Here is a 55,305-nt window from a genome sequence, read left to right as displayed (position 1 = left end):
GACGAAATACATCGCCCCCAATATTATTCCATAATAAATTATAACGTTTTCTCTGCGGTTTGTCCATCTTTTTCCAAAAAGAGAGAACCGGCCCCATCCCAAGGACAGAGCCGGTTCTTTCAAGAAGGAATCGAGAATGAGAGAAGGATCACCAGCCGAAGCTTCCAAAGGGCCACTGGTAGTAATAGCCGCCATTCGGGTTCTGCTGCTGGCCCTGCTGTGTGTTCTGCTGGTTCTGGTTAGCAGCCTCGGTCTCGGCATTTTTCTCGTCGAAGGTGACGGTCAGCTTAACCTCCTGCTGCTGGCGCACCACGGTGAGGGTGGCGGTGTCCCCGGCCTTGTAGTCGGAGGACAGGGCCGCTGTCAGAGCGGAGGGGGAGTCCACTGCGGTGTCGTCGATGGCGGTAATGATGTCATTGACCTGCAGGCCGGCCTTCTGGGCGCAGGAGCCCTCGGCCACATACTCCACTACCGCGCCGGCGGGGATGCCATAACGCTGAACGCTCTCGTCCACCACGTTGACCTGGACGCCCAGATAGGGCTTGCCGGTAACATAGCCGTGCTCGATGAGGTCAGAGATAATTTCCTTCACGTCGTTGATAGGGAGCGCGAAGCCCAGCCCCTCGGCGGACACACCGGAGGTGGACTCTGTATACTTGGCAGACACGATACCTACCACGTTGCCATAGCTGTCGAACAGAGGGCCGCCAGAGTTGCCGGGGTTGATGGCGCAGTTGGTCTGAAGTACATTGAGGGTAGTGGTTTCGGTCTGACCGTTGGCATTTTTGCTGGAGGTGGTGATCAGCCGGTCTAGGGCGGATACGATGCCGTCAGTGAGGGTATAGGTCAGCTCACCCAGGGGGTTACCTATGGCGTACACGCTTTCGCCTACCACCAACTGGTCGCTGTCGCCCAAAGTCACAGGCTGTAAGCCGGCAGCTTCAATCTTCAGTACGGCCACGTCGTTGTCCTTCTCACCGCCCACCAGTTTGGCGGTATATTTGTCTCCGTTGGAGAAGGAGACCTCAATGGTGACAGAGGAATCGTTGACCGCCTCCTCAATGACGTGGTAGTTGGTGACAATATAGCCGTCCTGGGTCAGTACAAAGCCGGAACCGCTGGCGGCGGAGGTGGTGGTCTGACCAAAGATGTTCACCGTGGTGTTTACCGTGATGCCGACGCAGGATGGCAGGTTGGCGGCATATAGCTGTTCAGGCGTCATGGGCTGGCCGCTGTTGGTGTTGACCATCGTATCCACCTGGGGGCGTTCCCCCTCATAGATTACGGTGTCGGGGGCGGTCAGATTTTGGTACACGGCCGCACCGCCAACGCCCGCTCCGCCGCCCACAACAGCGCAGGCCAGCAAAAGAGCGGCAATGCGCTTGCCGCGCCCCTTTTTCTTCGGGGGCTCGCTGGGATGAGCAGGACCACCAGAGGTGGGAATGGGGTCGGTATAGTCGCCGAAGCCACCCCGGTAGCCGTCGTTTTCACTGTTATAAAAGCTGAAGTCGGGATACTCCATGTAAATGCACTCCTTTCAAGAAGGGCCTTGGGGCCGCCCCTCTTTGAACTGTGGATATCATACCGCCGAAATATGAAAAAAGCATGAAGAAAAAGGATAAATTTTTTGAACTTTCCCAAAACAAAGTTTGAAACCAGGTCACATCTGCTCTGGCCGCTGGGAGAGAAGGGCGGCGATGTCCCGCACAGCGGCGGCGATGTCCAGCCGGAGCCCGCGGAACATCCCCATTCCGGCCAGATTCAGCAGAACCAGCAGCAGGATAGGCCCTAGAATCATACCCAGAACTCCGGCTACCTGCATCCCTACATAGATACTGACCAGAGAGGCGATAGGGGATAGACCAGTCTGGTCCCCTACGAATTTGGGCTCCATTACCCGGCGGAACATAGCAATAATGCCCCAGATGACCATGATCTCGATGGCGTCGAGGTAGTTGTGGGTAAACAGCGCGATGACGGCCCAGGGGACCATGACCGTGCCGGCGCCGATGATGGGGATAAAGTCCATAATGGCCAGTCCCAGAGCCAGCAGAAGGCCGTAGGGCTGACGGATGACAAAGAAGCCGATGAGCAGGATGAAGAATACCCCGATGGAGAGCAGCAGCTCCGCCTTCAAATAGCCTCCGAAGGCCCCCAGGGCGGTGGCCCGGACCTGCCCCAGAAAGTGGAGCGTCCCCTCGTCCAGATGTTGAGCGGCACGTGAGCGGAGATAGGGGTAGTCCGCCGTCAGCATAAAGGTTGCCATGACAAAAAAGACCAGAGCCAACAGAAAGGAGGAGAAGGAGACTGCCTTCTCTCCAGCATAGGTGGCCAGGTTCCCCAGGTCAGGGGCCGCCGAGGATAAGGTGTCCACCAGCCAGTCGAGAAAGCCCTGATCCGGGCCGGCGATCTGGATCGGGAACTGGGCCACCACCTGTTGAAACATCTGGTCCAGCTGGTCCAGTACACTGATGCCGGCAGCCACTACCCCGTCCCAGTTCTCCGCCAGACTGATGACCTGACGGACAACCGCGTAGCCCAGCCATCCCAAGGCGCTCCCTACCAGACCGAAGAGGAGGAGCAGAAGGAGCAAGGTCAGCACGCTTCGGGACCATCCCAGCTTGCGCTGGAACCACTTGACCAGGGGGTTGAGCAGGGCGGCAGCGATGAGGGCGCAGACAAAGGGGGCAAAAAGTGTCAGTAGGGGCCGTCCAAAAAAGGACACCAGAAGGACGGCGGCCAGAGACAGCACCAGCCGGATGGCCAGCCGCAGCCACAGGGCGCCCCGCTGGGGCCAGGTCAGTTGCCCAGGCTTCATTGGTATCATATCCCTCCCTGTTTTTCAGTATCCTACTCTACCTTACCAGAAAAAGCATGAATAAAATGTAAATTTCGGGATGCCTGCCTGTCCCAGAGAAAGAAAAAGGTCCGACTGCTCGCCACAGCCGGACCCAAAAAGAGTTTTATGTGCGATATACCAGACCAATTACATTGGGGCCGGCGTTGATGGACACCACACCACCGATGAGATACTCCAGGGCAGGCTCACAGCCTAGCTCCTGGCGGCAGGCTTCTAGCAGTTTGCCAGCCTGCTCCAGGTTATTGCCATGGACGACCAGATAGGGGCTGTTAGCGCTCCGCTCCTGTTTGCACAGCTCCACAACAGCGGAAATCGCGTTTTTCTCCCCCCGCGCCTTGGACAGTATCTTGGACTCGCCGTTGGCGAAGGTCATAATGGGCTTTAACCCCAGGGCTTCGCCCATGAAGGCTGCCGCGGCGGAGATCCGGCCGGATTTTTTGGCAAACCGCAGGTCAAGAGGGGCGAAGATCACCCGGACATGATCCACCCAATCCTGGATAAAATCCACGATCTCTCCCGCCTGGGCACCGGCAGCAGCCATCTTGGCCCCCTGCACCACCGCCCAGCCGTAGCCCATGGTGTAGTTTTTGGAGTCGATGATATGGATATGGAAGGTGTCCTGGGCATCGGGGTGGTCCTCATAGAACTCGTCCCGGGCCTGTATGGCGTTGCCATAGGTGGCTGAACCCTTGGAGTTGATAGAGGTGTGGATCAGATCGGTATAGCCCTCTTTCCACGCCTTCTCAAAGCATTCAGTGAAAAGATAGGGGTTCAACTGGGCGTGGGTCGGGATCTGAGGGCTGTCCAGTAGCATCTGAAAGAACTCGTCGGGAGTGAAGTCAAAGCCGTCCATATACTCCCTGTCGCCCATCGCGATGGGAAAAGGGAGGACCTGGATGTTCCACTCCTCCCGCAGAGCGGCGGGAATATCGGAAGCAGAGTCGGTAGAAAATTTAATATGAGCCATGGGGGGCCTCCTTAAAAAGATAGGATAAGCGCCTGGCGGGACATAAAAGGATCGAGAGTATTATCCCAGATGCCGGGGAGATTGTCAATGAACCCCTGCTCCGGCTAGAGCGGATCACTTCTTCCGCAGCCGGGTCCGGGTGCCGTCAGGATGTTGAATGAGGGTATTGTCCAGATGGGCCATCAGATTGGACTTACAGGCGGCGATATACTCCTGTCGCAGCAGGGCCCGTTCAGCCTCCTCCTCTGGGGTGAGGCCGGCGGGAGACTTGGTCTTCCGGGCCAGCTCATTGATGCGGTCGATCTTCTTCTGCTCCATGCCTTTCCCTCCCTTATTCCTGTTCTATCTCGCGTTCAAATACCAGCTCGATGGTCTCAATATGTCCAGAGGCCCGCTGAACGCTGGGCAGATAGCCCACATAACGCCAGCCGGCGGCGGCCCGGCTTCGAATGACTTCCTGGTGGCCCTCAGTCCGGATGCCGACGCCGCCGAACAGGCTGTACCCCCCGGCGGAGAGGGCCAGAACCTCAAATTCATATTCATAGTGTGCCATAGCTGTACCCTCCTATCCGGCGGCTTAAATATATCTCTCCAATACCAGCATGGTCCGTCCCTTTTTGGACTGGCCGGGGATCTCCCGGACCACGCACTTGCCCAGTCCGCGGCAGGTGAGAATGTCTCCCACATCCACCAGCTTGTCCCCTTTGAGACACTCCCGGTGGTTGACGGCCGCCTTGCCGGCGGAGATATAGGCCATGGCTTTGGAGCGGGACAGGGAAAAACCGGCGGCAAGCACCGCGTCCAGGCGAGGGGTGGCGACTGTGTCCCGGATGAGCCTTACCTTCGCCTCTCCAGGGGAAAGGGAAGCCAGAGGAATTTCCCGGAGCTTTAACCGCCAACGCCCGGCGGACTCCCACTGGGAGAGGAGAATGGGCAGTACCTCCCGGAGCAGGATCACCTGACAGGTCCTGTCGCCAGGGAGCAAGATGTCCCCCAGCTTTTCCCTCGTCAACCCCAGGCCCATAAGGGAGCCCAGAATATCCCGGTGTCTTAACTCGGAACCGGGAGGGAAGGCGGCCTCCAATGCGGCCAGCGGTCCCTCTGGGTCCAACAGGAGGTCGTTCTCATCCTGCCAGTCGGGGAGGAAGGCGCACAGGGCCCGCTCTGCGCCGGGAAAGCCACCCCAAAAGATATGGCGGGGCTGCCCCCAGGCGTTGAGTAAATCGGTGACAGAGGCCTGTTCACCCGGCGAGAGAAAGGGGGTATGGGCTGGGATGCCCCGGTCCTGAGCCAGTTCCAGCTTGTCCAGCACACGGGCCAGCAGCACCCGCTCCGCCCCGTCACGGGCGCAGCGGTCCAGAAGCTCCTTCTTGGTCACGACCCTTCTCGCCTCCCTCTGTTTGCCTGTTCAGTATACTGGACAGGACCTGGGATTGTCAACGAAAAAAGCCGGCCATGGGGAGCATGACCGGCCGCAGAGGGACAAAATTAGTACCGTCGGACTACCGCCACCACCTTGCCAACTATCTCGGCTTTGGTGCCGTCGATAGGCGGGTAATCAGGGTTTTGGGGAAGAAGCCAGGTGCGGCCGTCTTTTCTATGAAGGGTTTTGACGGTGGCCTCATCCTCAAAAAGGGCCACTACGATCTCACCATTCCGGGCCTCCTGCTGGCGGTGGACCACCACCAGGTCACCGGGCAGAATCCCGGCGTTCAGCATGGACTCGCCCCGGACCGTGAGGGCGAAGTGCTCCCCGGACAGACCGGCAGTGTCGAAGGTGAGGTAGTCCTCAATACACTCTTGGGCCAGGATAGGGGAGCCGGCGGCTACATTGCCAAGGATGGGTATTTGGTTGGCGTGGGGGTCCTCCTCCTCTGCCACCGGGCCCATGGATGCCCCCGGCAGGGAGATGGCGCGGGTCTTGCCCTCTGCCTTGACGATGACACCGGCCTCCTCCAGCCCCTTCATGTGGAAGTGGACGGTGGAGGGGGATTTCAGTCCCACCGCCGCGCCAATCTCCCGGACCGAAGGGGGATAGCCGTGCTGATTGGTAAAGGAGAGGATATAGTCATAGATCTGCTGCTGCTTGGCGGTCAGTTTGGCCATGGCAAGGGCTCCTTTCGGCAGACGGACAGAAAATTACACACTAAAATTTAGATGTATTTTATCATACATTTGTACGAATGTCAAACGAATGTTCCAAAAATAAGGAAGCCTCTAAAAAAACGCCAGGACCTAGAGGTCCTGGCGGGTAGCTTTGGATGTTCAGAGAGGGGGCATCTCCACAGAACCCTCCCGCTGGAGGCGCAGCCGGGCGTCGTAGAAGCCGGCCATGGTCACGGAGCGGTAGGGATAGAGCCACAGCTTTACCGGGATGGAGGCCAGCAGGAGAAGAAGGGCGGAGCGGGGATAGGAGAGGATAATCTGATAGACCATGTAGGCATCCCCGTAGTGCTCCAGGGAAAGAGACTGGAAGAAACCGCCCTGGACCAGAACCAGAAGTAGTGCCAGTGAGTAGAGAAGCAGGTCAAGCAGTTCCCAGCCGATGAAGGAAAAGGCCAGCTTGAACATCTCCCACTTCCATCCCCGCGTCAGCTCCACACTGCGGCGGACCGCGGCGAAGGCCCCATGGTCAGGGTGGTCGGCCAGCAAATAGTAGGCCAGGGCGTAGCGCAGAGAGACCCAATAAGAGAAAATCATGATGCCGGCAATTAGAACGGGGATCACAAGGAAGGAGAGGCTTGGGGAGAGAAGAACCGGAATTAGGACCAGCCAGACGACGGGGATGCACAGCAGGGACCAGGCCAGCATGTGGAGAAAGATCAGAATGGAGGTCATGATAACCAGCAGGGCCACGGAGAAGCCATCGGCTAGGGCGCCCAGTCCGGGAGACAGCTTCCGGGAGGTCCACATGGACCATAGCGTAAAGCCAAAGCCAACTACCGTGGAGTACAGGGAGAGGAGGATGGAAAGGAACAAAGCCGGCAGACTGATGTTTCCTGTGTCCGGGGCCGGAACAAGCAGGCCGGCCAGGGTGGAAACACCAGTGGTCATCAGCAGATATACCAAGGTGACCACCCAGAAGGAAGGACGGGAGACCCGAATGGCCTCCCTAGCCTGCCTTTTCAGTTCTCTGCGGTCGATCTCCATAAAAACTCTCCGTTCTTACTGTCATAGTTGGGGAAGGGCGCCGCTGCCAGCAGGAGCGAACCTTCGCTCCGGTCCATCCGCGCTGCTCGCGGCGGCTCAAACGCCTCTCTATTCCCACTTGTCCATGATTTGCCGAAGCTGATCGGCCAGCTTGGACAGATCCTTGTTGGAACGGCCCCGGCTGCGGCTGATAAGGTCGGCCAAGTCCTTGGACACATCTTGTAGCCGCAGGAAGGCGGCGGAGGGAGCGGAGGCGCCGCCTGTGGTCCGCTTGCTCTCCAGAACAACGCCCTTTGCCAGCATACGATTTCCCAGCAGATCATAGACCTCCTCATAGAGAGGCGCGTGGGCGGGGATGCCCCGCTCATTCAAATCATTTGCAAAGAGGTCTGTGATCTCACTATCCCCGTGTACCACGAACACTTGGTCCGGCTTGGGGGAGAAATGGCCGATCCAGTCCAGCAGGTGATCCCGGTCGGCGTGAGAGGACAGGCCGGGGAAATTCAGGATCCGGGCCCGGACGGCGATCTCCTCACCAAAAAGCTTTACACTTTTGGCCCCCTCCAGCAGACGGCGGCCCAGAGTGCCCTCCCCCTGATAGCCCACAAAGACCACAGCGCATTCGGGGCGCCATAGGTTGTGCTTCAGGTGGTGGCGGATGCGGCCGGCATCGCACATACCGGAGGCGGAGATGATGATTTTAGAGCTCTTGTCCATATTGAGAGCCTTGGATTCCTCGGTAGACTGGGTCAGGGTCAGGCCGGGGAAGGTGAACAGGTTGTCGCCACCCTGCAGGACGGCAATTGCCTCCTCGTCCAGGTAGCCGTGAAGATCGCCAGCGTAGATCTTGGTGGCCTCAGCGGCCAGGGGAGAGTCCACGCAGACGGTAAAGTTGGGGACCGATTTGACCATCCCCTCATTTTTGATCTCTCGAAGGAAGTAGAGCAGCTCCTGGGTACGGCCCACGGCGAAGGAGGGGATAACAATGTTGCCACCTTTGGAAAACACGTCGTCAATGAGGGCGGCCAGGGCCTCGGTATAGCTCTCTGGGGGCTGGTGGTTCCGGTCACCGTAGGTGGACTCCATGATGACATAATCCGCCTCTGTCACAAAGGAGGGGTCCCGGATGACAGGCTGGTCTACGTTGCCCAGATCGCCGGAGAAGACCAGCTTCTTGGTGACACCGTTCTCAGTGGCCCAGATCTCCACACAGGAGGAGCCCAGCAGATGGCCGGCGTCGCAGAAGCGGACCTTTACCCCCTCGCACAGCTCGAAGATTTGTCCGTACTCCTGGGTATTGAGGAGCTGGAGGGCCTCCTCCGCGTCTGTCAGGGTGTAGAGGGGCTCTACCTCCTCCCGGCCGGCCCGCTTTCCCTTCTGGTTCTGCCACTGGGCATCGCTCTCCTGAATATGAGCGGAGTCTCGGAGCATGATGGACAGCAGCTGGGCGGTGAGCCGGGTGGTATAGATGGGCCCGGAAAAGCCCTCCTTGACCAGCAGCGGAATGCGGCCGGAGTGGTCGATATGGGCGTGGGTGACCAAAACATAGTCGATGTAGCTGGGGGAAAAATCCAGGGCGTTGTCATCGTGCTCGTCCCGGCCCTGCTGGAGACCGCAGTCGATCAGGATCTTCCTGCCGTTGACTTCCAGACAGTGGCAGCTGCCGGTGACCGCGTGGGCCGCGCCAAAAAACGTAAGCTTCATGTAACAGTTCCTCCTTCGGTGCCGATTCTTGTCTTTATTGTACACGGACCAGGGAAGAAAATCCACAGGAAATTGTAAATTATGTGTAAAAGACGGGGGCTACAGCAGACCGAAATGTTCCAGAGCGGACAAAATACCGTCCTCATCCACTGTTCCGGTCACAAAGTCGGCGTGAGAGCGTACGAGAGCGTCGGCGTTGCCCATGGCTACTCCCACATGGGCGTGGCGGAGCATAGGAATGTCGTTTTCCCCATCGCCGAAGGCCATGGTGTCCTCCAGGGAGATGCCGAAGAAGTCCAAAATGGCGTCCATACCCTGGTCCTTGCCGCCGCCTGGGGAAATAATATCCACGAAATCTGGGTGCCAGCGCATGACCTCCAGTCCTGGGAAGGGGTCTCCTAAAGCCTGCTGCTCCTCCCGGGTGAGGAAGGCGGTGGCCTGAAACACCTGTCGCCCTTCCGCCCGCCGGGCGGGAGCGGAGGGGGGGAGGGGGACAGCTAGCTGCTTGGGGAACACCTGAGCCCGCGGCCCCGGGTTTACAAGGTAGCAGTCCTCCTCCTCCAAAAAGATACAGGGGATAGTGGAATGCTCCATCAGCTCCACCAGAGCTTTCACCCGCTCCGGAGCGAAGGGGACGCTTCGAAGCACCCGGTCCTGAGCAAAGCAGTATTGGCCGCTGAGGGTGATGCAGCCATCGAAGGGAAAGAGATCCCGGACCGACTGACTCATGACTTTGTGGCGGCCTGTGGACAGGAATAACCGGATTCCCTTCTCCCGCAGGCGGTGGAGGCCCTCCAAGACAGCGGGAGAAATTGTGTGGGTCTGGAAGCTAACCAGAGTGCCGTCGATATCAAAAAAAATGGCTTTTACCATGATACAATCAAACCTTTTCCAATAGGATTCGCATGAACAAAACCTATTGTACACTAAGAACGGGCAGATTTCCAGACGATCTTTTCTGGAAGGGAGAGCAGCGGCGAAAAACAGGCATAAAAGCCCCCACTTGTCCCATAGGATGGAGCAAAAGGGGGTGAAAACATGGCCTATGAAAATGAGAAGCTTCGGCCGGACACAGGCCACCATGTGATCCTAGAGGACCGGGAGCAGCTAATGATATCGGGGGTGGAGGAGGTGGAAAGCTTTGACGAGAGCGCCATCTTCCTGACAACTGCCCAGGGGGGGCTGGAGATCCAGGGGGAGGGGCTCCACATCGAAAAGCTGTCCTTGGACGGAGGAGATCTGAAGGTCGAGGGGACGGTGAACGCCCTGATCTACGAGAGCGGCGGGCGGGAGCAGGGCGGTCTGCTGGGCCGCCTATTCGGCAGATGACCATCGATACCGTTCAGCAGGGTCAGGCTCTGTGCCAGGCTCTGGCGCTGGGGGCGCTGTTTGGGCTGCTGTACGACCTGTTCCGTATTCTGAGAGTCCGGGTGAAGCTGCCCGTGGTGGGTCCCCTGCTGGATCTGGTGTTCTGGCTGGTGGCCACGGGGACTCTGTTTCTCTGGTCCCAGGGGGCCTGGGGGGGACAGATCCGTTTCTACGGCGCCTTGTTCTGCATGGCGGGGGGAGGGGTATACTTCTGGGTAATCAGCCCCTGGTTTTTGAAGCTGGGCTACTTTATGGCGGATATCGTCACCTTCCTTTTGGGAATTTTGACCTTCCCGCTGGCCCTAGGGAGGGCTGTTTTAAAAAAATTCGGAAAACTTGCGAAAAATACCTTTCTTTCCGGCGTGAAATGGTATAGAATAGGACAGAAAACCGAGGAGATGGAGCGCGCGGTCCGCCGACGAGCCGCCAGGGAGAGAGGAGAGGATGTCTATGAAGCTGAAGCGAGCTGGGTTTTTGACCAAAATCGTGGTGCTGGCCCTGCTGATCTATATGGCCACCTCTCTTCTGGACCTGAGGGGCCAGATACAGACAGCCCAAGTCCAGCGGGATACGCTGGCCCGGCAGGTCAGCGACCAGCGGCTGGAAAACCAGGAGCTGGAGGCCGCCATCGAAAACAGCGACGATCCTGAGATGCTGGAGCAGGTGGCCCGGGAAAAGGGCCATGTGAAGCAGGATGAGATCGTCTATATCGATGTGGCCAACTGAGCGATCCAGTCAAACGGGCTCTCCAGCGCCGTAATCTGTGTGTGGCGGCGCGGGGAAATTTACAAGGAGGATATTTCGGTCAGTTATGGAGTTTGGTGTTGGGTCCATCTTGGACGGTAAGGTAACGGGAATTACAAAGTTTGGGGCCTTCGTGTCCCTGCCGGAGGGAAGATCCGGCTTGGTCCATATTTCAGAGATCGCCTATTCCTATGTCAACGAGGTGTCCGACCACCTACAGGAGGGGCAGGAGGTCAAAGTGAAGGTCATCGGCATCGACCAAGCCAACCGGATCAACCTGTCCATCAAGCAGGTGGCTCCGCCCCCCCAGCGTGGCCCCCGTCCCAACGGAGGCGGCCGCCCCAGTCAGGGCGGCGGACGGCCCATGGGCTTTGCCCGGCCCGCCCCCAAGGAACCCAGCGATTTTGAGGACCGGCTCAAGCAGTTCATGCAGTCGTCAGACAGCAAGCTGTCCGAGTTGCGCTATATTGAAAAAAAGGGCGGGAACCGCCGGGGAGGCGGCCGCCGGTAAGCGGGATATGACAGGGCCGCCGCATATGCGGCGGCCCTGATTTTCACAAAAGAAAACGCCCCGTATGGGGCGTTCAGTCCCACGGGAAGAAAGATACCGTGGGGAAGCATATTGGTCGAGCCGTTTTAACTGTAACAAAATATCTCAAAAGAGTCAATGGGAGCCTTTGTCGCTTCCTGTCAGTGGAGGAAAATATGCTTATTATCAATGGGACCGTCCACACCATGGATGGCCTAACCATCCCCAACGGATATGTGGCCGTGTCTGGGGACAAGATTGCCAAGGTGGGGCCTATGGAGGAGTGCCCCGACCACTGGGAGGGAGAGACCCTGGACGCACGCCAGGGCCATATCCTGCCCGGCTTTATTGACGCCCATTGTCATCTGGGGATGTTCGGTGACGCCCTGGGCTTTGAGGCCGACGACGGGAACGAGGCTACCGACCCCTGTACCCCCCACCTCCGGGCCATAGACGCGGTCAATCCGCTGGACCGGTGTTTTGAGGAGGCCCGTCAGGCCGGTGTCACCACCGTACTCACCGGGCCGGGCTCCGCCAACCCCATCTCCGGTCAGTTCGCCGCCATTAAGACCACCGGAAAGTGGGTGGACGCCATGGTGGTCCAGGCACCGGCGGCCATGAAGCTGGCTCTGGGAGAAAATCCAAAATGCGTTTACAACGAGCGGCATGAAACCCCGGTCACCCGTATGGCTACCGCCGCCATCATCCGGGAAAACCTGGCCAAGGCCCTGGAGTATGGAGAGAAGCTGGAACGAGCCGCGGAGGACGAGGAGGAGGACAAGCCCGACTATGACGCCAAGCTGGAGGCCCTGCTGCCCGTGGTCCGAGGGGAGCTGCCCGTCCACATTCACGCCCACCGGGCGGACGACATTGCCACCGCCATCCGTATCTCCAAGGAGTTCGGACTGAAGTGCGTCATCGTCCACGGCACGGAAGCCCATCTGATCCCCGAACTGCTGGTCCAGGAGGGGGTGCCTGTCATTACCGGGCCCTGCCTGGGGGACCGGTCCAAGCCGGAGCTGGCCAATATGACCATCGAATCCCCGGCGGTCCTCGCGCTCCACGGAGTCAAGACGGCCATCTGTACCGACCACCCAGAGGTGCCGGTCCAGCACCTGGCCCTGTGTGCCGCCATGGCGGTGAAAGGTGGCATGAACCCGGAGGCCGCCCTGGCCGCCATCACCATCAACCCCGCTCAGATTGCCGGGATCGATAACCGGGTGGGCTCCCTGACGCCGGGGAAGGACGCGGATATCGTCATCACCTCCGGCCACCCCATCAATCTGTTCAGCCGGGTCCAGACGGTGCTGATCGGCGGACAGCGGATAAAGGGATAGGTCCAGGAAAATTTAGAAAAAATTAACAAAAGCCTATGGATATTTTTCGTGCTTGTGGTATAATAGATTAACGGTGGGAGGGAACTCCCTCTCCGCTGGAGAGGTGAGTCCCTCCCGTCGCTATACCTTGCCTGATAGGGCGAAAGGAGCGAAAGTTATGAAATTTGTGTTCACGGACAAAAAGGTGACCCTGCCCAACTTCATCCACAAGTACGCGGAGAAAAAGGTGGGAAAGCTGGACCGTTTTTTTAAGGAGGATGCCACCGCCTCGATCACGTTCAGTGTGGAGAAGGAGCGGCTGAACAGGGTGGAGATCACCATCCGCTCCAGCGGCACTATTTTCCGGGTATCTGAGAGTACCTCTGATATGCAGGCGTCCATCGACGCCGCGGTAACCACCCTGGAGCGTCAGATTCGGAAGAACAAGACCCGGCTGGAGAAGCGGCTGCGCCAAGGGGCCTTCGAGCGGGCGGTGGATGCGGCGGAGGTCTCCTCCTTCGCCCCAGAGGAGCCGGAGGAGGGCGAGTACCGCATCGTCCGGAGCAAGACCTTCCCTATCAAGCCTATGAGCCGGGACGAGGCTATTTTGCAGATGAATCTGCTGGGGCACAGCTTCTTCGCCTTTAAGGACGAGGAGGCCGGTGGGGCCTTCGCCGTGGTCTACCGCCGGTATGATGGGGACTATGGTATTATTGAAGACGAGCAGTAAGATAGTTGTCCGGGGAGCGGGATTCCGCTCCCCGGTTTTTTATGGCTGATTCTGTTTCCAAGAGGAGAGGCCGGTTGACGACTGGTGTCCTGGGCCGTATAATGAAAGAAAACTTTGTTTGGAGGGCGGGGCATGAGCCGTGAAAAGGTCCTATCCCTGCTGCGGGAGCGGCAGGGAGACTATTTGTCCGGGGAGGCGATGAGCCGGGAGCTGGGCATCAGCCGAGCGGGCGTATGGAAGGCCATTGAGGGCTTGCGGCAGGAGGGGTACACTATCTCCTCCGCCCCAAACCGGGGCTATCGGCTGGAGGCGGGCCCTGACCGCCTGCGGGCGGGGGAGTTGTCCGGTCCCCTGTCCGGCTCTCTGGTGGGCGGCAGCCTGCTGTGCCTGGATGTCATCGACTCCACCAACACAGAGTGCAAGCGTCAGGCTATGGCCGGCGCGGCCGAGGGACTGGTAGTGACGGCGGAGGAACAGACCGGAGGCCGGGGCCGCAGGGGCCGCTCTTTCCAGTCGCCCCGGGGGAAGGGGCTGTATCTCTCCGCCTTGCTGCGGCCCCGGCTGGAGCCCGCCCAGGTGGCTAATTTTACCGCCTGGGTGGCGGTGGCAGTGTGCGATGGCATCCAGGCTGCCTGCGGGCTCCGTCCCCAGATCAAGTGGACCAACGACATCATCCTCAACGGGAAAAAGCTGGTGGGGATCCTCACGGAGCTGGGGCTGGTTAGTGAGAGCAACGATTTGGACTATCTGGTTACCGGAATCGGGGTCAATGTGAACCAGAGCGCCGGGGACTTTGACCCGGAGATCCGGGATATGGCCACTTCTTTGGCCCTGGCTCTGGGGCGGCCGGTACGCCGGTCGGAGCTGGCGGTTCAGATTATCCGGGCCCTGGACCGAGCCTATGCCGGTTTTCCGCAAAACCAGGGCGAATATTTGGAGAAGTACAGGGCCGACTGCATCACCATTGGCAGGCAGGTCCAGGTCATCACGCCCATCTCCCGGCGAGAGGGATTCGCCGTCGCGGTGGACGACGGCTTTGACCTTCTGGTCCAGTTTCCGGACGGAACAGAGGAGGCATTTTCCTCCGGGGAGGTGTCCGTCCGGGGAATGTATGGATATGTGTGATTAAGCAATAAAGGGCGGAGGACTTTGACAGTCCCCCGCCCTTTATTTTGACGGTGTCCGCCCAATCGGAGAGTTCAATACAAAGAAAAGCGGAGTCAAGTTAAAAGTGAATCCTTATCGTTAAGAAATTGCAAAAATGAAGAAGGAGCAGCTGGATAATTCCCACAAAAATAATACTAATTATGTTATATTCCTATAATATGAAATTTATAAGGAAAAGAAAATTCATCCGCTGTCGCGTTCTGAGGGGAAAAAGCGGTCTGACTGAGTAATCATGTAGTCCACAAACAGCTGAATCAGAGCCCGACTGCCTTCCTGTTTGCGGTAAGTGAGATAGATGTTTCTGGTAGACAGCTCCGGCGGGAGGCGGTAAAAAAAGTGGTTAGAAGAGGGAGCGACCCGGTAGAGGGACGAATCCCGAATAACGGTGATGCCAGACCCCTCATTAGACAGATAGTAGGCTGTGAGCAACTGGTCCATGTAGTGGATTACTTTGGGAGTAAAACCGGCTGACTCACACAGCTTTTGCAGCAGGTCGTGGCTGTGATTGCCCGGTTTGAGAGAGATAAAAGGTTCGTCCCGAAAGGCGGCCATATCCACAGGGGGGACATGATCATCTAAATGGAGCCGCCGGCGCACCTCGTCAAAGGTGAGCCGGTAGCGCCGAAGCTTTTCGTTGCAGGGCAGCTGGGCCGGGACAGCCAGGACCATATGCTCCTGGGCCACGACTGTGCTCTCCAAAGCACAGTCGTGAATTTCATTTACATCTAAACTAAAGTCCAACTGGCCCCGGGTCAACATCTGCAGGCCCCGGTTACTGCTGGTTTCCACAGGATTGACCTGGACGGCAGGGTGCAGGGATTGGAACTGCTGGATTAGTTCAGGCAGTACATAGGTGCAGTAAAACGTGCCGCTCCCAATCGCCAGGGAGCCGTGCTCTCCCTGGCTTAAATTATCGAAATACTCTGACATCTCCTGCTCGATGGCCTGAAATCGCTTGATGCAGCTGATATAGTATTCCCCAGCCTGAGTGGGGCGGATGGGCTTCTGAGAGCGGTCAAACAGAGTGGCGTGCAGGCTGCGCTCGGTCCGAGCTACGATCGCGCTGAGAGCTGGCTGGGAAATATATAGATTCTTGGCGGCTTGGCTGAAGCTGCCGTCCAAATAGATCTGGTAGATATACTCCATGTTTTTTTCCATTGGGGTCACCTCCACACTAAATATTATAGCATATATAACTTTAAAATTATAGAGCAATAATACAAAAAATATTTGAAATAGAACGAAACTCTCATCTATTATGTGCATAGTGGAACTGCTCTTTCCGTCTCCGCCTCTGGACGGTGGTGTCAGAGAGAGCCGGACCCCAGGCCGGCAAAAGAGCGGAAAATTGAGCGGCGGCTGGTCAGGGGCGAGTACCCATCATATGAAAAAGGAGAAGAGAGAAATGCTAAAAAAAATACCCCTTTGGGTCCAGATCCTGATAGGCATTGCCATAGGCGCTATTATTGGTGTGGCAGTGCCAGATATCGTACCCTACATCAGCTTCCTCGGCGATATCTTCCTGCGTCTGCTGAAGATGCTCATAGCGCCCCTGGTTCTGCTTACCCTGATCAATGGCGTGTGTAAGATGGGCGATGTGGGAATGCTCCGCAAGGTGGGCGTCCGTATCGTGATCTATTACATGATTACCTCTACCCTGGCGTCCGCTGTGGGCGTGATTGGAGGCGTGATCACCCAGCCCGGCAAGGGAGTTACCGACCTGCTGACCTCCGAGGCTGGTGAGGCTGTTGAGTACAACTTCATCGACAACATGGTGTCGTGGATCCCGGAAAATATCTTTACTTCCCTATCCGAGGGCAATACCCTTCAGATCATCTTCTTCGCCATCTTTATGGGCTGCGTCTTACTGGTACTGGGCGACCGGGTGAAGCGCCTGGTGGATCTCGTCGACCAGGGGGCCGAGGCTATGCTGAAGATGACCGAGTATGTCATGGCCTTCTCTCCCATCGGCATCATGGCCCTGATTGCCGACATGGTCACTACGATCAGCGCCAACATGATGAAGCAGGTCATCGTTTTCATCACTACTGACTGGGTGTGCTGCCTGCTGGTCATGTTCCTGATGGAGCCCATTATCGCCGCTGTCCTGGGCCGGGTCAATCCTATGCGCCTGTTCAAGAAGATCGCTCCGGCCATCATCGTAGCCGCCTCTACCTCCTCCAGCGCCGCTACCCTGCCCGTTTCCATGAAGATTGCCGACAGCAAGCTGGGCGTACCGGAGAAGATCTACGGTTTTACCCTTCCTCTGGGCAACACCTGTAATATGAACGGAATGGCTGTGGCTGTGGGCGTCATCAGCGTCTTTGCTTCCAATCTGTACGGCTATGAGATTACCTTGGGAAGCCTGATCCAGTTTGTATTCCTGGGTCTGATTATCTCCATCGGCGCCGCCGGCGTCAAGGGGGCTGGCGTGGTCATGTCTACTGTGCTGCTCCAGACCCTGGGGATGCCCTTGACTCTGATCCCCATCCTGGCCGCCATCTGGCCTGTGATTGATCCCTTCCACACCACTGCCAACAATATTGATGACCTGGTAGGCACTGTGGTGGTGTCCAACTCCCTGGGCGAGCTGGACAAAAAGGTTTTTGACGCCGACTGAGCTCCCGTAAACAACCCAGATGAGTGAACAGGGGCTCCGGCTGTCCAGAGCCGGGGTCCTTGTTGCCTACTGACCGCCCCAATGGGCAGAAAGGAAAAGAAATAGAGCTATGGCACTGCAATTCAACAAGTATATTTTGCAGATGAAGCCCTCCGCCTCCATGGAAACCATGGCAAAGGCTAAAAAGCTGAAGGCCCAGGACCCGGAAATCATCGACCTGGCCGGCGGGGAGCCTGACTTTGACACCCCCAAGAAGATCTGTGACGAGCTGTTCCGCCAGATCAATGCGGGTTTTACCCACTATACCGTAGGTCCCGGCCTGCCGGAGCTGCGCCAGCGCATCGCTGACAAGCTGGAGCGGGAGAACGGCTGCCACTACGACCCCAGCGGCGTGGTAGTCACCCCCGGCGGAAAGTACGCCATCTATATCGCCGTCCGGGCCCTGGTAAACGCCGGGGATGAGGTGATGTACCTGACTCCGGGCTGGGTGTCCTATCCCTCCATCATCCAGGCATCCGGCGGCGTTCCGGTGGAGGTGGACCTTGCCTATGAGGATCGCTACCGCATTACCCTGGAGCTGCTGGAGGAGAAGGTGAGCGCCAAGACCCGGATGCTCATTATCAACTACCCCAACAACCCCACTGGCCGGGTGCTTACCCAGAAAGAGGCCCAGGTGCTGCGCCAATTCATGCTCAATCACCCCGACCTGGTGCTGCTCTCCGACGAGATGTACGAGCGCATCCTCTTTGACGGCCAGGAAAACGTGAGCCCCGCCTCCTTCCCCGACATTGCCGACCGTGTCATCACAGTCAACGGCTTCTCCAAGAGCGTGGCCATGACAGGCTGGCGGATCGGCTACCTGGCCGCTGACACCAAGATCGCCTCTATGGCGGCGATGCTCTTCTCCCACACCATCAGCTGCACCAGCGGGTTTATCCAGAAGGCTGCCGCCGTGGCCTTTGACTGCGGCGAGGAGATCGAGGAAATGCGCCGCCGCTATCAGCAGCGCCGCGACCTCTTCGTCAACGGGCTGAACCAGATCCCTGGCGTCCACTGTGAGATGCCAGAGGGGGCCTTCTACGCCTGGACTAATTTTGAGATCCCCGGTATGGACTCCAATCAGGTGTGCGAGTTTATTATGGAAAAGGCCAAGGTAGTAGGTGTGCCCGGCGTGTCCTATGGGGACAAGACGGGCAGCCGCATCCGCTTCTCCTTCGCGGCGGCGGACGACCAGCTGGCCCAGGCAGTGAAAAACATCGCCGCGGCGATGGCACAGATAGGAGAGAAAGTATGAGCAACATTGGCTGTAAAGTAGTGACGGATTTTGTCCGCCCTGATCCGAAGCTGGTAGAGGCCTTCCGGGGAATGCCGGTGGCCAACATTGACGACAACATGGGCCGCACTGCCGCTGTCCATCAGAGCATCCGGCCGCTGAACAAGGTTCCCCTGGTAGGGGTTGCCTTTACCATCAAGGTGCCCCAGGGGGATAACCTGATGTTCCACAAGGCCATGGATCTGGCCAAGCCGGGCGACGTCATTGTTATCGACGCTGGCGGCTTTGATGACCGGTCTATCTTTGGCGAACTGATGGCCACCTACTGCAAGGTGCGGGGGGTAGCCGGCCTGGTGGTGGATGGAGCCATCCGGGACCAGGAGGCTCTGTGTGAGATGGATATGCCCATCTACGCCAAAAGCACTACCCCCAACGGCCCCTATAAAAATGGGCCTGGTGAGATCAATGTCCCAGTGGTCATCGGCGGCCGGGTGGTCCGCCCCGGCGACATTCTAGTGGGGGACCAGGACGGCCTGATCGTCATTCCGCCTGAGCAGGCCCAGGAGGTGCTGGAAAAGACCCGCGCCACCATGGAGAAGGAGGCCAAAATCATGGAGGATATTTTGACCAAGGGCACCTACATCCGCCCATGGGTGGATGAGAAGCTGAACGAGATCGGCTGCGACATGATTTGAGCATAAGAAAGGGAGCGGGCCATGTGGACCCGCTCCCTTTTCGCAAGCGATATTGGATGAGAAAAGGCCACCCCGTTCATAGCGCGGGGCGGCCTTCTTTTTCATGCCTGCGCTTCAAAGACTTTGGCGAACTCCTGTCCGTCCATGGTCTCGTGCTCCAGCAGGTACTGGGCAATCGTGTCCAGTTCCTTCCGGCGCCGGGTGAGGATATCCTCGCACCGGGTGTAGGCCCGGTCCACAATGACTTTGACCTCCTGGTCGATCTGACCGGCCACCTCCTCCGAGTAGGTGCGGGCCTGGGCCATAGAGCGGCCGATAAAGATCTCGTCACTCTCGTTGCCATAGGCGATGGTCCCCAGCTTGTCGCTCATGCCGTACTTGGTGACCATGGCCCGGGCGGTCTGGGAGGCTTTCTGGATGTCGCTGGAGGCGCCGGTGGAGATATCTCCCAGCACCAACTGCTCGGCCACCCGGCCGCCCAGGCAGACGGCGATGCGCTCCTCCAGCTCACGGCGGGACAGATAGGCCTTGTCCTCGCTAGGCAGGGAGATGGTCATGCCGCCGGCGGGACCACGGGGGACGATGGTGATTTGATGGACTGGGTCCTGGCTGTCCAGGTCATGAATGACCACCGCGTGGCCCGCCTCGTGATAGGCGGTGAGCTTCCGGGCGTGCTCCGTGACCACCCGGCTCTTCTTTTCGGGTCCGGCGATGACCTTCAGCATGGCCTCATGGAGATCGGACATGGTGATGAACCGCTTGTCCTCCCGAGCGGCCAGCAGCGCCGCCTCGTTGAGCAGGTTTTCCAGGTCGGCGCCAGTAAAACCGGCAGTGGACCGGGCAATCTGGTTGAGAGATACGTCCTCTGCCAAGGGTTTCTTCTTGGCGTGGACCTTCAGGATCTCCTCCCTGCCCTTGATATCAGGCAGACCCACATAGATCTGCCGGTCGAACCGGCCGGGGCGGAGGAGGGCGGGGTCCAGGATATCCTGGCGGTTGGTGGCCGCCATGACGATGACCCCCTCGTTAGAGCCAAAGCCGTCCATTTCCACAAGCAGCTGGTTCAAGGTCTGCTCCCGTTCGTCGTGGCCGCCCCCCAGGCCGGCGCCGCGCTGGCGGCCCACAGCGTCAATCTCATCAATAAAGACGATGGCGGGGGCGTCTTTCTTTGCCTGATCGAACAGGTCCCGGACCCGGCTGGCGCCCACACCCACATACAGCTCTACAAAGTCGGAGCCGGAGATGGACAGGAAGTGGACTCCCGCCTCGCCGGCCACAGCTTTGGCGATCAAAGTCTTGCCGGTGCCCGGAGGGCCCACCAGCAGTACGCCCTTGGGGATGTGGGCCCCCAGAGCGGTGAATTTCTGGGGGTCACGGAGGAACTCCACAATCTCCTGGAGTTCCTCCTTCTCCTCCTCGGCCCCGGCCACGTCGTCAAAGGTGACCTTCTTCCCCTGGTCCGACAAAGTCTTGGTCCGGGCATGGCCAAAGCGGGAGGCGCCAGGTGCGCCTCCTCCGCCCCCCATGCTGGCCATCCGCTGACGGTAGAGGACAAACAGCAGAAAGCCCACAGAGAGCAGGACGATGAGGGAGGGCAGCCAGTTGTACCACCAGGAGTTGGCCAGTCCAGGGGGATAGTCATAGCTCTCCAGGATGCCGGCGGCCAGTTGGTCGTCAATGAGCTCACGCATATCCATATAGAAGTAGGTGAGGGCCTGGTCGGACATCTCATAGGTGACCGTGGTGGTCTGGTCACCCTCGCCTCGAAGCGTCAGGCGCAGGGTGTTGTCCTTCAGGGTGAAGGACTGGACCTGCTCCTGGAGGAAGTAGGACCGGATCTGACTGTAGGTAGGGGCCTCCGTCCGGTTCATCTGCTGAAGGCTGGTGACAGCGAAGACCATCAACAGGATGACCAGCAGATAGAGGGTCAGGTCGCGGGAGCTCATTCGTTTCATAATGGGATCATGTCCTTTCCGGCGGCAGAGATCCACAGGGAGGGTCCGCCAAAACACTCCCCTTGGCTGCGCGGAGGTGGGGGAACAGGGGGCTATCCACCATATACCTCCGGTTTCAGAATGCCGATATAAGGCAGATTGCGGTATTTTTCCGCATAATCCAGCCCATAGCCCACCACAAAGGCATCTGGGATGGTGAAACCGGAGTAGTGGACCTCCACAGGCTTTACCCGGCGATCCGGTTTATCCAGCAGGGTGCATAGACGAATGGAGGCGGGATGCCGGTGTTCCAATATTTTTAGCAGGTAGCTTAAGGTGTTGCCGCTGTCCAGAATATCCTCCACTACAATGATGTGGCGGCCGGAGATGTCTTCAGACAGGTCCTTGGTAATCTGCACCTGTCCGCTGGAGGAGGTACCCTTGCCGTAGGAGGAAACGGACATGAAGTCCAGGGTGCAGTCCAAATCGATGGCCCGGCATAGGTCAGCCATAAAAATAAAGGAGCCTCGGAGCACACTGATGAGCATGATCTCCTTGCCAGCGTAGTCCCGGTCGATTTCCTGGGCGATCTCGTTGACCCGAGTTTTCAGCTGCTCCTCGCTGAACAAAACTTCCTGGATATCTTTCTCTAGCATAAGGTAATTCTTCCTTTCCAGTTTATTCCTCCGGACGGCGCAGCCGGGTCAGGGAGATGTGCCATGACCTTTCACCCGGCTGGGGAAGGCAGGCGGCATCAGGACCGAGCCCGGCCACGGCGGCTACGACCCCGTTCTGGGCAAAGACCGGCACCTGGTTCCGAAGGTGCCGGGGCACCTTTTCGTCCACAAACCATTTTTTGATGGATTTGCCCGGCCGCCCCAGGAGAGTCAGCCGGTCCCCTGTCTGGCGGGGGCGGACAGTAAGGGAGGACACAGCCTCCTGGCTTAAATAGAACTCCAGGGGACCCTGGGGCTGGCCGATATACCGCTCCGCCCCACAGACCACCTGCCAGTCCCCGACCCGGATCTCGCCGGGAAGGGGCAGATGGATTGGCTCCATCGGCGGAGGGCTGCTCCGACGGGCGAGGACCAGCAATCCATACTCCCTCCGTGCGGTAAGGCCCCAGGGCAGGTCCAGCCGGGCGGAGGGGCGGGGCGAACGGCACAGGTCCAACAGGGCGTGGAGATGGACAGCCCCACAGTCCTGGTCGCCCCCGTTGAGCTGGCCCAACAGGACTCTAATAGTCCGGGCGGCCACGGGATCCGGCAGGTCTAACAGTGTCTGTACAGGGATGGACAGGCAGTCCCCACTCTGTTGGGCCTGACCGGCCTGGTCCCGGGCCAGGGAGGTGAGATAGTCCTCATCCGCCCGAAGAAGGGCGGCGTTGTCCGCCAGCCGAGCGGCAAAATTGGGGAACAGCCCCTCCAGCACAGGCATTATCTGGTGCCGGATTCGGTTGCGGCTATAACTGTCATCCTGGTTGGAGGAGTCCTCCACATGGGGCAGGCCGTAGTAGGCCAGATAGTTTTCCACCTGCCGCCGGGTGGTGGTGAGCAGGGGGCGGATCACGCCGTCCCGTGCCGGTGGGATGCCGCCCAGTCCCCGAAGCCCGGTGCCCCTGGCCAGGTGAAACAGGATGGTCTCCCCGTTGTCGTCGGCGGTGTGGGCGGTAGCGATCAGGGTGGCGCCTGCCTGTTGAGCGGCCCGGTGGAGAAAGGCGTAACGCATCTGACGGGCGGCCTCCTCCGTCCCAATTCCCATTTGTGCGGCCTGGGCAGACACGTCGCCGGAGCCGGAAAACAGGGGGACAGCGGGGAGCTGAGAGCCGTCGGGCAGGCGCTGAGGACCGCAGCAGAGGGCTACGAACTGGGCCACGAAATCGGCGTCCCGGCGGGACTCCTCCCCCCGAAGCTGGTGGTCAAAGTGGGCGGCGGACAGGGTGAAGTCCAGCTCCGCCCGAAGATGATACAGGGCGTGGAGCAGGCAGACGGAGTCGGCCCCGCCGGAGACCGCGCACAGCACATGGCTGCCGGGGGGGATCAGGCCCAGGTGGGCAATGAATTTTTCCATGGACTCCATCAAAGCTGATCCTCCTGGCGGCGGCTCAATATTCTGAGTGCTGCCACTCCATGTCGCTGAAAGTAGTGAACTGGGGCTGCCACTGGAGATAGACGGTGCCCGTCTCCCCGTGGCGGTTCTTGGCGATGATGCACTCGGCCTCATTGGGATTTTCTGAGTCCTTGTTGTAGTAGCCGTCCCGGTAGAGGAACAGTACGATGTCAGCGTCCTGCTCGATGGCGCCCGATTCCCGGAGGTCGGACAGCATGGGCCGCTTGTCGGTGCGGCCCTCGTTGGCGCGGGAGAGCTGGGACAGGCACAGGACGGGCACATTCAGCTCCTTGGCCATGATCTTTAAGGAGCGGGAGATGTCGGACACGATCTGCTGCCGGTTGTCCCCAGAGCGGCTCTTGCCTCCGGCGGACTGCATCAGTTGAAGGTAGTCGATGACCACCAGGCCCAGGTCCTCCACCCGACGGCACTTGGCATTGATATCGGCCACGGTGACAGTGGAGTCGTCGTCAATCAGAATGGTGGACCGGCTGAGGGAGTCAGCGGCGGCTGCCACGCTCTCCCAGTCCTCCTCTGTCAGCTTCCCGGTGACCAGCTTCTTGTTGTCGATAAAGCACTCGCTGGCGATGAGGCGGAGGGCCAGCTGTTCCCGGCTCATTTCAAGGGAGAAGAAGGCCACTTTTTTTCCCGATTTTTTGCCCGCGTCCAGCAGAATATTCAGGGCCATGGAGGTCTTGCCCATGCCGGGCCGGGCGGCCAACAGGATGAGGTCGGATTTGTTCAGTCCGGAGATGGCCCGGTCCAAATCCTTCAAACCGGTGGACAGGCCGGGAACGGCGCTGTCGCTGGCGGCTAACTCGCTTAACCGGTCGTAGACATCGAACAGCACGTCGGAGATGGGGGTGAGCCCACGGGAGGAGCGGCCCTGGCGGATGGCGTAGATACGTTGTTCCGCCGCCTCCAGGATATCCTGCCCGGTGTCAGTGCCCTGGTGGATCATCTCCGTCAGGTCGCCTGCGGTTTCGGCCACCCTGCGGAGCAGCGTCTTATCCTTGATGATATCGATGTACTCTTTGACATTGGCCGCCGTGGGAGTGATGTCGATGAGCTGAAGCAGATAGCTCCGGGACTGGTCGGTATAGTAGCCGTGCTGCTTCATGTTCTCCAGCACCGTCACCGGATCAATGGTGAGGGAGTAGTTGAACATGGAGTAGATGGTCTCGTAAATTTCACGGTTCTGACGGAGGTAGAAGTCGTCGGGCCGCAGCTTGTCGATGACCTCAGGCACGCACTGGGGATCAAACAGGATAGAGCCCAGCACAGCCTGCTCCGCCTCCACCGAGTGGGGCAGCTGCTTCATCAGAAGCTCGTTGTCATCCAGAGCCAAAGGACTCCACCACCTTTCATTGGGACAGTCTATGGGCGGGAGTTGGACATCCCGCCGCGTAAGAGCCAAGGCCCTTGAAAATCTCCTTTTACAGACCTCTGGCCGGCCCTTTCATCGACCGGCGCAGGAAAAATTTTAGATTGACCCTGTCCTCCGACCACTGTCGCGCTATGGCCACAGCCGCAGAGGGGAGGGGAAAAGGGGGTTACGCCTCACTGACTGCCACATTGACCGTGCCGTTGACCTCATAGCCCAGCTTGGCCCGAATCTGATAGCCGCCGCATGCCTTGATGGGCTCGTCCAGAACCAGCTTGGCCTTGGCAATGGTGATGCCATGCTGGTCTGCCAGGGCCTCGGAGACCTCCTTGGCGGTGACGGCGCCGAAGAGCCGTCCGCCCTCGCCGGCCTTGGCGGCGATTTTGACAGTCAGCCCCTCCAGCTTTTTAGCCGTGGCCTCGGCCTCCGCCTTTTCAGCGGCCTCCTGGGCCTTCCTAGCCTTCTCCTGCTGCTTCATGGTGTTCAGATTTTCGGCGGTGGCGATGACCGCCAGCTTTTTGGGGAGCAGAAAATTGCGCGCGTAGCCGTCGGACACATCCACTAGCTGGCCCTTCTTGCCTTGGCCCTTCACGTCCTGCTGAAGAATAACTTTCATACGGTTCATATCCTTTCTGTGAGTCCGCCCCGGTGGGGCGGGAGTGGTTGTTTACGAGTCCAGATACCGGTCGATGGCCTGGGCCAGCTCGGCCGCCACCTCCTCCAGGGATTTGCCGGTGACCTGGCCGCCCGCGGCGGCGGCGTTTCCGCCCCCACCCAGTTGTTCCAGAATGACCTGGACATTGGTTTCTCCCATAGAGCGGCCCGAGATGTTCACCTGCTCCCCATCCTTGGAGAGCACAAAGGAGGTGTCGATGCCGATGATATTCAGCAACTCGTCCGCCGCCTGGGCCGCCACCACCCGGTTCACAGGGGCGGAGGAGACGGCGACGGCGATATGGTCCCGATACAGCCGGGCGTTCTGGATGATGGAGTACTTGGCGATGGTTCCCGCCAGGTCGTTCTGAAAGAGCTTTTTCACCTCGGCGGTGTCGGCTCCGGAGCGGCGAAGGAAGGCCGCCGCCTCAAAGGTGCGTCCGCCAGTGCGCATGGTAAAGTTCTTGGTGTCCAGCACGATGCCCGCCAGCAGGGCCTCCGCCTCGGCCCGGAGAAGCTGGTTGGGCTCCATAATGTACTGGAGCAGCTCCGTGACAAGTTCAGAGGCGGAGGAGGCGTAAGGCTCGTGGTAGTTGAGCGCGGCCCCCTCGATATAGGTGGCGGCCCGGCGGTGGTGGTCGATGACCGCCACCCGGTTGCAGGACTGGAGCAGCTCCTCCGCCTGGACCTGCTCGGGTCGATTGGTGTCCACCACAACAGCCAGGGACCGGGTATCGGCGATGAGCAGGGCATCCTGTGGGGCTAGGAAGCAGTCCTGGTACTCCGGCAGGGTGGACAGCCGATCAATGAGCTCCTGGGCGGGGGGAGACCCCGGATCCCGGATGATATGGGCAGGGGTCCCGTTTTTCCGGCACAGGGCACACACGCCGGCGGCGGCGCCCACAGCGTCGTTATCCGGGAATTTGTGGCCCATGATGAACACCTGGGAGGAGTCGGAGATCAGAGAGGACAGGGCGTTGGCCATGACCCGACTCTTTACCTTGGTCCGCTTCTCCGTCTCCTTGGAGCGGCCACCATAGAACTCGAAGGTAAACTTGTTGCGGATGACTGCCTGGTCGCCTCCGCGGGACAGGGCCATGTCGATGGATAGATTGGCGAAGGACATGAGTTCCTTGTAGGAGTCCCCGTCCTTGCCGATACCGATGGACAGGGAGGCGTTGATACCGCTGGGATTGACCACCTGATGGACGGTGTCCAGCACATCAAATTTCCGCTCCACAAATTGGTCCAGGTACTGCTCCTCAAAGAGAAACAGGTACCGCTCCCGCTGGTAGCGGCGGAGCAGGCCTCCGGTCTGGGCCACCCATTCATCCAGCCGGTTGTCGATCTCAGCCAGGATGCTGGATCGCTCATTCTCCGTCAGGTTCTTCATCAGGTCCTCGTAATTGTCGATGAGCAGAACGGCCGCCACCGGCCGGGAGGCGTTGAATTTGTCCCGTATCAGGCAGAACTCGGTGATATCCACCCAATAGGTGGTGGCTAGAAAGCCGCCCCCCCGGCCGCCGGTGCGGACCAGGTGGCCAAAGACCCAGAAGCGCCGTCCGCCGTACTCCACTTCGGTGGGGCATTCACTCTTGCCCTCCATGAGCCACCGAGTGTCAAAGCCGGGGATTAGGGAGGCCAGCTTGGCATCAAACATATGCTCCCGCTGTCCCTGGCCGGTGAGCTGGAGAAAGCGGTCGTTGGTCCAGATAATATCGTCGCTCTCCGGCCGAAAAATAATCATGGGCAGGGGAGAGTTGACCATGGTGTCCTTGGTGGCGGTATCCACCGTACCGGTGACACTGTCCAGATATTTTCCAATCTCCCGACGCCGGCGGCGGCTGTTTTCCCGGTTATACAGGCCAAGGCCCAGGACAATGACCAGCTCTGTCACCGCCAGGGGGACGGAATAGAGGGCGGACAGCAGGGCGAAGACGATCAGACAGACGAAGTAGAGCTGCAGCCTGGGCTGAAACAGCTGGGCGATCTTACGGTTCAAAAGAGATTCCTCCTCCCAGGAAATGCCCCACCAGCGTCACGCAGAGGCGGGGCGATCAAGACGAGATCACTCCAAAACGAGGTAAACAAAGATATTTTATTATAGCAAATAAACGGCGGGAAAACAAGAGCAAAAGGGGGCTGTCCATCAGAACCGTCCGAACGATATTTTTGTTGCGCCAAAAGGAAAAGACTGTTATAATAAAAAGCACATCTATAATAAAAAGCACATCAACAAAAGCTTAGGAGGGATACACCAATGGTAGATATCAAAATTACCCGCGCCTCGGTGCTGAAGGAAAAGCCCGCTTCCTCCACCTTGGTGTTCGGCAAGAGCATGACGGACCATATGTTTATTGCGGACTATGACGAGGGCCAGGGCTGGCACGATCCCCGCATCGTTCCTTACGGCCCCCTGCAGATTGACCCCGCCGCCAAGGTCCTGCACTATGCGGAGGAGATCTTCGAGGGCCTGAAGGCTTACCGCACCGCCGACGGCACTATCCAGCTGTTCCGGCCCCTGGACAACATTGCCCGGATGAACAAGTCCGCCGAGCGTCTGTGCCTTCCTCAGATCCCTGAGGAACTGGCCCTGGCCGGCATCACGGAGCTGGTCAAACTGGAGCGGGACTGGGTCCCCCACGAAGAGGGCACCTCCCTGTATATCCGGCCCTTCATGATCGGTACGGATCCCGCCCTGGGGGTCCACAGCTCCCACCATGTCCAGTACATCGTTATCGTCTGCCCGGTGGGCGCCTACTACCCTGAGGGGCTGGCTCCTGTCAAGATCTATGTGGAGAGCGAGGACGTGCGTGCCGTCAAGGGCGGCACCGGCATGGCCAAGACCGGCGGCAACTACGCCGCGTCTCTCCGGGCCGGCGACCGGGCCGAGAAGCAGGGCTACAGCCAGGTGCTGTGGCTGGACGGCGTCCACCGCAAGTACATCGAGGAAGTGGGCGCTATGAACGTCATGTTCAAGGTGAACGGCAAGATCCTCACCCCCGACCTGAACGGCTCCGTGCTGGACGGCATCACCCGTCGCTCCTGCATCCAGCTGCTGAAGGACTGGGGCTACGAGGTGGAGGAGCGCCGCATCTCCTATGAGGAACTGTTCCAGGCCGCCGAGGATGGCACTCTGGAGGAAGCCTGGGGCACCGGCACCGCCGCCGTGGTCTCCCCTATCGGCGAGCTGGCCATGGAGGGCAAGAAGGTCACCATCAGCGGCAATCAGATCGGTGAGCTGACCCAGAAGCTGTACGACAATTTGACCGGCATCCAGTGGGGCCGCCTGGCCGATCCCCACAACTGGATCATGAAGCTGTGATTTGAGCCAAGTTAGGGGTCCGGTGAATACCGGGCCCCTTTTCAAAAGATAGGAGTGTTTCAAATGGGTAAACTGGATGGAAAGACAGCCTTAATTACCGGAGCCTCCAAAGGCATCGGAGAGGGCATCGCCCGCACCTTTGTCAAGCACGGCGCCAGAGTGGTGCTGGCCGCCCGCGGCCAGGGGGTGGAGGATATGGCCGCCCAGCTCCGCGCCGAGGGAGCCCAGGCTGTGGCCGTCCGCATGGATGTGTCCGATATGGACAGCGTCCGTGCCGGCTATGAGGCGGGGGTGAAGGAGTTTGGCCAAATCGATATTCTGGTGTCCAACGCGGGCATCTGCCGCCTGGGGGACTTTCTGACCCAGAGCGACGAGGACCGGGATGCCCACCTGGACATCAACGTGAAGGGGGCCTGGAACACCTGCAAGGCTGTGCTGCCCGGTATGGTGGAGCGCAAGTGGGGCAAAATCGTCATCATGTCCTCTGTCACCGGCGATATGGTAGCCGATCCGGGGGAGGCGGCCTACGCCATGAGCAAAGCCGCCCTGGTGGGGCTGACCAAAGCCCTGGCACGGGAGTTCGCTCCCTGTGTCAATGTCAATGCCATCTGCCCAGGCTATGTCCTGACCCCAATGGTCCGGGGGATGGCGGACCAGTCCTGCCCGGAGAACCCCCAGTCCGTCATTGATGGCATCGCCGCTTCCATTCCCCTGGGGCGGCTGGCCGATCCCAGGGAGGTGGGCGAGCTGGCCGCTTTCCTGTCCAGCGACGAGGCCAGCTACCTGACCGGCGCCCAGTTCGTCATCGACGGGGGCTCTACCCTGCCGGAAACGAGTACCATGGGCGTGTAGACAAGCGGGAACCAAAGGGCGGCCCCTCTGCCATCCGAATAGAGGGGCCGCCTTTTCGCGGAGGAAAAGATGAAACTGAAGTTTGAACCTGTGACAGAAAAAAACAGAGCGCAGGCATTGAGGCTCCATGGAGCTCCTGGACAGGAGGGGCTGGTAGAGCCGGTAGAGCAGTGTTTGGCAGAGGCAGAGCAGTGGAAGGGCTGGCGGCCTGTCCTGATTTTAGACGGAGAGCGCCCCGTAGGATTTGCGATGTATGGGAAGTTTCCGTTAGAGAGTTTTCCCTTCGGGCGGGTGTGGCTGGACCGCCTGTTGATTGCGGGGGAACACCAGGGCAGGGGATATGGAAAGGCGGCTTTGGCCGGCCTGATCCAGCGTCTCCGGGAGGAGTACCGCTGTAAAAAAATCTATTTGAGTATCGTGGAAGGAAATTGGGCCGCGGCGGAGCTGTACCAGAAGTTCGGATTTCGTTTTACAGGAAAGAGAGATCCCCACGGGGAACAGATCATGGTGTACCTCTGTCCCAGAAAATAGAAAAAGAAATGGGCCATACCATGTTGTATGGCCCATTTTCTCCCAAACAGTCAGGCACCGAGGCTGGCGATAAACTGTCGGGCCACCCGGGGGGTTCGGCCGGAGTGGCGGATTTCCCAGGCCATCGCCTGAGCGTGGAGCTGTTCCCGCTCCATCTGGACCCCCGCCTGGTCGGCCAGATGGTCCACCAGGGCCAGAAAGCCGGCCTTGTTCATCGTCAGGTAGGGGATACGCAGGCCGAAGCGCTCGGCCAGGGCGGTCTTTTCCGAAATCGTCTCAAAGGTGTCCACCTCGTCCCCAGCCCGGTCGGTAAAGGTCTGACGGACCAGGTGGCGGCGATTGGAGGTGGCGTAGATCGCCACATTGACAGGCCGCTTCTCCAGACTGCCCTCCAGGATAGTCTTCATAGAGGAGTAGGTCTTGTCATCCTGGTCAAAGGCCAGGTCGTCGATGAACAGAATGAACTTCTGCCGCCGGGAGGCCAGAGAGCGGATCAGGCTGGGAAGGCCGGTGAGGTTCTCCTTCTGAATCTCAATGAGCCGCAGGTCCTCCATGCCGGGCAGGTAGAGCATGGACTTGACGGTAGCTGACTTGCCGGTTCCTCCGTCGCCAAATAGAAGGACATTGTTGGCCTGACGGCCGGAGAGGAGCAGCCGGGTGTTCTGCTCCACCTGCTCCCGCTGAAGCTCGTAGCCCAGCAGGTCCTGGGGCTGGGGGCAGTCCGGGTCGGCCACGGGGATGAGCTGCCCATCCTCCCACAGGAAGGCACGATACCTGGCATAGAGCCCGGCGCCGTGCTCCCGATAGAACTGGGTGAGGGAGTCAAAGTCGAAGGGGGCGGTGGCGCTCCACCGGGGCAGCCCTGCTAGAGCGGGGGACCAGTCGCCGGATAGCAGCGCCTTCATGGCGCCGATATACCGGTCGCAGTCCATCTGGGCTAACAGTACCAGAGTGCCTACGTCCCGTCGGGCGGCGTTCTCCAGGGCCGGGTCGGCGCCCCCCCGTTCGGCCAGTAAAGCATAGGGGGATTCGGTGTACCGAAGCTGGTCCCAAAGCCAGTCCCCCAGACCGGTAAAGCCTTCCCGGCGCAGATAGTAAAACAGGGCGGTGTAGTCGTCCACGGCCTCCTCTCCCTGGCCGCCAGCTAGGTGGTCCAGCAGATGGACCATATGGGCCATCACCGGCAGCTCCTTCAGTTCGCGGTAAGAGGAAAGGCCCCGAAGGGCGGCCCGCAGCGCCGTCAATTCCATAGTGATCTCCCCATTCCAAGGTTTTTTCCTATTTTAATAGGGAATGGGCGGCCTTGTCAACCAGGGAAGGGTATGATAAAATAACTAGATATTTGTGAAGCGGCCCGCGCGTCTTTTACGGCCGTGGACATTGGAGGATATATGGTATCTATTGGAGGAATCAAAATAGACACCCCCCTGGCCCTGGCCCCCATGGCGGGGGTGACAGACCTGGCCTTCCGTACCATCTGCCGGGAGCAGGGGGCGGGACTGACCTGCACCGAGATGGTCAGCGCCAAGGCCCTGTGCTACCAGGACAAGAAGTCCATCCCTCTGCTCCAGCTGGGGGACGGAGAGAGCCCCGCTGCTGCCCAGATCTTCGGCAGTGACCCGGTGTGCATGGAGGAGGCGGCCGCCATTGCCCATGAGGTGTCCGGGGCCGATTTTATCGACATCAACATGGGCTGTCCTGTCCCCAAGGTGGCTAACTCCGGAGACGGCTCCGGGCTGATGCGGGACCCAGACAAGGCGGTAAAGGTGGCTGAGGCGGTCATCCGGGGAGCGGGCTGCCCTGTCACGGTCAAATTCCGCTTAGGCTGGGATAAGGGCTCCATCAACTGTGTGGAGTTCGCCAAGGCTATGGAGGCGGCCGGTGTGGCCGCCGTAGCAGTCCACGGCAGGACCAGGAATCAGATGTACGCAGGGACCGCTGACTGGGACTGGATTCGAGAGGTAAAAAAAGCGGTGGAGATTCCAGTCATCGCCAATGGCGACGTGTTTCGTCCGGAGGACGCCCCCCGTATTTTGAACTATACCGGGGCGGACATAGCCATGATCGGCCGGGGGGTGTTCGGCAACCCCTGGCTCTTTGCCCAGTGCCGGGCCGCTCTGGAGGGCCGGCCCATCCCGGAGATACCCCCCCTGGCCCAGCGGTGCGACACCGCCGTGCGCCAGTTTGAGCTATCGGCGGCCAACAAGGGGGAGAAGATCGCCTGCCTGGAGGCCAGGCGGCACTATGCCTGGTATCTAAAGGGTGTCCCCCATGCGGGTTATTACAAGGAACAGATTGTGAAGATCACCACCCTGGAGGACGTGTACCGGGTGACCAGGGGGATCAAGCGGGACCTGTGTTGAAGAGGGCAGCGGTATGGTGCTTTTGATTGCGGGCAGTACCCACACCGGCAAGACGCTGCTGGCCCAGCGGGTGCTGGAGGAACGGGGCTGGCCCTATCTGTCCCTGGACCATCTGAAAATGGGACTGATCCGGAGTGGTCTGACCTCGCTGACGCCGGACAGCCCGGACAAGGAGCTGACCGCCCTTCTCTGGCCGGTTGCACGGGAAATGATCAAGACGGCCATTGAAAACGGGCAGAATCTGGTGGTGGAGGGGTGCTACATTCCCTGCGACTTTACGAAAGATTTTGTGCCGTACTACCTAGATCAGCTCCGGGCTATCTGGCTGATTTTCAGCCGGCGGTATATCTGGGAGCGCTTCGACCAGATTCTGGCCTGTGGCGGCGCCATCGAGCGGCGGCTGGACCCGTCCCTGGACCGGGAGGCCCTGGAGCGGGAGAATGAGGAGAATCTGCGGGCCTGTCAGCAATATGGTCATCCCTATGTGCTGATAGACAGGGAGTATGAGATAGACCTGGAGAAAATACTTTGATGAAAGAACTGTGAGTTGGGAGGGAGCGGAGATGTCCGACCAGGACCTTGTGGAAAGGGCCAAAGCCGGCGACCAGACTGCTTTTGAGCGGCTGGTGGTGGACAATCAGAATAAGGTCTACTCCCTGTGCGTGCGGCTGACAGGGGACCGGGAGGAGGGAGCTGACTTGGCCCAGGAGGCATTCCTGAGGGCATGGCAGGCCCTGCCGTCCTTCCAGGGGGAGAGCAGCTTCTCCACCTGGGTCTATCGGCTGGCCACCAACGTGTGTATCGACTTCTTGCGAAGGCAGGCCCGCCGCCGGGAGGTGGCGCCGGTTCAGTCCATCGATGATGAGGAGCTTTCCTGGACAGAGCCTGCCGATTGGGAGCAGGACCCACACCGCCAGTTGGAGAGGGCGGAGCTGAACCGGGCGGTGTCCCAGGGGCTGGAGCGGTTGCCTGACCACCACCGGCAGGTGCTGGTTATGCGGGAGCTGTCCGGACTGAGCTATCAGGAGATCGGTGACGCCCTGGCCCTGGATCTGGGGACCGTAAAATCCCGCATCGCCCGGGCCCGGCTGGCCCTGCGAAAAATTTTGCTGGAAGATGGGAACTTTTCCGATTCGCCCACGTCTAAACCATCGAAAGGAACAGAAGGGAGGTGACCCGGCATGGAAAATTGCGAAACATATCTGGAGTGGATCTCCGCCCATCTGGACGGGCAGCTGTCCGACGAAGAGGAACGGGAGCTGGAGGAGCATTTGGATCAATGCCCCACTTGCCGGGCCATTGAGGAGCGGCTTGCCGCTCTGCACGACTCGTTCCAGGGCTTAGAGGATATCCCTGCCCCTGAGGGATTCACTCAGGGCGTCATGGACCGAGTTCGGGCAGAGCAGTCCAGGCCAAAGGTGGTCCCCTTATTTAAGCGGCCCCAGTTCAAGGCGCTGGCCGGACTGGCCGCCTGCGCCGCCCTGTGTATCGGCCTGTACCGCGGGGGCCTGTGGGACCGGGCCGCCGACAATCAGTTAAGCGTTGCGAGCGCCACGGATCTGTGGCAGGAGGAGCCCCAGGTGAATATCAGCCTGTTCGAAGCCGATGATCCCCAGAGCGCGGAGTCGGAGAACAGTGGGGCGGAGGGCCAAGAGAGAAGCGAACCGGGTGGACAAACGGATATTTCCCCCTATGGGGCGGAGCTGGACGAGAGCGCACAGTCCCCCGCGCCAGACAGCGGAGTGTCGCCCGACCTCCGCTCGGAATCGCGGGAACAGGAGCCATCCGATGTAGGGGCCTCCAAGGTGGACACATTGGAGAGAGGTGTTCCGGAGGAAAACGTCTCTGGGAATGGGACTCCCTCGATGCTCCAGACTGCCCCCGGCCCGATGTATGAGGTAGCGGGCCAGACGGTGGCCGCGGTGCTTACCCTGGACCGTCTGCCCGAGGGCTGGGAGGATGTTCTGGGTGAGACCCCAGAGTGGCTGACCGATGAGGCCGGCCGCCCCTGCTGTTTTATTACAGCGGCCCAGCTAGAGGGGCTGGCTGCCCTGGCCCAGCAGGAGGAGAGCGGCAGCGCGCTGGCGGGCCAAACGGATCAGGACCAGCTCTGCGCCCTGGTGCTGCTTGAAGGACAGTGACACACTTTGATTTATGACCTCCGGTTTCGACCGGAGGCCATTTTTTTGCCATTTCTGGAGAACGCGGGAGAAAATGGAGGATTTTAGACGATTTGGGCACTTTTCACGAAAAATAGTGAGACCTCCCGGCGGGCACTGGGGAAAGAGCTGCTCCCATGCCAAAAAAACAGTTGTCAGAGAGACGAATTTAATGTATAATGACTAACAGCATGTAACGCCTCACAGGGGCGGAGCAATAGTCCAACACATAAGGAGTGGAAACAAGATTATGAGCTATTCTGTACAAAACATCCGAAATGTCTGCCTGCTGGGCCACGGCGGGAGCGGAAAGACCGCTCTGGCGGAGAGCCTGCTTTATATGACTGGCGCCCTGGACCGGATGGGCAAGTCTGTGGACGGGAATACGGTCTGTGACTATGACCCGGAGGAAGTCAAGCGTCAGATCTCCATCTCTCTGGCGGTCGCTCCCCTGGAGTACAAGGGCTGTAAGATCAATGTGCTGGACGCCCCCGGTGGCTTCGACTTTGCCGGTGAGGTGATGGAAGCCCTGCGGGCCGCTGATGCCGCTATCATCGTCTGCTCCGCCAAGGACGGCATCTCCGTGGGACTGGAGAAGGCGTGGAAATACTGCGAGGAGCGGAATATGCCCCGCTTCATCTACATCTCCAAGACGGACGAGGAGAACTCCGACTACAACGCCACCTTTGAGGCCCTGCGTGAGAAGTACGGCAACAAGATTGCCCCCGTGGTGGTCCCCATTTGGAATGAGGGCAAGAAAGTCACCGGTATCATCGACGTGCTGAACAAGCGGGCCTATGAGATGCAGAACGGCAAGCGGGTGGAGATCGACATTCCTGAGGGCAAGGAGGCGGTCATCACCGAGTTTAACGATGCGCTGAAGGAGTCTGTGGCCGAGACCAGCGAGGAGTTTATGGACAAATTCTTCGGCGGAGAGGATTTCACATACGCTGAGATGATCCAGGGCCTGCGTCAAGGCGTGCGGGAGCTGTCTCTGTTCCCCGTGCTGTGCGGTTCCGCCGTCAACACTATGGGTTCTCTGATGCTGATGGACTATATTGTGGATCTGCTGCCTAACCCCATGGAAGGTAACTACCACAAGGCCACCCGTCAGGACGGCGAGACCGAGCCCTTCGTGGTGTCCCCCGGCGGCGTGCCCACCGCTTTTGTGTTTAAGACCGTGTCCGACCAGTACGGCAAGTACTCCTATATCAAGGTGTTGTCCGGCGTCATCACCTCCGATTTGACATTGGTCAACGCCCGCACTGGCGCCAGCGAGAAGCTGGGCCGCCTGTATGTTATGCGGGGCAAGAAGGCCGAGGAGGTCAAGGAGCTGGGCTGCGGCGACATCGGCGCCATCGGCAAGATGGAGAAAGTCAAGACCGGCGATACCCTGTGTGACCCCCGGAAGGTGGTAGCCCTGAAGCAGATTCCCTTCGCTGAGGCCTGTTACTCCGTGGCCATCGCCCCCAAGACCCGGGGGCAGGAGGACAAGGTGGCTCAGGGCCTGAACCGGCTGAATGAGGAAGATCCCTCCTTCTATGTGGTGAACAACGCCGAGACCCACCAGATGGTCATCTACGCCGCCGGTGACATCCAGGTAGACGTGCTGGTTTCCAAGCTGAAAAGCCGTTTCAACGTGGATGCTGAATTGAAGGCGCCCCGCGTGCCCTACCGGGAGAAAATTCGCAAGACGGTCCAGAAGCAGGGCCGGCACAAGAAGCAGACCGGCGGCTCCGGACAGTTTGGTGACGTATGGATCCGCTTTGAGCCCAACCTGGAGGAGGAAGAGATGGTCTTTGCCGAGGAGGTCTTCGGCGGCTCCGTGCCCAAAAACTTCTTCCCCGCTGTGGAGAAGGGTCTGCGTGAGGCCTGCGTCCACGGCCCCCTGGCCGGCTATCCAGTGGTCAACCTGAAGGCCGTGCTGTATGATGGAAGCTACCACCCTGTGGACTCCTCTGAAATCGCCTTCAAGACCGCTGCCCAGCTGGCCTATAAGGCGGCTATGCCTGAGGCCAACCCTGTGCTGCTGGAGCCTGTGGGTGAGCTGAAGGTCACCGTGCCTGACAGTTACATGGGCGATGTCATCGGCGATTTGAACAAGCGCCGAGGCCGTGTCATGGGCATGACCCCCACTGAGGGCGGCGAGCAGGTGATCGAGGCCGAGGTACCCATGGCTGAAATGACATCCTATGCGATTGACCTGCGGGCGATGACTCAATCCCGCGGCTCCTATGTGTTCCACTTTGTCCGCTACGAGGACTGTCCCCCTGCGGCTCAGGAGAAGGCCATCGCCGCTGCCAAGGCCATGGCTGAAGAATAAGGTGATTACAATGTCCGCCCCGAAAGGGGCGGACATTGTTTGGCTGGCAGTCAGGGTGGGCGCTTCAATGGCATAAATTCGGAGCGGAGCGAAGAATTTTCGGAAGGGGAGCTTTACCCGCATGACATGAGGATCGGAAAAGAAAGAGGACCCGCCGGCATAGCCGTGAAGGGGACTGCCCCCCGCAGCCCAGGGGAAGGCCGGCGGCGCCTGCAGGGACGAAAACCAAATAGAAACTCCCGCCCTATGACAGGGTGGGAGTTTCTATTTGGGATATCTTTTATGATATAAAATAGAAAAAGTTCAGAAGTAAAAAGACTGCCAGAGAAGGCAATCACCCCAGAGCCCGGCGGGGCTCAGGCCTCCTGATACAGCTCCAAGACCGCCCCATCCTTCCAGACAAAGGCCAGCCGGTCCCCCTTGCCATTGGCGTCCATAGGACCACAGATGACGCTGTCGGCGTCGGCGATGTACTTCTCCAGGTCGTCCACCTTATAGGCCACATGGGGGAGGTGGTGGAGCACCTCGGGGAATGGGGTGCCCTCCTCAAACTTCAGATACTCGATCTTGTAGTCGTAGTCGTCCACGTTGCTGACCCAGAACTTGGCGCCCTCGTTGTATGTCATATTGGGCTTACGGTTAGTGATGGGGATACCAATGTGCATATACTCAGCGGACATAAGAGTTCCTCCTATCCTATTTGTATTCAAAACTTAGGCGTGTTTGACGGTCTCATACACCTCGTAGGCCTGCTGGGGGGTATAGCCCTCGTGGACCACCTTGCCGATGGCCTGGGCCATGCCGGCGGGGCAGTCGGACTGGAAGATGTTGCGGCCCATGTCCACCCCGTGGGCCCCCTCCTGGATGGCCTTGTAGGCCATCTCCAGGGCCTCCAGCTCGGGCAGCTTCTTGCCGCCGGCGATGACGATGGGCACCGGGCAGGCGGCGGCCACCCGCTCGAACCCGTCGCAGTAGTAGCTCTTGACGAGGTTGGCGCCGTTCTCGGCCAGCACGCGGGTGGCCAGTTGGAAGAATTTTTCCGTACGCTCCATCTGCTTGCCTACGGCCACCACACCCAAGGTGGGTATGCCGTAGCGGGTGCCGGCGTCAGCGGTGCGGCACAGCAGCTCCAGAGAGCGGGACTCTCCGGGGGCGCCAATAAAGGTCTGCACCGCCACGCAATCTGCGTTCATGCGAATGGCGTTTTCCATATCACAGGCGAAACCGCCGCCGTTGGACATCTCGTCAAACAGGACGGTGGTGTCATAGGTCACCCGGACGCACTTGGCTACCTGGTTAGCGGGGGAGACGCAGGAGCGGATGACGCCCTTGGTGCCCATGAGCACGTTGACATGGGGGATGAGGGGCGGGATGACCAGGTCGATGCGCTCCAGTCCGGCGGTAGGGCCCATGATATAGCCGTGGTCAAAGGCCAGCATGACGGTGTTGCCCGACTTGGGGTCAAATAGGCGGGCCATGCGGTTTTTCATGCCCCAGTCGCAGTGGGAAGCGCCTTTGACAAAGAATCCCTCCTGGACCTGGGGGATGTCCAGGTGGTAGTCGTGGGCGGCCTTGTTTCCGATGTTGTCAGCCATATCTTACTCCTTGCTGTAAGCGGGGGTGTGGCAGGGAGTGTTCCACAGGCGGATGAACTCCTCGTCCCACTTGGCGATGTTCATCTGGAAGCCGCCGGCCTCCTGAACGGTGAGGATCTCGCCCACCATGCTGGCCACCACTTCCACGCCCTTGGCCTTCAGGAACTCCACGGTGTCTTTAAACAGCACCAGCATCTCCATCATGGTGGTGGCGCCACAGCCGTTGATCATAACGAAGGCCTTGTCCCCTTCCTTCAGCTCAAGCTTCTTGCACAGGGCCTCAGCCACGGTGGCAACCGTGTCCTTGGAGGACATCATGGGCACCCGGACGCCGCCGCCCTCGCCGTGCTGGCCGGCACCGATCTCCATTAGGTCGGTCTCGCCCAGGTCGCCGAAGGACATCCCGTTCTGGGGGTGAGTGGCGTCGGTGGACTTGACGGTGACAGAGGCCATGCTGTCGGCATAGCGCTGGGCGATGTCGGCCACCTCGTCCAGGCTCTTACCCTCCCGGGCCGCGGCGGCGGCGATGTGGTACAGGGCAACAGCGCCAGCCAGTCCGCGCTTGTTGTCCTCTCCGTTGGGGTCGTACTGGATCTCCTCGCCGGTGACTACCTGGCGGAAGTTCAGCCCCGCCTTCTTGGCCAGCTTGATAGCCTGCTTGCCGGCAAGCTGGTCGCCGGCGTAGTTCAGGGTGAGGAGCAGTACGCCATGGCCTTTGTCAGCCAGCTTCATGGCGTCGAACACCAGCTGGCCATTGGGAGCGGCAAAGATATCGCCCACGGCCTGGACATCCAGCATCCCCTTGCCGACAAAGCCGGCTTGGGCAGGCTCGTGGCCGGAACCGCCATAGGTGACGATGGTCACCCGGTCAGCGTCTGCCAGGTCCTTGCTGATTACCAGGTGGCCGTCTACGTCTAGAATGTCGGGGTAAGCCAGGCCCAGGCCCACCAGCTCCTCGTCAGTAATGGTTTCAGGGGCATTGATAAACTTTTTCATTTTCATATGGAATCCCTCCTGTTCAAAATTGAGGATTATTCGTTTACATCTGGGCCAGACCCTGGAAGAAATAGGCCATGGAAGCGGCCCCGGCGTCCGGGGTTCCGATGGTCTGTGTGCCGTAGCTCTTGGCCCGGCCGAATTTGGAAACAAACTGGCGGGTAGCCTCCGCACCCTGGACCGCTGCCTGGGCGGCGGCAGTGAACAGCTCGTTCTCGTCGCTGCCAGGATAGGCGGCGATGGCCTGGCTGGCGGGGATCAGAGCGTCCATCATGGTCTTATCCCCCACCTTCGCTCCGGACATGTCGTCCAGCTCGGTAAAGGCACGGGCAAAGATGGCTTTAATGCCCGCCACGTCGATCTCGTCTCCTTCGGGGGCCTCCTCCTGCATTCCGTCCAACCAGGTGTTCCACAGTGGGACGGCACTGCCGCCGTTGAGCGCCATAACAGCCGTAGCCGCGTCGTCCAGCATCGACTGGATTCCGCCTTCCGCCCCGTCTACCGCGGCGGAGATCGCTCCGGCGATCTTGGCCATAGTAAGCCCGTGGTCGGCGTCGCCGAACTTGGAGTCGATCTCGGTCAATTCAGCCTCCGCCGCCGCGACAGCGGCACAGGCGTTTTTCAGCCGATCCTGAAACTCACGTTTCGTCATCACGATGTCACCTCCTTCTGTGCGTGACCAAAAGGGTCCCGCCGTTTACATTGGATTTATTGGTTACGTCTGTGCGTAAATCCTATCGCAGAAATTAACAAAGGTCAATAATGAAACGTTTTTTCTCTATAATTTACATAGGAAATCGAAAAAAATTAGACGAAATAGACAAAAATAAAACTTCCCAGAGGAGGTTGCTCTCCTCTGGGAAGTTACATATGTTATTTATTGCTCCAGCAGGGCCTTGACCAGGCCTGTCCGGGCGACAAGATGGGTAAAAAACCCGGACTGGAGGGCACCGCGCAAGGCCCGCACACTGGTGTTGGCCGAGCACACGCCGATGAGATTGGGGCATCGCCTCAGCACGTCTATGGGGACCTGAATGGCGAAGTCCTGTTCCGACTGGATTATCTTGCCCTCCTCATTGAAATAATAGGCCAGCATCCGCCCACAGGCGCGGTGGTGCTGGAGCAGACTGCCGTACCGAACCAGGGAGGCGAAGTCAGGACTGGAGGGATAGTTTCCAATGTTGACCAGTGCGGTATCGATCTGTTCCCATTGTTGGTAGATCTGCCGATAGACCTCCGTGGAGCAGAGCAGCTGCTTTTCCTCCAGGCTGTCGGGCAGGGCCGGAAGATAGAGAAAGTGAGGGGCGGCACCCAACTGCTGGGCCATCAGCCGGACGTTTTCGTTGGACTGATAATTCCGGGCTGGGATACTGGCGTTGCCCACCAGAGGGCAGATGTCGGTGACGCCGCTGTGGGGCTGAGGATTTTCTTCCAGCCAGGTCACCAACTGTCCGATCAAGTGCCCCCAGCCCACACCCAGGCGATGGGCACCGAGCTGTCCCAGCAGTTCAACGGCCCCCTTGGAGAGGGTCTGATTGGTGGCGTCGTCGTCCTCGCCGTCCTCTACCAGGACACCGCCCCGGATGGAACTAGACAGCCGGAGCCGGTCCAGCAGACTCGCCGCCTTCGCCCCAGGCTCATGGATGGTGATCTCCACCACCCCCAGCTCCCGCGCGTCAGAGAGCATCCGGCTGATGAGAGGACGGGATACCCCCAGCTCTCGGGCGATATCGCTCTGCTTCTGATCCTCCAGATAATACCTGCGGGCTACGTAAGCCAAGCGGGCCCGTTTTTCTTGACTTATTTTCACGACTATACCTCTTTTGCCGAAAAGTGTTACATATGTTACTTATAGCACAAAAGAGGCCCGCTTGCAACGACAAAGTACAAGATGGGACAAAATGTCTGACAGGAGACTTTATTCACATCATGCCAGACCAGGCCAGAAAATGATCGGGCTCTGCCAGGATTTGCTCCAGGGACTGGAAAAAGAGATGGCAGTGATAGCCGTCCGCCGCCCCATGGTGGACCTGGAAGGTAAAGGGCAGGATGATGTTGCCCTGCCGCTCCTGAAATCTGCCCCAGACAAACATGGGGCGAAGGAAGTTTAGACTGCTTTTCATCTGAAAGGAGAGGCCGGTGTAGGAGAACCAGGGGACACAGGAGAGCAGCACAGAGTCTTCCCGGCTGGCGGTCAGCGTCCCATCCGCTTCAAAGCGGTCCAAAGCCGCTGACATGGCGCGATAAAAGGCGGAAAAGTCCCGGTCATATTCCGTGTTCAGGCTGGCCATGTTGTGGGAGCGCCGGTCCAGCACCGTATACTCCGCATGGACGAGATCATAGAATCCAGGACGGCCTTGTGGGTCGAGCCCCATACGGAACTCCTTGTGCTGGTTGACCGCGGTGACCACCGCCCAGACAAGGGAGGGATAAAATCGAAGGCCCCTGGCCTTGACATAGGAATGGAACCGGGTGATAGTCAGCTCTCGCGTCAGAGCAAAGCTGCAGTCAAGGCCGAGAAATTCCTCGAATATAGCCCGCCGGTCCCAACGCTCCAGATCGATGGGAGAAAACAAGCCCCTCACTCCTTCCCGCTGTCCCAGCGCCAGCCCGCCGGGACCTCACGTTGGTAGGCCAGGCGGGGAGAGCCGTCCTCCATCCAGACGGTGCCGCACAAGGTGAAGCCATTTTTGTCTAACACCCGCTGCATGGGGCGGTTGGCCGGGTGGGTGTCGATGCGTACGCTGCCGCCCCGCTCCAGGCACCAGAGGAGGCACCGGGAGGCTACGCCCCGGACCTCTCCCCGGCTGGCTACTCGGTGGACGGCCCAGTAGGGCCGGTCGTTGAGCCAGGCACCCTGAATGACCTGGTAATCCGGGTCGTCCCAGCACATGGCGGCAAAGACACCCTGGATGCGGCCATCCAGGACACAGACATGGCAAAACCCCTGACGGATATCGTCCTGGACCAGATCTTCCGGTGGATAGACATCCCGCCACTGGTCCGGGTTGCCCGCCTGTGCCATGAAGCGGCGGGCGATGGCGTAGATCTCCAAAATGTCCGGCAGATCGGACGGAACGGCGCGACGAATCATGGAAAGGCCCCCTATCATTTCAGTTTGTTTACTCATTATACTATGTTTTAACTACCTCGTACAGCGGCGATGGGGAAATTTTGCGGCGGAGAGAGACCTTGCGTCTTTACCAGTTCCCCCTTGTGTGGTATACTGATTTCAAATGGGTCCCGGCAGGGGCCGGAAGGAGGACAGGACATGGAGCTGACCGAGAGAACGGTAAGCAGCCAGACGATCTTTCAGGGCAGGATCATCCGGGTCGACATGGACCAGGTGGAGTTGCCCGACGGGAAAACGGCGGACCGGGAGGTCGTCTACCATCCGGGCGGGGTGGCTGTCCTGGCATTGGACAGGGACAACAGCGTGAGCCTGGTCCGCCAGTTCCGCTACCCCATCCGGCAGGAGCTGCTGGAACTGCCCGCGGGCAAGCTGGACCACGGGGCGGAGGAGGACCGTCTGCTGGGGGCAAAGCGGGAGTTGAGCGAGGAGACGGGGCTGGAGGCTGAAAAGTGGACATATCTGGGCTATACCCTGGCGTCGCCCGGCTTCTGTGACGAGGCTCTGCATATGTATCTGGCCCAAGGGCTGACACGCAAAAAACAGCACCTGGATGAGGACGAGTTTCTGGATGTGGTCACCATGCCTTTCCAGCAGCTGGTGGAGCAGGTGATGGACGGCACCATCACAGACGCGAAGACCGTGGCTACCACTCTGAAAGTAAAGGTGCTGCTGGGCCTGTGAGAGACCGGCGGCATTTGTGAGAAAGAGAAGGAGGGGATCTTGTGGGCAAAACCATCTTGATTGTAGAGGATGAACAGAATATCGTGGATATCCTGTCCTTCAACCTGAGCCGGGAGGGCTATGATACCCTGGAGGCATACGACGGGCCCGCCGGCTTACAGCTGGCCCTGGAAAATGACCCGGACCTGATCCTGCTGGATCTGATGCTGCCCGGAATGGACGGCTTTGAGGTGTGCCGGAAGGTGCGGGAGAGCGGGTCTGCCGCCCCTATCATCATGCTCACTGCCAGGGAGGAGGAAGCGGACAAGGTCCTGGGGCTGGAGCTGGGGGCGGACGACTATATCACCAAGCCCTTCTCCATGCGGGAGCTGCTGGCCCGGGTCAAGGCCAATATCCGGCGGGTGGCCATGTCCCCCGCTGTCCCCGCGGCACAATCCGGCCTTGGCACGATTAAGGCGGGCAGAGTCAATATTGACCGGGACCGTGCCACCGTATTCAAGGATGGGCTCCCCTTGGAGTTGAGCCAGAGAGAGTACGATCTGATCTGTTTCCTGGCTGCCCAGCCCGGGAAGGTCTTTTCGAGGGAGGCCCTGATGGAGCATGTATGGAATTATGAGGGCTATGTAGGCGACGTTCGGGCGGTAGACGTGGCGATCCGCCGCTTACGAGAGAAGATCGAGGACGATCCGGCCAACCCCGAGTTCATCCGCACCAAGCGGGGAATGGGCTATCTTTTCGGCGAGTGAGATTACAGTGCCGGCCCCATAAGAGCGAGGGAGGAATGCCCGCCAGGGCGTTCCGAGGAAAGCGGACTTTGGGAGAGAAAGCCGCCGAAGGCGGCAGACCGAAGCGGAGCCCAGCGAAGCGGGTCCGGTTCGGAGAGGAGGAACAAGGGAGCGAGGGAGGAATGCCCGCCAGGGCGTTCCGAGGAAAGCGGACTTTGGGAGAGAAAGCCGCCGAAGGCGGCAGACCGAAGCGGAGCCCAGCGAAGCGGGTCCGGTTCGGAGAGGAGGAACAAGGGAGCGAGGGAGGAATGCCCGCCAGGGCGTTCCGAGGAAAGCGGACTTTGTTCCGACGAAAGGGGGTGCCCCATGCGTAGTCTGCATATGAAGTTGGTCATGATCATGGTGCTGCTGATCCTGTCCCTGATGATGGTGGTGGGGGCCTTCCTGATCAACTCTGTGACCGCCTTTTATCTGGAGGATTTTTATAGCCAGATGTCCGACGTGTTCAGCGACCCCGGCCTGGTGTCCGACCTGACCACCGAAACTCCGGATGAGGAGAACGGTGCGGAGAGAATGGCCGATGTGTTGGACGCCTATGTCGGCGTGCTGGGGGTGGACGGGCGCAACCGCAAGCTGTATATCCTGGACAGCGATGGAGTGTGCCTGGTGGCTCCTGAGGGGGAGAACCAGGTATTGGAATATACCAAGAACCTGAATTTTGCCCTGAATACCGGGCTGGAGACCAACGAGGTGGGGGATGAGAGCAATCTGGCCGCCGATTATATGGACTTGGCCGTCCCCATCCACCGGGGGGACGAGGGCTATGTCATCTACATCCTGGACAACAAGGCCACTGCCAACAGCCTGACCGAGAAAATGTTTCTCTTGATCATGGAGGCCCTGGTCTTTGGCCTGGTCATCTCGGTGCTGTTGTCCTTCCTGCTGTCCAAGACGATGGTTACCCCTATACAGCGGCTGACGGAGGGGGCCATGCGGGTGGCAGAAGGGGACTTTTCCCGGAAGATCCAAGTGGCCTCGCGGGATGAGATCGGAGTGCTGACCGATACCTTCAACGACATGGCGGACCAGCTCCAGGATACTCTGCGCCAGGTGGAGAACGAGCGCAACAAGCTGGATACCCTCTTCCTCCACATGACCGACGGCGTGGTGGCCTGTTCCCGGGATGGAAAGGTCATCCACTCCAACCCTGCCGCCGACCAGATGCTACTGCGGCACATCGGGCCGGAGAGCGACTATGGCCAGCTCTTTGGCGATATCGCCCCTCTAGATCAGGTGCTGGAGGCCCCCGACCATCTGGAGGGAGAGCTCCAGGTCCGGGACCGGTTTCTCCAGTTGCTGCTGGCCCCCTTTGATCGCGGCCGGGAGGGCGGCGGCGCCTTGGTGGTCATCCACGATGTGACTGCCCAGCGGAAAAACGAGGAGATGCGCCGGGAGTTCGTGGCCAATGTGTCCCACGAGCTGCGTACCCCCCTGACCAATATCCGATCCTATGCCGAGACCCTGGCGGAGAGCGCCGAGGACATCCCACCCGCCATGGAAAAGAAATTCCTGGGGGTTATCCTCAACGAGAGCGACCGTATGACCCACATTGTCCAGGACCTGCTCACCCTGTCCCGCCTCGACTCGGGCAGGGACGATCTGAAGCTGGGCCGCTTCTCCTTCGAGGCGGCGCTCCAGGATTTGTACAACGCAGTCTATATGGAGGCCCAGCGCCATGCCCACACCCTGAAGCTGGAACTGGAGTCAGAGCTGCCCGCCATTGTGGCTGACCGGGAGCGGGTGCTCCAGGTTATGATGAATATCGTGTCCAATTCCATCAAATATACCCCCGACGGGGGCCATATTACCATCTCCGCCGGCCGGACAGAGGACCGGGTATGGATGGTGGTGGATGACGACGGTATCGGTATCCCACCGGAGGACCGGTCCCGGATCTTTGAGCGGTTCTACCGGGTGGACAAGGCCCGGTCCCGCCAGTCCGGCGGGACCGGATTGGGGCTGTCTATCGCCAAGGAGATCGTGAACCGACACCAGGGGCTGCTGGAGCTCCAGGACAAGGATGGCCCCGGCCTGGCACTCCGGCTGGAGCTGAAGATCGAGGGGCCGGACCATGGATAGGCGGAAGTTTGACCGAAGGGCTGTGGAGCTGGCTAAGGATGTGCTGATTTTGTTTCTTACCTGCTCCGCTGTCTGGCTGCTGATCCAGACCAGAATGCTGGAGCCGCTGCACAATATTCTCCGGGAGGATATGCCCCAGACCCAGATGGGACAGACGGAAGGGGGTAGCCGGATCGAGGCGGTCCGCCCCCTGCGTATCGCGGTCAATCTGACGGCGGGTATGGAGACTGGCCGCTATGGAGTTCAGTATGACCAAGGGGCGGCGGATGCCCTGTTCCAACAGGTGGCCGGCCTGCTGGCCGAGGGGCTGTCCAGTGCGGGCCAGCCAGAGCGGGTGAACCGCTACCAGTGGGAGGAGGCGCTCACCTCCTGTCCTGGCGTCTATTTCGATTTTCAGGGGGATATCCCCCTCCAAGTGCTGGTGGGCTGGCTGTCCGGTGAGGAGAGCGCGCTGGATGCCCATGTCCGGCGACTGGTCCTGTCCCTATGGCAGAACCAAGTGGCGTTTTATTACCAGGACCAGCGGGACGGATATTACTACCGCTGTCTGACGGAGGTTGTCACGCCCCAGCAGTTGGAAAGCGCGCTGACCGGAATGGGGACAAACGGCGCCCGCTTCGCCTTTGAGACCGATCTGTACCAGGACCTGGACCCGGATACCCTGCTGACAGAGGGGGGGCTGGATCCGGTCATCTATCAGGCGGCCAATCCGGCTGTCGGAGGGCAGAGCGCCCTTGCCGCTCTGGCGGAGGACCTGGACTTCTCGGTGGGCTCCAGCGTATTTTACTCTGCGGGCACGGAGCAGGTGGTCCGAAACGGCAACGACACCCTGCGGCTGACTGAACGGGGCATCGCAACCTATCTGGCTGACCGGGGCGGGGTGGGCCATTTCCCCCTGTCCGGGGCAGACCTGTTTGAAGCGGTAGAGACATGCCGCCGACTGGCCGCGGACGCTATGACGCCCCGTATGGGAGAGGCGAGACTGTATCTGATGTCTGTCCAAGAGGTGGATGGGGGCTGGCAAATCGACTTTGGATACTGCCTGAACGGGGTGCCGGTCCAACTGGACGAGGGGAGTGCGGCCCAGTTTTTGGTCCAGAACGGGAGGATAGACCGCTTTACGCTCCGGCTGCGCAGCTATACAGCCAGCGGAGAGCGTGGGTCTGTCATGCCGCCCCTCCAGGCCACGGCGGCTCTCACGGCCAAAGGGATGGAGGGGGATGAGTTGATGCTGGCCTATCTGGACGGCGGCGGGGACAGCGTGTCCGCCACCTGGGTGGCCGCCGGCAGCCGGGAGGATTGACGGTATGGAATGGTCCAAGCTGAAAAACATCATCCTGATCATGCTCGCGGCGGTCAATCTGTGCTTACTGTTCTTTGTGGTCCAACGGGAGTGGCGGGACAGCGCCAACCAGAGGCAGAATCGCCAGCAGGCCGTGGATTTCCTGACTGACCGTGGGATACAGATCCATGAGGGACAACTGCCCGACGACCAGATGGTTCCCAGGCCCCAGACCGTGGAGCGGGACCAGGAGGAGGAAAGCCGCTTGGCCACCCAGCTTTTTGGGGAGGATGTAGTGGTCCAGGCCAGAGGAGCCGGGGTGTACCGCTACCAAAACGGGGCGGGCGCCCTCCAGTTCCACAGCGATGGATCCTTTTCGGCGGAATTATCGCCAGACAGCTTCCCGCTGGGTGTGGACCAGGAGAGGAGTTGCCTGGACCTCCTGACCCAAATCGGGTTCGAGGGAGAGACAACGGCACGGGATGAGAATACCCTGACGGTCCGCCAGAGCTGGGAGGGCATCCCCCTGTTTAACCACCAGGTTACCCTGGTATGGGGCTCGGAGGGGCTGGAGACCATGACCGCCGGCCGCCGTCTGGTGGGCAGCCCTGTGGAGCGGACGGACCAGCGGCCCATTACGGTGGCCTCGGCGCTCGTCTACTTTTATAATGGCCTCAATGGGCTGGGCGACGTATGCAATCAGGTGGACAGTATCGTTCAGGGCTATATCAGTGTCACCTCTCTGTCCGGGCCCATGGAGCTGATCCCGGTGTGGCGCGTCACAACGGACACCGGCGCTTATCAACTGGACCTGCTTACCGGGGAGCTGAACCGGGTGGAGTGACGAAGGGTATCTCCGCGGAGCGGTAAAACTTGACCGCCCCGCGGAGTTTCGTCTTTACCAGACCGACAGTTTGTGGTAATATCCACTGGTGACGGCCGGCAACCCGCCGGCGGCAGAAGAAGGTGTGTCTATGTTCCATCCCAGTGACCCCATCGGAATCCTGGACTCTGGCATCGGCGGCTTTAGTGTAGTCCGGCAGGTTCAGCGGACGCTGCCAGGCGAGGAGCTGGTCTATTTCGGGGACGGCGCCCATATTCCCTACGGGAACCATCCAGAGGACAAGATCGTGGCCATGGCCCGGTATATGTTCCGCTTCATGGAGGATCATCATGTGAAGGCCCTGCTGGTGGCCTGCAATACCATCTCCTGCGTAATCGGACAGTGTGAGGGGGAGGTGTCCTGCCCCACCTTCAACGCCGTTCAGGTGGGGGCGGAGGCCGCCGCACGGCTGAGTGTAGACAAGATAGGAGTCATCTCCACCGTCTTTACCCACAACTCCCGGTGCTATCCGGAGGGGATATTGGCCCGCAGCCCCAAGAAGCTGGTGGTCCTCAGCTGTGGCTGTCCTGATCTGGCCCGGCTGGTGGAGCACAACCTTGGGGACCCTGCCGGCATGGCGGAGGTGGAGGCGGACCTGCGCCTGGAGATGGACGGCATAGTGCGGGAGGGCATCCAGTGCTGTGTGCTGGGCTGTACCCATTACCCCCTGGTAGCGGACAGCATCCGCCGCCTGTATCCCGGTCTGCCCCTCATCGACCCCGCGGAGGAGATGGCCCGCGCCCTAAAGGAGTACCTGGAGGGAGAGCGGTTGCTGGCCTCTGACGACAGATTGGGCGGACTGACCATCTATACCACCGGCGACGTGAAGGAGTATGCTCTGCGGGCCCGCCAGGTGGGACTGGAGCGGATAGGGAGCGTGTCCTTCTATCCCCCTATGACGCTTTGACAGGGATAAATGTGGGACAGGGCGAAGATCGCCCTGTCCCTTTTTTACACCGGCGGCTTGGAGAAAAAGAATTTGCCATAGACCGTCAGATACGGTATACTGGACCCACAAAAGAGAGGAGAGGTGTTGCCTGTGGGCGAGCTGAATTTTGCTGTCCCCACCCTGTTTGGCCTGGAGGGGCTGTGCGCTGACGAGATCCGGAGGCTGGGTCTGCCCAGTGTCCAGGCGGAAAATGGCCGGGTGCTGTGTACTGGAACAGAGGGGGACCTGCCCCGGCTGAATCTGAATCTGCGTACCGGGGAGCGGGTTCTGCTAGTGCTGGGGACATTCCCGGCTGGAAACTTTGACGCTCTATTTGAAGGGACGCGGGCCCTGCCCTGGGAGCGGTTCATCCCTCGGGAGGGCCAGTTTCCAGTGAAGGGCCACTCCCTCAACTCCGCCCTCCACTCGGTGCCCGCCTGCCAATCCATCGTGAAAAAGTCGGTGGCCGCCCGGCTGGGAGAGGCTTACGGCTTGAATACCCTGCCGGAAACAGGGGCGCTGTACCAGATCCAGTTCGCGATTATGAAGGATACCGCCACCCTGATGCTGGATACCTCCGGCGCTGGGCTGCACAAGAGGGGCTACCGGGCCCAGGGGGTGATTGCCCCCCTGCGGGAAACGCTGGCGGCGGCCATGGTCCTGCTGTCCCGGTACAGAGGCCGGGACCCCCTGTGCGACCCCTTCTGCGGCAGCGGCACCATCCCCATCGAGGCTGCCTTGATTGCCCGAAACCGGGCGCCGGGGCTGAACAGGTACTTCTCCGCCCAAAAATGGGGGTGGCTGGACAAGCGGCTCTGGATGGAGGCGGCTGACCAGGCCATGGACCAGGAATTTGATGGGGATTATGAGATTTGGGGCGGCGACCTGGACCCCGCCGCCGTGGAGCTGGCCCGGCACAATGCTCAACTGGCAGAGGTGGACGACATCGTATCCTTTGAGGCGGCCGACGCCCGGACCTTCCACTGGGGCGGCCTCTATGGCCGGGTGGTCACCAATCCGCCTTACGGAGAGCGCATCATGGAGCGCCGGGAGGCGGAGGAGTTGTACCGGGCCTTCGGCCGAGCCTGGAGCAAATTTCCAGAGGGCTGGAAGCTCTTCCTTTTGTCCTCCCACACCGAGTTTGAGCGGACTTTCGGCCGGCAGGCGGACAAGAAGCGAAAACTCTATAACGGGATGCTGAAGTGCGACCTGTTTATGTACGGGATGAAATAGGAGGGGTCATGCCTTACCATATAAAAAAATTTCGGGGATATCGGCGGGAGCTGAAAAGGGTTCTGCGGGTGGTAGAGGAGTACCAGCCCAACTGGTGTCCGGCGGAAGAGGATTTTCGAGAGGAGTGGCTGGACCTGGGAGCCAACCGTTTTTTTCATCCCAGAGGGAAGGACCGGAAGGCGCTGATGGCCGCCCTCCTGCACAAGACGGAGGAACTGATTGCCGCCAGGCCGGCGGACCTGCCCTCCTGTAAAATATTCCTCTTTGTCCCTGGGGGCGACCCGGCTCTGGCGGAGATCATCCTCATCTACGACCCGGACCGCTTCCAGACCTTCTGGGTGCGTACCGACCCGGCGGACCAACTGTGGATTCCCCAGGAAGGTCCCTCCCTGCTGGCGGAGCTTGGGCTGGAGAGCTCCCTCCCGGAGCGGTGCGTGCTGGAGGAGTTTCACTGGGCAGGCTATGTGGAGCAGCAGCTGATCTGGGGCTTTGGGGAGCTGCCCTGAGGTGTTTCGGAGGTGTCTATGGACCATCTGTTTATTATCAACCCCGCTGCGGGGAAAAAGGATAGTACCGAGGCGCTGGAGCGGCTGCTGGAGAGACTGCCTTTTCCTCGCAAGATAGTCCACACCGCCAGAGAAGGGGACGCCCGACGAATGACAGAGGCGGCCGCTGCTCTGGGGAAACCCATTCGGATCTACGCCTGTGGAGGTGACGGTACTCTCAACGAGGTGGTGAATGGGGCGGCGGGCCACGATTTTCTGGCAGTGACCAACGTGCCCATGGGGACGGGCAACGACTTTCTGAAACTGTTTGGGCCCAACTACCGCAGCATTTTTTCAAATCTCGAGGCTTTGGCGGCCGGGCCGCAGGCCGCCTTTGACCTGATGGACTGCAACGGCAAGCTGGGGCTGGATGTGATATGCGCCGGAGTGGACGCACGTATCGCCGCCGGAGTACACAAATACAAGCGATTGAAAGGTGTCTCCGGACGATGGGCCTATCTGCTGTCCCTGGCGGAGCAGGTGCTTGTACGGGGAATCTGCCGTCCCATGACGGTGTCTATGGGGGCTGACCGCTGGACGCAGGAGCCCACCGCCATCCTGTGCATCTGCAATGGGCGGCACTATGGGGGCGGTTTTATGCCGGTGGCCGACGCCATGCCTGACGACGGCGTGCTGGATGTGCTGCGGGTGGGCAAGGTGAGTCTGCCTACCTTCGCGCGCCTGGCGGGCCAGTACGCGAAAGGCTTGTACTGGAAGTACCCCGCGCTGATTCGAGCCTACCACGGGCAGGAGGTGTCCTTCTCCGCCCGGGAACCCATCACCGTGGTAGTGGATGGAGAGATCATGCGGGACACCACTTTTACCGTCCGCCTGTCAGAGAAAAAGGTGAATTTCTTTTACCCGGCTGGAGCGAGCTATGCCCCTTGTGTTTAGCACTCTTGACATATGTTTGTGAACAAAACGTAAATTATAGAAAATCAACCCCAAATTTTTTTGATTTAGGGGTTGATTTTTTTTGAGAAAGCGGTTATTATCATAGTTAGATTTAGCACTTAAATAAAAAGAGTGCTAAACCGCTGAGAAAGTTAGTTCAAAAAACTCATATATAAGGAGGAACTTGTTATGAAACTCAAACCCCTGGCTGACCGTGTGATCGTAAAATTGGTGGAGGCCGAGGAGACCACCAAGGGCGGCATCATCCTGACCGGCGCCGCCAAGGAGAAGCCCGAAGTGGCAGAGGTCATCGCTGTAGGTCCCGGCGGTATGGTGGACGGCAAGGAGGTCGTCATGACCGTGAAGGTGGGCGACAAGGTCATTACCAGCAAGTATTCCGGCACTCAGGTGAAGCTGGACGGCGAGGAAGTGACCATCGTTCGTCAGAATGATATCCTGGCCGTGGTTGAGTAAACCCGTCTTTTTATCCCAAATCGTGTATCAAATTTACTCTAAATCGGAGGTAATGTGTTATGGCTAAAATTATCTGCTACGGCGAGGAGGCCCGCAAGGCTCTGGAGAAGGGCGTCAACCAGCTGGCCGATACTGTAAAGATCACCCTGGGCCCCAAGGGCCGCAACGTGGTGCTGGACAAGAAGTTCGGTGCTCCCCTTATCACCAACGACGGTGTTACCATCGCCAAGGAGATCGAGCTGGAGGACCCCTTTGAGAACATGGGCGCCCAGCTGGTGAAGGAGGTCTCCACCAAGACCAACGATGTGGCCGGCGACGGCACCACCACCGCTACCCTGCTGGCGCAGGCTATCGTTCGCGAGGGCCTGAAGAACCTGGCGGCCGGTGCCAACCCCATGGTCATGAAGAAGGGCATCGCCAAGGCCACCGCGGCCGCCATTGAGGCCATGAAGGCCAACAGCCAGAAGGTCAACGGCTCCGCTGATATCGCCCGTGTCGGTGCCGTGTCCTCCGGCGATGAGACCATCGGCAAGCTGATCGCTGAGGCGATGGAGAAAGTGGGCCACGACGGCGTCATCACCATCGAGGAGTCCAAGACCGCCGAGACCTACTCCGAGGTCGTGGAAGGTATGCAGTTCGACCGGGGCTACATCACCCCCTATATGGTCACCGACACCGAGAAGATGGAGGCCAACCTGGACGACGCCCTCATCCTCATCACCGATAAGAAGATCTCCAACATCCAGGAGCTGCTGCCCATTCTGGAACAGGTGGTCCAGTCCGGCAAGAAGCTGCTGATCATCGCTGAAGACGTGGAGGGCGACGCCCTGTCTACTCTGATTGTCAACCGCCTGCGCGGCACCCTGAATGTGGTGTGCGTCAAGGCCCCTGGCTTCGGTGACCGCCGCAAGGAGATGCTCCAGGATATCGCCATCCTGACCGGCGGCCAGGTCATCTCCTCCGATGTGGGTCTGGAGCTGAAGGAAGCTCAGTTGACTATGCTGGGTCAGGCCCGTCAGGTGAAGATTACTAAGGAGAACACCACCATCGTCAACGGCGCTGGCAGCAGCGAGGACATCAAGGCCCGCATTGGCCAGATCAAGAGCCAGATTGAGGTCACCACCTCCGACTATGACAAGGAGAAGCTCCAGGAGCGGCTGGCCAAGCTGGCCGGCGGTGTGGCCGTCATCAAGGTAGGCGCCGCCACCGAGGTGGAGATGAAGGAGAAGAAGCTGCGCATCGAGGACGCCTTGAACGCCACCCGCGCCGCTGTGGAAGAGGGCATCGTGGCCGGCGGCGGCACCGCCTACCTGAATGCCATCCCCGCCGTGGAGAAGCTGTACGACCAGGTCGAGGGCGACGAGAAGACTGGTGTCCAGATCATCGCCCGGGCCCTCACCGCTCCGGTGAAGCAGATCGCCGCCAATGCCGGCATCGACGGCTCTGTAGTGCTGGAGAAGATCCGCGAGTCCGGCAAGACCGGCTACGGCTTCGATGCCTACAAGGAGGAGTACTGCGATATGATCCCCGCCGGCATTGTGGATCCCACCAAGGTGACCCGTTCTGCCCTGGAGAACGCCGCTTCCATCGCATCCACCCTGTTGACCACCGAGTCCCTGGTGGCCGATAAGCCCCAGCCTCCCGCTCCCGCCGCTCCCGCTGCCCCTGACATGGGCGGCATGTACTGATAAACGCGGTTAGTCTTTAAAACCCGGGCACGTAGAAAGCCAACTTCCTTCCGCCGTGTCCGTGTCAAAGCCTAACGTTTAAGAAACTAAAAAGTTCGGCTCTCATCAAAAGTGAGAGCCGAACTTTTTTGCTTGGAATATAGGTATGTCTAGGAGTGCGGTTTGATTGGTTTTTTCTGTGTATGATGGCTATAAGATTTGAGGCCATACTAATTTATAGCCAATATTTTATTTTTTGACAGCAAGTTATTGTAGCAATTTCCTGGCGGATATGATATGCTACCAATATAGCAAGCCTCGGGACTGTGCATCAGGACCGGGGGAAAGGAGTGTCTATGAGTCCGAGTACCATTTGGCTGATCGTGATGGTGGTGCTGGTCCTCGGGGAACTGGCCACCGTGGGGCTGACCTTCATTTGGTTTGCCGTCGGAGCCCTAGGCGGAGCGATCACAGCCTGGATGGGCGGAGCGATCTGGGTTCAGGTGATTGTGTTTCTGGCTCTGTCCGGTCTGGCGCTGGCTCTGGTGCGGCCATTGGCCGCCCGGTATCTGGATACCAAAAATGTGGCCACTAACGCGGATCGGGTGATCGGCAAGACTGCCATAGTGATCCAGGACATCGACAACATAGAGGGAAAGGGTCAGGTCAATATCTCAGGCCAGATATGGTCCGCCCGGAGCCAGCAGGCTGTGGTCATCCCCGCCGGTACGGAGGTCAAAGTGCTTCGTATCGAAGGGGTCAAGGTGTTCGTAGAAACATTATAAGTGCTTGTAAATGGAAGCCATTTAGAAAGTGAGGAGAAAATATGGAAGTTGTCTTGGGTATTCTGCCATGGATAATCTTGGCTCTGCTGGTCCTAATTGTGCTGGGGTCCTGCATCAAGATCGTTCCCCAGTCCCGTGCCTTTGTCATCGAGCGGCTGGGCGCATTCCGTACGGTGTGGGGCGTGGGTCTGAAGTTCAAGCTGCCTATCGTGGACCGGGTAGCGAAAAATGTGTCCCTGAAGGAGCAGGTGGTGGACTTTCCGCCCCAGCCCGTCATCACCAAGGACAACGTGACTATGCAGATCGATACCGTAATTTATTTTCAGATCACAGATCCCAAACTGTACACCTATGGGGTGGAGAACCCCATGTCCGCCATTGAAAACCTGACCGCTACCACCCTTCGTAATATTATCGGCGACCTGGAGCTGGACCAGTCCCTGACCAGCCGGGACCACATCAACGGACAGATGCGGGCGATTCTGGACGAAGCCACCGACAACTGGGGCATCAAGGTCAACCGGGTGGAGCTGAAAAATATTATGCCGCCCCGGGATATTCAGGAATCCATGGAGAAGCAGATGCGGG

The 55,305-nt window shown here is 59.5% G+C and carries 56 protein-coding genes and 1 pseudogene (1 of these 57 only partly in view); 32 read left to right on the top strand and 25 right to left on the bottom strand.

Annotated elements, in window-relative coordinates:
- Nucleotides 1-148 precede the first annotated feature (148 nt).
- The 10 genes from H8S11_RS04360 to H8S11_RS04315 form a co-directional block, all read right to left on the bottom strand.
- Nucleotides 149-1,522 (bottom strand): S1C family serine protease, encoded by a 1,374-nt coding sequence (locus tag H8S11_RS04360; protein ID WP_186852314.1) that lies wholly within the window; start codon nucleotides 1,520-1,522, stop codon nucleotides 149-151.
- Nucleotides 1,523-1,660: 138 nt separating this feature from the next.
- The gene (gene ytvI, locus H8S11_RS04355) at nucleotides 1,661-2,818 is read right to left on the bottom strand and encodes a sporulation integral membrane protein YtvI (RefSeq protein WP_186852313.1); all 1,158 of its coding nucleotides are present in this window, start codon (nucleotides 2,816-2,818) and stop codon (nucleotides 1,661-1,663) included.
- A 145-nt stretch (nucleotides 2,819-2,963) separates the two neighbouring features.
- Nucleotides 2,964-3,827 carry a DegV family protein gene (locus H8S11_RS04350; protein ID WP_186852312.1) on the bottom strand — a complete coding sequence of 288 codons (864 nt, stop codon included), beginning with the start codon at nucleotides 3,825-3,827 and terminating at the stop codon, nucleotides 2,964-2,966.
- A gap of 114 nt (nucleotides 3,828-3,941) precedes the next feature.
- On the bottom strand, nucleotides 3,942-4,145 hold the full coding sequence (locus H8S11_RS04345; RefSeq protein ID WP_186852311.1) for a DUF896 domain-containing protein: 204 nt from the start codon (nucleotides 4,143-4,145) through the stop codon (nucleotides 3,942-3,944).
- A gap of 13 nt (nucleotides 4,146-4,158) precedes the next feature.
- Nucleotides 4,159-4,380: a DUF4177 domain-containing protein gene (locus tag H8S11_RS04340; protein WP_147572737.1), complete on the bottom strand. Its 222-nt coding sequence runs from the start codon at nucleotides 4,378-4,380 to the stop codon at nucleotides 4,159-4,161.
- 24 nt (nucleotides 4,381-4,404) lie between these two features.
- On the bottom strand, nucleotides 4,405-5,205 hold the full coding sequence (locus H8S11_RS04335) for a YlmH family RNA-binding protein (RefSeq protein WP_186852310.1): 801 nt from the start codon (nucleotides 5,203-5,205) through the stop codon (nucleotides 4,405-4,407).
- A 110-nt stretch (nucleotides 5,206-5,315) separates the two neighbouring features.
- Nucleotides 5,316-5,933 carry a transcriptional repressor LexA gene (lexA, locus tag H8S11_RS04330; protein WP_186852309.1) on the bottom strand — a complete coding sequence of 206 codons (618 nt, stop codon included), beginning with the start codon at nucleotides 5,931-5,933 and terminating at the stop codon, nucleotides 5,316-5,318.
- A 159-nt stretch (nucleotides 5,934-6,092) separates the two neighbouring features.
- Entirely contained in the window at nucleotides 6,093-6,977 is an 885-nt protein-coding gene (locus H8S11_RS04325; protein ID WP_186852308.1) for a DUF975 family protein, read from the bottom strand.
- 108 nt (nucleotides 6,978-7,085) lie between these two features.
- On the bottom strand, nucleotides 7,086-8,681 hold the full coding sequence (locus H8S11_RS04320) for an MBL fold metallo-hydrolase RNA specificity domain-containing protein (protein WP_186852307.1): 1,596 nt from the start codon (nucleotides 8,679-8,681) through the stop codon (nucleotides 7,086-7,088).
- A gap of 99 nt (nucleotides 8,682-8,780) precedes the next feature.
- Entirely contained in the window at nucleotides 8,781-9,554 is a 774-nt protein-coding gene (locus H8S11_RS04315) for a Cof-type HAD-IIB family hydrolase (RefSeq protein WP_186852306.1), read from the bottom strand.
- A 165-nt stretch (nucleotides 9,555-9,719) separates the two neighbouring features.
- Here H8S11_RS04315 and H8S11_RS04310 point away from each other — a divergent pair, with 165 nt between their 5' ends.
- The 7 genes and pseudogenes from H8S11_RS04310 (at nucleotide 9,720) to H8S11_RS04285 (ending at nucleotide 14,493) form a co-directional block, all read left to right on the top strand.
- Nucleotides 9,720-10,010: a YabP/YqfC family sporulation protein gene (locus tag H8S11_RS04310; RefSeq protein WP_147572728.1), complete on the top strand. Its 291-nt coding sequence runs from the start codon at nucleotides 9,720-9,722 to the stop codon at nucleotides 10,008-10,010.
- Nucleotides 10,007-10,264 (top strand): annotated as a pseudogene (gene yabQ / locus H8S11_RS14180) (spore cortex biosynthesis protein YabQ); the annotation flags it as partial. The gene H8S11_RS04310 and the pseudogene yabQ, both read left to right, overlap by 4 nt.
- A 235-nt stretch (nucleotides 10,265-10,499) precedes the next feature.
- Nucleotides 10,500-10,775 (top strand): FtsB family cell division protein, encoded by a 276-nt coding sequence (locus H8S11_RS04305; RefSeq protein WP_147572725.1) that lies wholly within the window; start codon nucleotides 10,500-10,502, stop codon nucleotides 10,773-10,775.
- Nucleotides 10,776-10,860: 85 nt separating this feature from the next.
- Nucleotides 10,861-11,304 carry a S1 RNA-binding domain-containing protein gene (locus H8S11_RS04300; RefSeq protein WP_186852305.1) on the top strand — a complete coding sequence of 148 codons (444 nt, stop codon included), beginning with the start codon at nucleotides 10,861-10,863 and terminating at the stop codon, nucleotides 11,302-11,304.
- Nucleotides 11,305-11,498: 194 nt separating this feature from the next.
- Complete coding sequence (locus H8S11_RS04295; protein WP_186852304.1) at nucleotides 11,499-12,659, top strand: amidohydrolase; 1,161 nt, start codon at nucleotides 11,499-11,501, stop codon at nucleotides 12,657-12,659.
- 157 nt (nucleotides 12,660-12,816) lie between these two features.
- On the top strand, nucleotides 12,817-13,368 hold the full coding sequence (gene hpf, locus H8S11_RS04290; protein ID WP_147572720.1) for a ribosome hibernation-promoting factor, HPF/YfiA family: 552 nt from the start codon (nucleotides 12,817-12,819) through the stop codon (nucleotides 13,366-13,368).
- Between the two features lie 132 nt (nucleotides 13,369-13,500).
- Nucleotides 13,501-14,493 (top strand): biotin--[acetyl-CoA-carboxylase] ligase, encoded by a 993-nt coding sequence (locus H8S11_RS04285; protein WP_186852303.1) that lies wholly within the window; start codon nucleotides 13,501-13,503, stop codon nucleotides 14,491-14,493.
- 225 nt (nucleotides 14,494-14,718) lie between these two features.
- On the opposite strand, the gene H8S11_RS04280 is transcribed toward H8S11_RS04285, so the two are convergent.
- Nucleotides 14,719-15,693, bottom strand: coding sequence for a LysR family transcriptional regulator (locus H8S11_RS04280; RefSeq protein WP_186852302.1), 975 nt, complete (start codon nucleotides 15,691-15,693; stop codon nucleotides 14,719-14,721).
- A gap of 247 nt (nucleotides 15,694-15,940) precedes the next feature.
- Between H8S11_RS04280 and H8S11_RS04275 the strand changes: the two genes are divergently transcribed.
- From H8S11_RS04275 to H8S11_RS04265, 3 genes are all read left to right on the top strand, one after another.
- A complete protein-coding gene (locus H8S11_RS04275; RefSeq protein ID WP_147572714.1) occupies nucleotides 15,941-17,155 on the top strand; it encodes a dicarboxylate/amino acid:cation symporter in 1,215 nt (404 codons plus the stop codon).
- Between the two features lie 109 nt (nucleotides 17,156-17,264).
- On the top strand, nucleotides 17,265-18,449 hold the full coding sequence (locus tag H8S11_RS04270; RefSeq protein WP_186852301.1) for a pyridoxal phosphate-dependent aminotransferase: 1,185 nt from the start codon (nucleotides 17,265-17,267) through the stop codon (nucleotides 18,447-18,449).
- Nucleotides 18,446-19,123, top strand: a complete 678-nt coding sequence (locus tag H8S11_RS04265; protein WP_147572710.1) for an RraA family protein — start codon at nucleotides 18,446-18,448, stop codon at nucleotides 19,121-19,123. The genes H8S11_RS04270 and H8S11_RS04265 overlap by 4 nt, the downstream gene beginning before the upstream one ends.
- A 101-nt stretch (nucleotides 19,124-19,224) precedes the next feature.
- On the opposite strand, the gene ftsH is transcribed toward H8S11_RS04265, so the two are convergent.
- The 6 genes from ftsH to H8S11_RS04235 all read right to left on the bottom strand — a co-directional run bounded on the left by ftsH (nucleotide 19,225) and on the right by H8S11_RS04235 (nucleotide 27,206).
- A complete protein-coding gene (gene ftsH / locus H8S11_RS04260; protein WP_279287538.1) occupies nucleotides 19,225-21,078 on the bottom strand; it encodes an ATP-dependent zinc metalloprotease FtsH in 1,854 nt (617 codons plus the stop codon).
- A gap of 92 nt (nucleotides 21,079-21,170) precedes the next feature.
- Nucleotides 21,171-21,713, bottom strand: coding sequence for a hypoxanthine phosphoribosyltransferase (gene hpt, locus H8S11_RS04255; RefSeq protein ID WP_186852300.1), 543 nt, complete (start codon nucleotides 21,711-21,713; stop codon nucleotides 21,171-21,173).
- Nucleotides 21,714-21,735: 22 nt separating this feature from the next.
- Nucleotides 21,736-23,136 carry a tRNA lysidine(34) synthetase TilS gene (tilS, locus tag H8S11_RS04250; protein WP_243200940.1) on the bottom strand — a complete coding sequence of 467 codons (1,401 nt, stop codon included), beginning with the start codon at nucleotides 23,134-23,136 and terminating at the stop codon, nucleotides 21,736-21,738.
- A gap of 25 nt (nucleotides 23,137-23,161) precedes the next feature.
- A complete protein-coding gene (dnaB, locus tag H8S11_RS04245) occupies nucleotides 23,162-24,514 on the bottom strand; it encodes a replicative DNA helicase (protein ID WP_243200925.1) in 1,353 nt (450 codons plus the stop codon).
- Nucleotides 24,515-24,719: 205 nt separating this feature from the next.
- Nucleotides 24,720-25,166, bottom strand: a complete 447-nt coding sequence (gene rplI / locus H8S11_RS04240; RefSeq protein ID WP_147572704.1) for a 50S ribosomal protein L9 — start codon at nucleotides 25,164-25,166, stop codon at nucleotides 24,720-24,722.
- Nucleotides 25,167-25,217: 51 nt separating this feature from the next.
- Nucleotides 25,218-27,206, bottom strand: a complete 1,989-nt coding sequence (locus H8S11_RS04235) for a DHH family phosphoesterase (RefSeq protein ID WP_186852298.1) — start codon at nucleotides 27,204-27,206, stop codon at nucleotides 25,218-25,220.
- Nucleotides 27,207-27,464: 258 nt separating this feature from the next.
- Between H8S11_RS04235 and H8S11_RS04230 the strand changes: the two genes are divergently transcribed.
- The 3 genes from H8S11_RS04230 (at nucleotide 27,465) to H8S11_RS04220 (ending at nucleotide 29,912) form a co-directional block, all read left to right on the top strand.
- Nucleotides 27,465-28,529, top strand: a complete 1,065-nt coding sequence (locus tag H8S11_RS04230; RefSeq protein ID WP_186852297.1) for a branched-chain amino acid aminotransferase — start codon at nucleotides 27,465-27,467, stop codon at nucleotides 28,527-28,529.
- A 63-nt stretch (nucleotides 28,530-28,592) separates the two neighbouring features.
- A complete protein-coding gene (gene ucpA, locus H8S11_RS04225; protein ID WP_186852296.1) occupies nucleotides 28,593-29,381 on the top strand; it encodes an SDR family oxidoreductase UcpA in 789 nt (262 codons plus the stop codon).
- Between the two features lie 69 nt (nucleotides 29,382-29,450).
- On the top strand, nucleotides 29,451-29,912 hold the full coding sequence (locus H8S11_RS04220) for a GNAT family N-acetyltransferase (protein ID WP_147572696.1): 462 nt from the start codon (nucleotides 29,451-29,453) through the stop codon (nucleotides 29,910-29,912).
- 50 nt (nucleotides 29,913-29,962) lie between these two features.
- Here the strand turns inward: H8S11_RS04220 and H8S11_RS04215 are convergent, their stop codons facing one another.
- Entirely contained in the window at nucleotides 29,963-31,162 is a 1,200-nt protein-coding gene (locus tag H8S11_RS04215) for an ATP-binding protein (RefSeq protein ID WP_186852295.1), read from the bottom strand.
- 141 nt (nucleotides 31,163-31,303) lie between these two features.
- Between H8S11_RS04215 and dusB the strand changes: the two genes are divergently transcribed.
- The 5 genes from dusB (at nucleotide 31,304) to H8S11_RS04190 (ending at nucleotide 36,757) form a co-directional block, all read left to right on the top strand.
- Nucleotides 31,304-32,275 (top strand): tRNA dihydrouridine synthase DusB, encoded by a 972-nt coding sequence (gene dusB / locus H8S11_RS04210; RefSeq protein ID WP_186852294.1) that lies wholly within the window; start codon nucleotides 31,304-31,306, stop codon nucleotides 32,273-32,275.
- Nucleotides 32,276-32,288: 13 nt separating this feature from the next.
- Nucleotides 32,289-32,807: an ATP-binding protein gene (locus H8S11_RS04205; RefSeq protein WP_186852293.1), complete on the top strand. Its 519-nt coding sequence runs from the start codon at nucleotides 32,289-32,291 to the stop codon at nucleotides 32,805-32,807.
- Nucleotides 32,808-32,838: 31 nt separating this feature from the next.
- Nucleotides 32,839-33,450: an RNA polymerase sigma factor gene (locus H8S11_RS04200; RefSeq protein WP_186852292.1), complete on the top strand. Its 612-nt coding sequence runs from the start codon at nucleotides 32,839-32,841 to the stop codon at nucleotides 33,448-33,450.
- 6 nt (nucleotides 33,451-33,456) lie between these two features.
- The gene (locus tag H8S11_RS04195; RefSeq protein ID WP_186852291.1) at nucleotides 33,457-34,416 is read left to right on the top strand and encodes an anti-sigma factor family protein; all 960 of its coding nucleotides are present in this window, start codon (nucleotides 33,457-33,459) and stop codon (nucleotides 34,414-34,416) included.
- A gap of 268 nt (nucleotides 34,417-34,684) precedes the next feature.
- Complete coding sequence (locus H8S11_RS04190; protein ID WP_147572684.1) at nucleotides 34,685-36,757, top strand: elongation factor G; 2,073 nt, start codon at nucleotides 34,685-34,687, stop codon at nucleotides 36,755-36,757.
- 356 nt (nucleotides 36,758-37,113) lie between these two features.
- Here the strand turns inward: H8S11_RS04190 and H8S11_RS04185 are convergent, their stop codons facing one another.
- The 7 genes from H8S11_RS04185 to H8S11_RS04155 all read right to left on the bottom strand — a co-directional run bounded on the left by H8S11_RS04185 (nucleotide 37,114) and on the right by H8S11_RS04155 (nucleotide 42,442).
- The gene (locus tag H8S11_RS04185; RefSeq protein ID WP_186852290.1) at nucleotides 37,114-37,437 is read right to left on the bottom strand and encodes a VOC family protein; all 324 of its coding nucleotides are present in this window, start codon (nucleotides 37,435-37,437) and stop codon (nucleotides 37,114-37,116) included.
- 33 nt (nucleotides 37,438-37,470) lie between these two features.
- Complete coding sequence (lsrF, locus tag H8S11_RS04180) at nucleotides 37,471-38,352, bottom strand: 3-hydroxy-5-phosphonooxypentane-2,4-dione thiolase (RefSeq protein ID WP_186852289.1); 882 nt, start codon at nucleotides 38,350-38,352, stop codon at nucleotides 37,471-37,473.
- A gap of 3 nt (nucleotides 38,353-38,355) precedes the next feature.
- Entirely contained in the window at nucleotides 38,356-39,354 is a 999-nt protein-coding gene (locus tag H8S11_RS04175; protein ID WP_147572678.1) for a dihydroxyacetone kinase subunit DhaK, read from the bottom strand.
- Nucleotides 39,355-39,391: 37 nt separating this feature from the next.
- Complete coding sequence (locus H8S11_RS04170; RefSeq protein WP_186852438.1) at nucleotides 39,392-40,000, bottom strand: DAK2 domain-containing protein; 609 nt, start codon at nucleotides 39,998-40,000, stop codon at nucleotides 39,392-39,394.
- A gap of 225 nt (nucleotides 40,001-40,225) precedes the next feature.
- Nucleotides 40,226-41,158, bottom strand: coding sequence for a sugar-binding transcriptional regulator (locus tag H8S11_RS04165; RefSeq protein WP_186852288.1), 933 nt, complete (start codon nucleotides 41,156-41,158; stop codon nucleotides 40,226-40,228).
- A 112-nt stretch (nucleotides 41,159-41,270) separates the two neighbouring features.
- Nucleotides 41,271-41,924 (bottom strand): CatA-like O-acetyltransferase, encoded by a 654-nt coding sequence (locus tag H8S11_RS04160; protein ID WP_186852287.1) that lies wholly within the window; start codon nucleotides 41,922-41,924, stop codon nucleotides 41,271-41,273.
- A 5-nt stretch (nucleotides 41,925-41,929) separates the two neighbouring features.
- The gene (locus H8S11_RS04155) at nucleotides 41,930-42,442 is read right to left on the bottom strand and encodes a GNAT family N-acetyltransferase (protein WP_186852286.1); all 513 of its coding nucleotides are present in this window, start codon (nucleotides 42,440-42,442) and stop codon (nucleotides 41,930-41,932) included.
- A 177-nt stretch (nucleotides 42,443-42,619) separates the two neighbouring features.
- Between H8S11_RS04155 and H8S11_RS04150 the strand changes: the two genes are divergently transcribed.
- The 14 genes from H8S11_RS04150 to H8S11_RS04085 form a co-directional block, all read left to right on the top strand.
- Entirely contained in the window at nucleotides 42,620-43,162 is a 543-nt protein-coding gene (locus H8S11_RS04150) for an NUDIX domain-containing protein (RefSeq protein ID WP_147572670.1), read from the top strand.
- Between the two features lie 41 nt (nucleotides 43,163-43,203).
- Entirely contained in the window at nucleotides 43,204-43,908 is a 705-nt protein-coding gene (locus H8S11_RS04145) for a response regulator (RefSeq protein WP_147572668.1), read from the top strand.
- A 68-nt stretch (nucleotides 43,909-43,976) separates the two neighbouring features.
- On the top strand, nucleotides 43,977-44,261 hold the full coding sequence (locus H8S11_RS04140; RefSeq protein WP_186852285.1) for a hypothetical protein: 285 nt from the start codon (nucleotides 43,977-43,979) through the stop codon (nucleotides 44,259-44,261).
- Nucleotides 44,254-46,026: an ATP-binding protein gene (locus tag H8S11_RS04135; protein ID WP_240288626.1), complete on the top strand. Its 1,773-nt coding sequence runs from the start codon at nucleotides 44,254-44,256 to the stop codon at nucleotides 46,024-46,026. The genes H8S11_RS04140 and H8S11_RS04135 overlap by 8 nt, the downstream gene beginning before the upstream one ends.
- Nucleotides 46,019-47,329: a hypothetical protein gene (locus H8S11_RS04130; RefSeq protein WP_186852284.1), complete on the top strand. Its 1,311-nt coding sequence runs from the start codon at nucleotides 46,019-46,021 to the stop codon at nucleotides 47,327-47,329. The genes H8S11_RS04135 and H8S11_RS04130 overlap by 8 nt, the downstream gene beginning before the upstream one ends.
- A gap of 4 nt (nucleotides 47,330-47,333) precedes the next feature.
- Nucleotides 47,334-48,152 (top strand): two-component system regulatory protein YycI, encoded by an 819-nt coding sequence (locus H8S11_RS04125; protein WP_186852283.1) that lies wholly within the window; start codon nucleotides 47,334-47,336, stop codon nucleotides 48,150-48,152.
- A 130-nt stretch (nucleotides 48,153-48,282) separates the two neighbouring features.
- On the top strand, nucleotides 48,283-49,098 hold the full coding sequence (locus H8S11_RS04120; RefSeq protein ID WP_186852282.1) for a glutamate racemase: 816 nt from the start codon (nucleotides 48,283-48,285) through the stop codon (nucleotides 49,096-49,098).
- Between the two features lie 132 nt (nucleotides 49,099-49,230).
- The gene (locus H8S11_RS04115; protein ID WP_340405365.1) at nucleotides 49,231-50,352 is read left to right on the top strand and encodes a THUMP domain-containing class I SAM-dependent RNA methyltransferase; all 1,122 of its coding nucleotides are present in this window, start codon (nucleotides 49,231-49,233) and stop codon (nucleotides 50,350-50,352) included.
- Between the two features lie 8 nt (nucleotides 50,353-50,360).
- Nucleotides 50,361-50,858 carry a DUF3916 domain-containing protein gene (locus H8S11_RS04110; protein ID WP_186852281.1) on the top strand — a complete coding sequence of 166 codons (498 nt, stop codon included), beginning with the start codon at nucleotides 50,361-50,363 and terminating at the stop codon, nucleotides 50,856-50,858.
- Between the two features lie 18 nt (nucleotides 50,859-50,876).
- On the top strand, nucleotides 50,877-51,791 hold the full coding sequence (locus H8S11_RS04105; protein ID WP_186852280.1) for a diacylglycerol/lipid kinase family protein: 915 nt from the start codon (nucleotides 50,877-50,879) through the stop codon (nucleotides 51,789-51,791).
- A 189-nt stretch (nucleotides 51,792-51,980) separates the two neighbouring features.
- A complete protein-coding gene (locus tag H8S11_RS04100) occupies nucleotides 51,981-52,265 on the top strand; it encodes a co-chaperone GroES (protein ID WP_023347701.1) in 285 nt (94 codons plus the stop codon).
- Nucleotides 52,266-52,324: 59 nt separating this feature from the next.
- Entirely contained in the window at nucleotides 52,325-53,953 is a 1,629-nt protein-coding gene (gene groL / locus H8S11_RS04095; RefSeq protein ID WP_186852279.1) for a chaperonin GroEL, read from the top strand.
- Between the two features lie 335 nt (nucleotides 53,954-54,288).
- On the top strand, nucleotides 54,289-54,717 hold the full coding sequence (locus tag H8S11_RS04090; protein WP_147573323.1) for an NfeD family protein: 429 nt from the start codon (nucleotides 54,289-54,291) through the stop codon (nucleotides 54,715-54,717).
- A gap of 41 nt (nucleotides 54,718-54,758) precedes the next feature.
- Nucleotides 54,759-55,305 carry the 5' portion of an SPFH domain-containing protein gene (locus H8S11_RS04085; RefSeq protein WP_186852278.1) on the top strand. 428 nt of this gene lie beyond the right edge of the window, so the window shows 547 of its 975 coding nt (coding positions 1-547); the start codon lies at nucleotides 54,759-54,761; the stop codon falls past the right edge of the window.

It is taken from the genome of Flintibacter hominis, assembly GCF_014287965.1.
In the GTDB taxonomy this organism is placed as follows: Bacteria; Bacillota; Clostridia; order Oscillospirales; family Oscillospiraceae; genus Lawsonibacter; species Lawsonibacter aceti.
This window is presented reverse-complemented; position numbering and strand designations above follow the sequence as displayed.

What these genes read in the sequence shown, in the direction of transcription:
- H8S11_RS04280 (WP_186852302.1), bottom strand. Translation starts at nt 15,693, where the DNA reads ATGGAAAAAAACATGGAGTATATCTACCAGATCTATTTGGACGGCAGC.
- H8S11_RS04200 (WP_186852292.1), top strand. Translation starts at nt 32,839, where the DNA reads ATGTCCGACCAGGACCTTGTGGAAAGGGCCAAAGCCGGCGACCAGACT.
- H8S11_RS04125 (WP_186852283.1), top strand. Translation starts at nt 47,334, where the DNA reads ATGGAATGGTCCAAGCTGAAAAACATCATCCTGATCATGCTCGCGGCG.
- H8S11_RS04100 (WP_023347701.1), top strand. Translation starts at nt 51,981, where the DNA reads ATGAAACTCAAACCCCTGGCTGACCGTGTGATCGTAAAATTGGTGGAG.
- H8S11_RS04150 (WP_147572670.1), top strand. Translation starts at nt 42,620, where the DNA reads ATGGAGCTGACCGAGAGAACGGTAAGCAGCCAGACGATCTTTCAGGGC.
- lsrF (WP_186852289.1), bottom strand. Translation starts at nt 38,352, where the DNA reads ATGGCTGACAACATCGGAAACAAGGCCGCCCACGACTACCACCTGGAC.
- H8S11_RS04345 (WP_186852311.1), bottom strand. Translation starts at nt 4,145, where the DNA reads ATGGAGCAGAAGAAGATCGACCGCATCAATGAGCTGGCCCGGAAGACC.
- dusB (WP_186852294.1), top strand. Translation starts at nt 31,304, where the DNA reads ATGGTATCTATTGGAGGAATCAAAATAGACACCCCCCTGGCCCTGGCC.
- H8S11_RS04220 (WP_147572696.1), top strand. Translation starts at nt 29,451, where the DNA reads ATGAAACTGAAGTTTGAACCTGTGACAGAAAAAAACAGAGCGCAGGCA.
- H8S11_RS04265 (WP_147572710.1), top strand. Translation starts at nt 18,446, where the DNA reads ATGAGCAACATTGGCTGTAAAGTAGTGACGGATTTTGTCCGCCCTGAT.
- H8S11_RS04300 (WP_186852305.1), top strand. Translation starts at nt 10,861, where the DNA reads ATGGAGTTTGGTGTTGGGTCCATCTTGGACGGTAAGGTAACGGGAATT.
- H8S11_RS04275 (WP_147572714.1), top strand. Translation starts at nt 15,941, where the DNA reads ATGCTAAAAAAAATACCCCTTTGGGTCCAGATCCTGATAGGCATTGCC.
- H8S11_RS04090 (WP_147573323.1), top strand. Translation starts at nt 54,289, where the DNA reads ATGAGTCCGAGTACCATTTGGCTGATCGTGATGGTGGTGCTGGTCCTC.
- H8S11_RS04120 (WP_186852282.1), top strand. Translation starts at nt 48,283, where the DNA reads ATGTTCCATCCCAGTGACCCCATCGGAATCCTGGACTCTGGCATCGGC.
- H8S11_RS04195 (WP_186852291.1), top strand. Translation starts at nt 33,457, where the DNA reads ATGGAAAATTGCGAAACATATCTGGAGTGGATCTCCGCCCATCTGGAC.
- H8S11_RS04155 (WP_186852286.1), bottom strand. Translation starts at nt 42,442, where the DNA reads ATGATTCGTCGCGCCGTTCCGTCCGATCTGCCGGACATTTTGGAGATC.
- H8S11_RS04325 (WP_186852308.1), bottom strand. Translation starts at nt 6,977, where the DNA reads ATGGAGATCGACCGCAGAGAACTGAAAAGGCAGGCTAGGGAGGCCATT.
- H8S11_RS04170 (WP_186852438.1), bottom strand. Translation starts at nt 40,000, where the DNA reads ATGACGAAACGTGAGTTTCAGGATCGGCTGAAAAACGCCTGTGCCGCT.
- H8S11_RS04340 (WP_147572737.1), bottom strand. Translation starts at nt 4,380, where the DNA reads ATGGCACACTATGAATATGAATTTGAGGTTCTGGCCCTCTCCGCCGGG.
- H8S11_RS04175 (WP_147572678.1), bottom strand. Translation starts at nt 39,354, where the DNA reads ATGAAAATGAAAAAGTTTATCAATGCCCCTGAAACCATTACTGACGAG.
- groL (WP_186852279.1), top strand. Translation starts at nt 52,325, where the DNA reads ATGGCTAAAATTATCTGCTACGGCGAGGAGGCCCGCAAGGCTCTGGAG.
- H8S11_RS04270 (WP_186852301.1), top strand. Translation starts at nt 17,265, where the DNA reads ATGGCACTGCAATTCAACAAGTATATTTTGCAGATGAAGCCCTCCGCC.
- H8S11_RS04310 (WP_147572728.1), top strand. Translation starts at nt 9,720, where the DNA reads ATGGCCTATGAAAATGAGAAGCTTCGGCCGGACACAGGCCACCATGTG.
- H8S11_RS04360 (WP_186852314.1), bottom strand. Translation starts at nt 1,522, where the DNA reads ATGGAGTATCCCGACTTCAGCTTTTATAACAGTGAAAACGACGGCTAC.
- hpf (WP_147572720.1), top strand. Translation starts at nt 12,817, where the DNA reads ATGAAATTTGTGTTCACGGACAAAAAGGTGACCCTGCCCAACTTCATC.
- rplI (WP_147572704.1), bottom strand. Translation starts at nt 25,166, where the DNA reads ATGAAAGTTATTCTTCAGCAGGACGTGAAGGGCCAAGGCAAGAAGGGC.
- H8S11_RS04135 (WP_240288626.1), top strand. Translation starts at nt 44,254, where the DNA reads ATGCGTAGTCTGCATATGAAGTTGGTCATGATCATGGTGCTGCTGATC.
- H8S11_RS04305 (WP_147572725.1), top strand. Translation starts at nt 10,500, where the DNA reads ATGAAGCTGAAGCGAGCTGGGTTTTTGACCAAAATCGTGGTGCTGGCC.
- tilS (WP_243200940.1), bottom strand. Translation starts at nt 23,136, where the DNA reads ATGGAGTCCATGGAAAAATTCATTGCCCACCTGGGCCTGATCCCCCCC.
- H8S11_RS04320 (WP_186852307.1), bottom strand. Translation starts at nt 8,681, where the DNA reads ATGAAGCTTACGTTTTTTGGCGCGGCCCACGCGGTCACCGGCAGCTGC.
- H8S11_RS04230 (WP_186852297.1), top strand. Translation starts at nt 27,465, where the DNA reads ATGGTAGATATCAAAATTACCCGCGCCTCGGTGCTGAAGGAAAAGCCC.
- H8S11_RS04315 (WP_186852306.1), bottom strand. Translation starts at nt 9,554, where the DNA reads ATGGTAAAAGCCATTTTTTTTGATATCGACGGCACTCTGGTTAGCTTC.
- ftsH (WP_279287538.1), bottom strand. Translation starts at nt 21,078, where the DNA reads ATGAAACGAATGAGCTCCCGCGACCTGACCCTCTATCTGCTGGTCATC.
- H8S11_RS04205 (WP_186852293.1), top strand. Translation starts at nt 32,289, where the DNA reads ATGGTGCTTTTGATTGCGGGCAGTACCCACACCGGCAAGACGCTGCTG.
- H8S11_RS04105 (WP_186852280.1), top strand. Translation starts at nt 50,877, where the DNA reads ATGGACCATCTGTTTATTATCAACCCCGCTGCGGGGAAAAAGGATAGT.
- H8S11_RS04190 (WP_147572684.1), top strand. Translation starts at nt 34,685, where the DNA reads ATGAGCTATTCTGTACAAAACATCCGAAATGTCTGCCTGCTGGGCCAC.
- H8S11_RS04130 (WP_186852284.1), top strand. Translation starts at nt 46,019, where the DNA reads ATGGATAGGCGGAAGTTTGACCGAAGGGCTGTGGAGCTGGCTAAGGAT.
- ytvI (WP_186852313.1), bottom strand. Translation starts at nt 2,818, where the DNA reads ATGAAGCCTGGGCAACTGACCTGGCCCCAGCGGGGCGCCCTGTGGCTG.
- H8S11_RS04295 (WP_186852304.1), top strand. Translation starts at nt 11,499, where the DNA reads ATGCTTATTATCAATGGGACCGTCCACACCATGGATGGCCTAACCATC.
- H8S11_RS04110 (WP_186852281.1), top strand. Translation starts at nt 50,361, where the DNA reads ATGCCTTACCATATAAAAAAATTTCGGGGATATCGGCGGGAGCTGAAA.
- ucpA (WP_186852296.1), top strand. Translation starts at nt 28,593, where the DNA reads ATGGGTAAACTGGATGGAAAGACAGCCTTAATTACCGGAGCCTCCAAA.
- H8S11_RS04215 (WP_186852295.1), bottom strand. Translation starts at nt 31,162, where the DNA reads ATGGAATTGACGGCGCTGCGGGCCGCCCTTCGGGGCCTTTCCTCTTAC.
- H8S11_RS04285 (WP_186852303.1), top strand. Translation starts at nt 13,501, where the DNA reads ATGAGCCGTGAAAAGGTCCTATCCCTGCTGCGGGAGCGGCAGGGAGAC.
- H8S11_RS04350 (WP_186852312.1), bottom strand. Translation starts at nt 3,827, where the DNA reads ATGGCTCATATTAAATTTTCTACCGACTCTGCTTCCGATATTCCCGCC.
- hpt (WP_186852300.1), bottom strand. Translation starts at nt 21,713, where the DNA reads ATGCTAGAGAAAGATATCCAGGAAGTTTTGTTCAGCGAGGAGCAGCTG.
- H8S11_RS04185 (WP_186852290.1), bottom strand. Translation starts at nt 37,437, where the DNA reads ATGTCCGCTGAGTATATGCACATTGGTATCCCCATCACTAACCGTAAG.
- lexA (WP_186852309.1), bottom strand. Translation starts at nt 5,933, where the DNA reads ATGGCCAAACTGACCGCCAAGCAGCAGCAGATCTATGACTATATCCTC.